The following is a 50,706-nucleotide window of genomic DNA, read 5'->3' on the forward strand; positions in this document are numbered from 1 at the left end:
GTGGGGGTCTGAATGCAGGGAAAATTGAACCCAACACAATGCTACCCCCTCAGTCATCTATATCTGGCAGATTACATCAGCCAACGCTACAGAGCCAAGAGCCCCCGAGGTTGCAACAACATTTGACCAAGACAATCGCCAACAAGCGCCGAATAAAGGTTATAAGGCATACATGCGGCATACATGGACATCACAAAGAAAAAAGGCCAACCGATGAAGGTTGGCCTTGATTCGCTTGGAACCCGCATGTAAGCTGGGTTTCCAGAGATGGTGCCCGGGGCCGGACTCGAACCGGCACGCCTTGCGGCGGGGGATTTTGAGTCCCCTGAGTCTACCAATTTCACCACCCGGGCGGTATTTGTGAAGACGCGAATTATTGCACATTTTTGACGCCATTTTTGGCTTTTTGGGGACTGGTGGTCAAAAGATTTTGGCTTGAGTGATCGGTGAGCGTTGGCAAGCGTGCCCCATTACTCGTCCTGAACCTGCGGACCCTGCCTGCCACTGAATTTCTCAGGGTGCTCAAGCCACGGTGCTGCCACGGTGATTGAACCAGAAAACCCAACCTGTGCGCCAGGGTTCTGGTCGCAGTTTTTGATGTACGAATTTAAGCTGTGGTTTTGGACCCAGCAAGTTGAAACAGATCGATTTTTTACAGCTGGCAGCACAGCTGCAAAGTAGCGGGCAAGCCCCTGCTGTGATCCCCGCCTCACTCAAACCGCTCAACATCACAGCCAGAAAAGAAACCACGCATCACCTGCGCGATGGTGAAGTGGTTTTGTATCTGCGAAGTGACAGCAAGGTCTGGCAGATGCGATACAAGCTGTCAGATCGCCAATGGCATTGCGTTAGCACACGGCAACGCAGACTCGACTGGGCAATGCGTGTGGCAGGCGAGCATTACGACCGTGCCCGTTTCCGCGAAGAAGAGGGCTTGCCGCAAAAGACCCGACGGTTTGATGCTGTAGCTCGTGAGTGTTGCAAGGCACTGGAGCAAGAAATTGAGCGTGGCATTAGACGCGAAACCAACAAAGACTACATACGCACCATTAACAAATACCTGGTGCCATTTTTTGGCAAGTTCATGCTCACAAACATCACGATTGAACGGGTCAGGGAGTATGAACAGTGGCGCAATGAGCAGATGGGGCGTGTGCCCATCTCCAGCACCTTGGCAACCCATGCCAGTGCCTACAGCAGGGTGGTTGACTACGCCATTGAACAAGGCTGGCTCAGTGATCGGGTGGCTATTCCCAAACTGAACCGCAAGGGCAAGAAAGGCTCAGCACGACCTGGCTTCAGCCGAGAAGAACTGGTCAAGCTCATGGCGTTCATGCCCGACTGGAGCAGGGGAGGCGAGCGCAAGAATCACAGAGAAATGCGGCTCCTGCTCAGGGACTATGTGGAGGTCCTGCTGGGCACGGGATGCCGCTCAGGCAGGGAAAGCATGGCTATGCAGTGGCGGCACTTGGAATGGCATGTGGATGCCAAGACTGGTCAGCGATACCTACGCATCTGGGTATCGGGCAAAACGGGTGGACGATGGCTGATTGCCAAGAATTGGGCAATTGAGGTGTTCACACGCTTGGCAGTTCGACAAGGCATTGGTGCTGACTTGGATCAGGCTATTGAAGCCAAGAGTGAGGCTTGGGTGTTTGCCACCAGTGGGGGCGTTAGACCCAACAGCCTGCACACATCTTTTGAGCTGTTGCTGGCGGATGCTGACATGCGTGTGGACCCCACAACAGGCAAGAACCGCAGCCTGTATTCCTTGCGGCACAGCTATGCAACTATGAGCCTGATGGATGGGCAAATGGACATGCACACCTTGGCTAAACAGATGGGCACTTCTATTGGCATGTTGGAGCAGCACTACAGCAAGATGACAGCAACCATGGCTGCTGACAGGTTGGCTTGAGCCTGACTTGTTAATGGGCTAGCATTGGGGTCAAATTTGGCCTGCAAACCTATTGAGATGAATCTCAAAATGAATGATCAAGAACTTATTGAGTTGAGCCCCACCGAGCGCGAAGCAAGGATTAGCAAAATTGAACATGACATGCACAAAATGTTCAAAGGCAGTATGACTGATACCAAGCGTGAGCAGCTGCAGTTGATCATTGATCGCGAACGAGCATTGGCAGACAAGCAAAGAAGCTCGCAAGATTAACCTTCTCAAGCTTGAGCGAAATGCGGAAATTCGGTGGTAACTGCCGAGCAGCACTACAGCAAGATCACACCGACCCGAAGCTGACTGGTGCAAAGGAAAAGGGCACCAGTTTCCCAGTGCCCCCTCCAACCTTCGTTTTTGTCCGAGTTTGTCTCCTCGAACCCCTGCCAGACCTCTAGATCAGGCAAGTGATTTCATTGAGTCACGCCACCAGCTTCGCTGGAACCGTGAGTTAGGAATTGTGATCATAGTGATTATGATAGGTGTCCCAGCAGGACTCTTATTTTGAGAGTTTGGGACGACTGACTGAAGCGACAGGCAAATATGGCGGCAGACAGGTTGGCTTGATCCGCTGACAAACCAGCATCTAGGACAAAGTAAATCGCCGCAGCAAGCGGTCAATTTCTGGGCCACTGGCGAGACGCCTTGGGAAGCCAGATTCAAACGGCTGCAGGGCTTGTTTGAACCGGCTATTTGCCTGTGCAAAAAATTGGGCTGCAGTTTTCAAGCGGTCTGGAGATCTTGGCCCCTGGTGATTTGCTCTAACCCAGAAAACTGCAAAAATCTTGTTTTAAACATGATACTTACCAAGCCTCGCAATACCTTCCAATCTTGTTTTCATGGACTGTAAAATTTTGTCTGCATCTAATGTGTCCATGTGATTCTCAACTTGTGCAAACAAGGCGTTATTGCGCACGAATTCTGGGCAATCTGTGCCAAGAATTTGAGAGACCAGTTTGTAGTGCCGCACTGTCAAATTGAGCCCTCTCATGAACAGCCAATAATTTTTAAAGACAGCAAGACCGCTGCGTAATTTTTTAAAGTCTTGAGAAGATGACATCCATACAACGTCATCAATCTCAAAAGAATATTTCGTTATAAAAAGCGAATTTAAATTTTGAGTGCTCACAACCAAGCAACTGCCTTGTCTTCTGTGGCGACTTGAGCATCCCTGTGAAATTCTTCGTGCAAGTGATTCCCTTTTTTCAAGAGCAGAATAGACCTTCTTACCTTTCGACATGAGCTCCATATCTGTTTGCGTTCCATAAATTAACCGAATGTCGCGAAACGTTACTGTTGATTCTGCTTTGAAAAAGACATAGGCTTGTGGGTATTTCATAGTCAGCTCCGGATGTTTGAAATTTTGATCACATTGGACTGGCCAGCTTTACGCGCTTGATTGGCGCTCATGACCACATCGCTGAATATTGACCGTGCAGAACCTCTACCAGCTTGGACTACTTGGTCCAATGTTGCGTCCGGCGGTGCCACCAAACCTGACTGGGTGTAGATGCGCCGCAGTATGGGTCGCCAGTGCTGCGCTGGGGGCACATTCATGTCAATCAATACGCTTCGGTTTTGAACGCCCGGATCAACCTCGTTCAAGTGGTTGGTGGTCATGATGAACACCACATTGGTTCGGTTCATCAGGGCCTTAAAAGATGCCTTGGCTGCATCGGTCAGCAAATCCACTTCATCCAGTACAACATAATGCAGACCACTGGAATTCCAGGATACAAAGCTGGTGGCGTTTTGAATGCTGTTGATCAAGCCCACGCCGTTTTGGCCTTGAATGCAAGGGTGATAACTTTGGGCTGGATCAGTCGTATCTGCCAAATCTCCCGTTGGTATGCTGCTGGCGGTTGGATCTGATTTGGCTGTCTCAATCAAGCCGGGCAGCAAGTTGGCCATGGTGGTTTTGCCGGTGCCATAAAGACCATGCAGCACGATACCGTTGACGCCGTTGTCCGGAAATGACAGGGTGGCATCCAAGATGCTGTCTAACTTGAATCGACTCGATTGTTGAAGTGCAAAGTCATTGAGACATTGCGGCGGTGTGACCTTTACTGAATTGATGTGTGCTGTGGCCATGGTGGCGTCTCCATTGGTTGAAACGAATTGGGTGACCACACTGGCGTGATCACCCGTGGGTGGACTGCATCAGGTCAAGCAGCTTTAAGGGCTGCGCGAGCGGCAGCGCGTTGCTCATCCACAGCGTTTTGCTCTTCTTGCAGCTGGCGAGCTTTTTCTTGCTCGGCGCCCACACTGGCAAAGGTCGCCAGAGCACTGTTGATGACAGATTTGTTCTGTACAACCTTGCGAACAGCAAAAGTGCCATCGTCTTCGCGCGTTGCCAGAAGAACCACACCTTCTTCAAGGCTCTCAGTGGAATAGTTGGCATTCAGCGAATCGCCCGATACGGTAGCCAGCACATCACCACCAAGGACCGAGCGGCCCAAAGCGGCTTTGTCTTTGACCGACTTGGGTTTCTTGGTGTTGCTGCGCCGAACTTCCTCAATACCGCCGTTGTCTCTAAAAAACTTGGGTAACTCCATCACTTGTTTTTTCTCGGCAATAGCCACTTTCAGGGCTGATGCATAGGCGTTGACCCGGCGGCGGTCTACACCAAACACGCACTTGACGATCTTGGTAATCAATGGTGTGGCATCTGTGAACTTGAGGCCCTTGGCATCGATGTAATTGGCCAAACCTTTTTTGAGGCCTTTGGCTGCTACACCCGTACCAGACATGGCGTTATTCAATGAATAGCAATGCTGGAGGAGGGCGTAAAGGCCGTCGTTGGCAGAGGCCAATTCGTTGTTTTCCCAATCTACGCGCTGCGTGACCAGCGTGTCTATGGCTTCGCCAATGGATTGCTCGGGGTTGCCTTTTGTCAAAAGATTACCGATATTGACGGCAAATGCGCTGGGTCGTTCCGTCGTTGGAACTGCCGCTGCCAAAGTTGATGCTTCTGTGGCTTGAGTTTGATCACTCATGAAGTTCTCCAAAAAATGTGAATGGAATGTGCGGCAATCACCATGACAGCCACACCCCGATTTCAGCTTTTGGTTAAGCCAATGAATACATACAAAAAGGGTTAACAAAAAAAGTTAGTAAATCTTCGGAAGGGGTATTGGGCAATGGTGGCAAATCTGCTGACTGGGCTTGCTCGGTCAACCAAACGGCATCTGGTCGCGGCAATGACCTCCGCACGACTTTTCTATAACTATTTGCGATTGAGCCCAAGTTACGCGGCAGGCTGCCTACATGGACTGCGCAGCACGGGCAGCAAATTAAATCGGCACGGTGCAAAAGTTCTTGCCTGTGTGAACAAGTACCGTGATGTGCATAAAACCAGTTTTGATGACTGGGCGGCTGGTGCGGGCAGTGTGCGCATCAATGCTCCAAGCCCCATGCCTGAGATAGTCACTGCTCAAACGCTGGCGGTTGGGCATCAGTCGGATTTGTTTCTCCGCTTTCCATACGGGCGAAATGCCATGCCTCAGCTGGAGCTTTTGGCCATGATTGCCTCTATGGTGCCAACAGCGGCGAAAGGCAGACCCGACCGCCAAGATTACGCGGTCTTGAGATTGACCCCAGTGCTACAGAAAAATCTCTGGCGTGATGTCTACCTTGCCTACCTGATCAAAAATTACCCCGAGGCAGAGCTTTGGCGGTTAGGTGCAGAGGCCATGCTGGTTGACAGATTCATCGGCAAGGTAGAGCCTATGGGGCGTCGCATGAATTCCAGTCAAGACTACGAGCGCCGATTATTGGTGGCCATGGTTGTAAGACACAGAGCATGGGCGGCAAACATCTCTGAATATGCAGCCATCGACAAATTTCCCTGCAAAGAGGCCTTGCCTAATGATCAGCAATGCCTTGAGCTGCAAGCCATAGACTTATTGCCACATCTGACTTCCCACTCGTTGGAAGAGTCCATGTACGCTAGAAGGCAGGTGATACGCTGCACTGGTGCGGTAGGCATGGTCTCGGCAGAGCCATCACTCAAACACCAGGGCTTATTGTTTTGACCCATTCTTGTCAAGGCTGGTGGATTGCATGTCCGCCAATAGGAAGCAGGGCGGAACATGGAGTGGCCCCTGCTATCAAGTGTCGGGTGAACCGACACTTGGTGTTACGCCTCTTGTTAAGTTGAGTATTGAGTAATGCAGCCAGCTTTACACCAATGCCACTGCACGGCGAAGCATGTCGTCTGATGCATCGATGTAGCCAATTGTGGTTGAGATGTTGCGGTGCCCCATGGCACGCATCAGTACCCGAACCCCGACACCTTTCGAACTCAGTGAAGTGGCAAATGATCGGCGGCCGCTGTGGCTGGATGCCCCATCAATACCCGCGCCCTTGTAGAGCTGCAAAAAGTATTGGGCCAGTGTGTTGGCTGTAAATCCGCGCTTTGGCTCCTTTTGCGTGGCAAAAAACGCCCAATGCGCTTCGCGTCTTTTGGCGGTGCAGACATAGGCTTCCAGTTCTTTAAGCAGTTTGGGGCTCAAAAACACGATGCGCGGGTGGCCGCCCTTGGTTTGATCGGCGTTTAGGCGGATTTCATCTTTGACGCGGCCTTCTGCGTTGACAACATCACCCCAGGTTAGGGCAGCAACTTCACCAACCCGCATGCCCGCAAGGTGGGTTAAAAGCAGCATAGCCCTGTTACGCGCTGCGTGCGCCCGGCTCGCTATGTAGTCCTGCACCCGGCGCAATTCCTGCGCTGTAAGCGTTTTTGCTTTGCCCATGAGCTGTTCCTCCGAAATCACATAAAAGCAGTGCTTTATTGTGTTTTATTTGGTTCGGTCTGGGCAACCTGAGTCCGTCCATGCTGTCGGGTCAATGAAATCAACAACTTACGCTAAAACCAAAGGAAATGTGTATTTTGTGTGTTTTAAATTCGCATGGTTCGGGGTAGTGCTTTGCAATATTGATCACAGAATTAGCTGTCTGTTGAAGATGTTTGGAAAGTGAGACGCAAGTCTTTTTATGTTTTTTGCGGGAATGCTGGTTGCAGGCCTGCTGACAAAATTGGTCGATATTTTTCAGCAAAGGACTGCAAAACTCAGTTGAGCGCAATGCGTGAGCTTGTAATTAATTTTGCAGGTGAAACTGTTTATAAGCAATTCACTGAAATCTATCGAATCCAGCGAATGGGCTTTTGGCACGCCTGTCCAGGAGCTAACCGCTAAACAATCCGCTCGACCAACCAAAAAGTGCCTACGACCAAAGACAATACGCCGGCTGCGCGCTGCCAGAAGGCGTCGCTCTTGTCTGCATACAGCCGGCGCAGCACCAGCACCAGGGCATACAAAGCAAGGGCCACAGAAATTTGCCCAACCTCAATCCCCAAGTTAAAACCCACAATGCTCCACACCGGATAGGGGCTTAGGGCAATTAGCTGGCTGGCGCCTTCTTCTCGCATGGCAGACGCAAAGCCCAATCCGTGCACCAGGCCCAGGACAAACACTATCAGCAACTCCCACTTCAGCACTACCTTCACACGCAGCAGATGCAATGCAGACACCAGAACAATGGACGCGGCGATGGCCTGTTCCACCAACGTTGAAGACACGCTGACCCAGCCCATAGAGGCCAAGCCAAAGGTCACTCCATGCGCCAAGGTGAAAGCGGTGAGCAAGGCTGCCCAACGCCGAACGCTGATACCGCTGGCCAAAAGCGCCACCAAAAAAACGACATGGTCGGCACCCCCCAAGATGTGTTCAAAACCATGGCGCGCAAAGTTGAGCACATGGCGCTGCACAGGGGCAAAAAACTCCAAACGTGATTGGCTTGGGGACAGCAGACCCACCTCTTCGGCCAGCGTTTTGCCTTCTTCGATGCGCGAGACCTTGACCTTGAGCGTTTCCACCACTGGTCCTGGTGCTCCGATTGACACCAAAGGCGTGCGGCTCCACAAGCCATATTCCAGAGTCACCACCTCAGGTAAGCGTTCCCATTCGGCGGCGCCAACAGCCACCAGTTGCGAGGGAGCCGACGACGATGACCCGGCGGCCAAGCTGCCAGGCGCTGCCGGGGTCAGCAGCATCTGGCTCCAGACAGCCTTGCGCCCGTCGCCCTCCAGGAGCACACCCCTTTGAACCTGCGCGATCAGGTCAGCCTGATGCGCCTGGATTTCTGCCCAATCGAGCACGCCGTCAGCGTTGTCATCGGCGCCGGTCAATGCCGCCACAGGTATGGCAATCACCGCAAAAACCTGCTTGCCTGTCAGGCTGAAAGTGCCATGACCCGTTTCCACAACATGGGCACTGAGTGCCAGAGGAGCAAGCCAGAATGAGCACTGCACAGCACGCCACAGGCTGCGAAAAAAACGACGGTACAAGCAATTGTTCATTTAAAAAAAGCTCACCAACAGGCCCGCAACATAGGGATGGGGCATAGGGTTGCAACATTCATTGGATTTACCATGCCTTTGCCGGCACCAACGCGCCACTCAAAAGGCAACGAATGTGTGGCAAAAGGCGGATTCCATTCACCAGCGACCCCACAAGCTCAGGGCAACTCAACAATGGCCATGGGAATCTGCTCGGTGAGCCAGAACTTGTCGTTGGGCAGGCTTACCTCGATGGGGTAAAGCGCAGTGGGCAGCTGCATTTGTACTACCCTGCTGATGGGTGTTTTGGCCTGCGCCTGGGCCAGTACGTTCACTGGGTCAAGGTGGGAGGCAGGGCTAGGTGGCATATTGAGCAGCAGCAGGCTGACTTTGAAAGATTGGCGCAGTAACTGTGTGTCGGGCAACTGCCACTTTTTGATGTTGACCTTTGCGCCCGAGGGTAAAGTGAAATAGGCTTTTGCGCCCAGGGCTGTCACGGCTTTGACGATTTCTTTGTCAAACGCAGGGTCAGGCAAGTCTGCGTAGCTTTGCAAGAAAGAGGGGAATGCCAGTTGAGGTGCCAGCAATTGGTGAAGCACTTGGGGCAGGTTCAAGGCAAAGGTGAAGTTCACGCTGTTGGCGGATTCGCGTTTCAACTCCAAGGCGTTGTAATGGGCCGGTGCCTGAGCCGCCGAGATGTTAGCAAAAGAAAAGAATAACGCGGCTGCTATACATGCAGCCGCCCTGTTCAAAAGAGGAAGCACAAGACCACCACTCAAGGTACCGTACCACCCATGTATTTGTTGGTATTCAGGCTGTTGACGGTACGGCTTCGGAAGTATGGAATCGTGTCAATCTTTCCAATATATGCCCCCTTCATCAACACATGCATGTCGCTTTTGAAGGAGGTAGACAAGCCATCCGGTTGGTAATTCGCCACAGTGTGCGCATGGTAATGGTAGCCAATACCGTCATGGTTATGGCCACCAAATTCATCCAATGTTCCATAACCCAGCATCGCGCTGTCAGTGGTGGTGCGGTATTTGCCAAAGAGTGCAATGCCGTCGTAACCAAAGCCAATAAGAGGCGGATGTGAGTTACCCGAATAGTCAGTATCGTTGTACAAACCCAGCCCTTGACCAGACTGATAGCCGTCTGCGTGGCAGTGCGGTCCACCACCACCCTGACCTACATGGCAACCACTGGCAGACAATTCACCCCTCAAGTGGGAAGGAACCAAGGTGTTATTGAACGCTGGATACATCACTGAGCCATCAATAAGCAGACCGTTATCAGCGATATCAGCATAGGTATAGGCATTTTTTGGCAGGGTCGTTGTACCTACCAAACCGCCAGCGTCACTCCACAAATTCGTTGTCAGAGTCACATTATCAGTAACTGCGCTTACCTGGCCATAATCTCGCATCGGAATCATAGTTATATAATTTTCGAGATTCGAGAATCGAGTAACTGCAGTACCACAAGTCCCAGAACATGGTGGACTAGGAATGTCTTTTAGCCCGTTTGGCGAGGCTTGATTACCGTAGCTAACGACGACCATGAAGGGATGGTATACACCACTACTGTCCATTTCGTTAGTGAAATAAACATAAGGAACAAGATTTTGACCAGGTGTGCCGTCTGAAATGGCATCACTCACCAAAGTGTTGGCCAAGAGAGCGTTCCGAAATGAGGTGTAGAGCTCTGGGGCGTAGCGCAAGCTTCCACCATTGCTTACGACCGCCGTCCTTATAAGTGCCAAACGAGCCGCGGCATTTGCCTTGGTTGTCTCATTTGCCCCCTTAGAAGATACCTGGTTGCTGTAAGTGGAATTCACACCCGAGGCGATTTGCGCTTCATACGCCGTTGTTGTTGAAACCTTGTTTATGAAAGAGGCGGCTCCTGTGGTGACAAAGCTGGTCGCCATTGGATCCATGAAAGTTGGAATGCCCAGGTTGAGAGGCGTGGAAAACAGGTAAAAGTCTGTTCCCGTTGACGCCAGAGAATAAACGCCAGAGGCTTGACTGACATACTTGTCAGTGTAGTTGCTAGCCAAGGTGTAAGTTGCAGCAAAGGTGCTTGAATCGTAGCTGTATGTGTACCGGCTTTGGGCCTTCAACTTTTTGGTGCTCGCATTGTATGAAAAGGTCACGAAACCGTAGGTCGTAGCCGCTTTGCCAAAATTATTTCTGAATTTCAGTTTGGAATCTGTTGGATCTACGTCGATGGAGTTGTTGGGGTGCAAATGCGAGTCAAGCCTGTAGTAGCCGCTGCCAGTGGGGTATTCCACCAATTGAATAGTTTTGGTGAGGTAATCTTTGTAGGTTGCAGCCGTGGCAAGGGTGCCTGATAACGCAGAATACCCAGTTGTCGCACTGTAAGTATCGCCAATGGCAAGGTAGTTTGAAGAAGTGCTTGCCGTACTGGCGTCAGAAATCATATAACGCGAGCGGTTAGTGACCGTGCTGGTGGAGGCAAGAGTAGAGCTTGGTGTAAGTGTCCGCGTGATGGTGGCGGCAAAGTTGGAGGGCGTTGCATAGCTCGACACCGATGCAGCCAACGGCGTCACGCTAACCAACCCGGACGCGGACCCTGTGCCGACGCTGTTGGTCGCCTTTACCGTGCAGGTATATGAGGCGCTATTGGTCAGACCGGAAACGGTGATAGGACTGCTGGAGGACGTGCCGGTGACGGCAGTCGCTGAGCCCGTCACACAAGAAGCCGTATATGCAGTGATGTTCGCGCCTCCGTTGGAAGATGGCTCCGAAAACGCGATGCTCGCCTGGCTACTTCCTGCCGTTGCTGCTCCAATCGTGGGTGCACCGGGAACTGACGCTGCAGCCAGCGGCGTCACGATGACCGACCCAGAGGCGGACCCAGTGCCCACGCTGTTGGTGGCAGTTACCGTGCAAGTGTAAGCGGCGCTATTGGTCAGGCCGGTTACAGTGATAGGGCTGCTGGAAGCCGTGCCTGTGAGGGCTGTCACAGCGCCCGTCACACAAGAAGCCGTATATGCAGTGATGTTCGTGCCTCCGTTGGAAGATGGCTCCGAAAACGCGATGCTCGCTTGACCGCTTCCTGCCGTTGCCGCTCCAATAGTGGGTGCGCCTGGAACTGAGTTTGTGCTGGTTGTCGAACTTCCACCACCACCACCACAAGCCACCAACAACGGCAGGATCATTGCTGCCACTGAAAGCAATTTAAAACGTCCACTCATAAATTACCCCTTATATTAGGTAGATTACCTCAACTTTTGGACACCCTATCACATTGAGATCTGAATTCCTCAAAAATGCTCACAGGTCAGGTTTGTGGAAGTACCATCACTTACTTCAACCAACAACCGTACTAGAGTTCTTCTGTAGCGCGGCAGCCAAATACAACCAAACCTAATGTGTGCGGATATGGCAAATGTCGGTGACCCAGGCTTTTTCTGGCTCATCACACTGGAATTGATGCTCCAGTTGATTGGGGATCACTTGCTGTACGTCTATTCTTGCTAAAGGTTGCCTCCAGCGTAGCCCCCTTTCAGCCTAATTCCGTAATTCGCGCAAGCCTTAACCAAAAACGCAAAACTCGGCCTTAACCTAGTTTTTGTGACCAGAAAATCTGTGCATTGCACCCAAAGATCATTTACTTTAGGGCTGATTTGAAGGGCGCTTAAGTGGAGCATTGAGCCAAACATCTGCTGGCCCTTGTCATGAGGTGTCGGTTCACCCGACACTTTGAGTTGTGCCCATTGTGATGGAGCGTCGGTTATTGCGGTCAGAGCTTGACCATTGCCTTGGCTCAAACAGCCATCAGTCCTTGCCATTTGTGGTCCTCCAGTTCAAACACGGCCACGCATTCATTTACCGATATCTCAGACGCGCCAATACATTGAGCGAACTTGCGTTCGCTAGTGACTTCGCCATCCCTGTCGCTCTTGCAGAGCTCAGTGATCGGCTCATCACCGATGTCTACTTCGTAGTTCGAAAGCTCAATGTGACCCAATGGTTTAACGAGAATTTTTTGATTTACAGATGTTTTCTTCTGTGTCTGATCAGTGATGTTTGACTTGGGACTTTCGATAGATTCAACCCACACTGAGCCTTCTTGATCAGGCTCAGCATGGGCAAGGCTCGGTCTTTCGATGAGTTCTTTACTCCACAGCACTTGAGCACAACCATCAGCATGGGAAGGGCGGTTTCGCGGTCTCCTTTTACGTGCAGCTTCAAAATGAAACGCAACTTGCGAGGACAGCCAAAGTGCCAACTGTCCGCGGTGTTCGCAAGTTGCGGTGTGGTCTGCAGAGCTTGCTCGTGATTCGAAGGGCTAGGCCCCACAATCTTTGTGCTGAAAATATTCGTTCGCTTCTTGAGTCAATTGGCCAGCAACCGCCAACAGCATCCTTCTCGGGTAGTGACTACAAGTCTCCGCTACCGCTCGGAATTTCCGTCCCTGCGAACACCACTGTCCAGGTTTAGGGCGTCATTGCAACTGAGTGACGCAGCTCTTTTTTCTCGGTAGAGATTGCAGGCTTCAACTGTTCTTCGATCCACCCGCTGTGTTTATTTATCACCGAGGCAAAACCCACTGCTAAAACTGGCTGTTTTTGATGGGTTTTCCAATGTCCCGCCAAGAGCTCGGGATACCAAGCCACGGCGGTTGCCCAGACCCCGTGGTCGATCACACAATTGTCTGTGCTTTACATACATTTGAAAGGAAAAGCACATGTCCACAGCATCCTCAACACCAGTTGCATTCTTGCAATCACTCAAGGTCACAGCGGCCAAGAAAGCCGTTGGCAACAACCCACAAGTACTGCGCCGCATGAAGTTGGCCCGTAAGATGTGGGAGCAAATCCAGTTGGCCAAAAGTCAAGCAGATGGAACTAACTTCACCATGACCCGTTTTCGCTCTGTCACTGATCCCGATGGCCGTCGCCGCAGTGTTGAAGTTCCACGCCGTGTCCGTGCATGGTGGTGGACTACTGAGGCCAATAAATTGGCCCTGAACATCCGGTATGGCGCCCGCAAGATTGAAATTAGCAAGGGCAAAAGTGCAGTTGAGATTGCCAGTATTTCCGAACTCGTGCCCACACTGGAACTGATCAAACAGGCCGTGGAAGCTGGCGAGCTGGACGCGCAGATCGAAGCCGCTGCGGTCAAACTTCGCGAAGGCTTTGCGAAATAAAACCACTCGGGGAGAGTGACGATAAATATGGGTATGAACAAATACCTCGTCACCCTCCGCATCAACGGGCAGTTGATCAAGTCAGTTGTTTCGGCCAACTCTGCGGTGCATGCTCGCTTGCTATGTCAGTACCAGTTTGGCATGGGTTGCGTGCATGTGGCTCCCACCCAACTTAGCAGCGAGGGGGATGACTATCCCTTGCTGGATGACCTCAAGCCGCTCACAAGCACAACCATTAAGCTCAGACCGCCCAAGCCACCCAAGACCGCAACCATCAAGCCCGCCAAGCCACCCACACCAGAGCAGATGCGGGTCACACAGTTAAAGGCTAATGTGGATCGCCAGAAAGAGGCACTGAAGCAGGAGCGTGAGAGACAAAAGCGGCAACGAGAAGCTGAGCAGGCGCGCAGGGGGCAGGGTGGCTATTGATCAGATCACTTTGCTGGCCTCAAAGCACTTGCCGAAATGTACGAAAACCGCCTGAAATCACGGTATTTGCATCGAAAAATGGACTGTTTTTGAAATCACGGCCAGACGGATGACAGGCTATGCAGAAATACTTTTCTCATTTTTCTTACACGCTTGAACAAAAGCTCGATGTCCTCATGCGGGAGGTGGTTTGGGTTTTTATGTTGGTTGCCGTGTAATCAGGCATTCACAATGTTTACAGGCCGTCATTACAGTTCATTTGATCTAACACCTGATCCAAGTGATTTTGTACTTTTGTATTGTTATGGAAAGTTCGTTCGTAAAAGCAAAAAACATGCTTTGCAATATAAATTTGTGCAAATGTAAAATCTTACAAATGGATTCATGATCAAACCCATTTGCAAAAAGGTACTTGCTGTGAAAGTCGAAATAAAATCAAATTTTTCACTGCTGCCATTGTTGTTCTCAATGTTTAGTCTGACAGCTGTTGGAGCTGTATTGATGTCGCCAGCATGGGCGCAAAGCGGCAAAAAACAAATGTCATGCAAGTTGCAGTCTGACAAAGTCAAGGGCAAAGAGCGAACATGCATTTACGTGTGCGAAGACAAGTCGCTTGAAGGGCGTACCCGCAAACCTGAAAGCTCTTGTCCCTCGTCCATAAACAGTACAAGAAGTTAAAAATACCGGTATCACCTTCGATCGAGATTGACTTTGTCTTACTCATCTCAAGTGCCTCAAACCAATCCCTGACGTCTCCAACAGAGATGCCCAAGGCTCGTGCAAGCTGTACTCTCAAATTGAGAGTTGCCCAGCTCGATGTCCAGAAACGGGACGTTTGAGCAGCCAAAAAATAGCTGAAAATTTTGAGGAATTTGGAGGGCTTTTTCAGCGTGATTTTGTGCTGAAAAAATCGTGTGCTTTTGGCGTCAGCGTTCTACATTGCGTAGGACACTTTTTTGTAGCCTTGCTGCAACCCACGTAAACTGTAGTGTTTACTAGGGTATTCACATTTTTGAGTCCCCTGAGTCTACCAATTTCACCACCCGGGCGGTATTTGTGAAGACGCAAATTATGGCACAAATTTGACGTGGATTGCGCTCTCGAGTGGGCTTTTCATAAAAGATTTTGATGGGGCCTCAGGGCTGCTGTTGAGAGCCCATGACTTCCACTTCAACACGACGATCTGCGCGCAGACAGGTGATCAGCGCCCTGGTGGCATGGGTGCCTTTGCAATCGCTGGTCATCGTGACGGGCTGTTGCGCCCCCACGCCTGTTGCGCTGATTTTGTCAGTCGGGATGCCGCCCATTTGCACCAGGTAAATTTTGACCGCCTCGGCACGCCTTTGGGACAGCTTGGCGTTGTAAGCGGGGCTGCCCAAGCGGTCTGTGTGTCCTGTGATTTGTACCGCGTCGATGTTGACGGGGCGCAGTTCCTGAATCAGTTTGTTCAAGGCATTTTAGCCATCGGCCTGAAGTTGATCTTGGTCGAAGTCAAACAGTGAATCGGCTTCGAGTTTGATTTTGACCCAGGGTGCAGGTGCGACGGGTGTAGGCGGTGGTGTGACAGGTCTGGGCACTGCGGCGGGTTCAGGTGCGGGCATAAGGGCAGGAGCCGCAATGGGCTCAACAGGCGCCGAAACAGGTTCTGCCATTGGCACATAGGGGGTGGAGACTGCCGTTTTGACTTGGGTTGCCGGTCCACCAAAACGGTAAACCAAGCCCAAAGTCACCAGGTCCACATCGCCACGGCGGCCCACTGCATCGTTGACGCGGTAACGTTCAGCTTCCAGCCTCAAGCTCAATGAGGGGGTGAGGGCGTTTTGCGTGCCCAGGCCGTATTTGTAGTTGGTTTCCCTCCGGCTGGATGTGGGGTCACTCACGGCAACAGCGCCAGTGCTGCTGAAACGGGCTTGAGTTTGGGCATGGGCTGCACCCACCCGCCCCATCAACGACCAACGCTCGGTGACCGGCAAGGTGCCGACCAGGTCCAGGTTCAAGCCCCGGATGCGGGCGGAGCCCGTCAGAGTGGCATTGGGAGAAGTGGTGGCATTGAAGCCAAATCGACCCAAGTCAAAGTACCCTGCTTCCACAGCCCAGTTGGGATGGATGGGGAAACCCCAGTAGGCTTTGTAGCCAGTATCGTGGCGGTCCTCGGCCAAAGTCGTGGTGCGTGTGCCCACTGCGTAGCTGACGGTGCCAGCGACAGGGGTGTCACCCAAGGTGGTTTTCAGGGTGAAACTGTTGGTTTCCAGGCTGGCGGGGGCCATTTCCTCACTGAATGTGACCGTCACTTGTGTGTTGGTCGCGGCCACGGCATCTTGTGCAGGCACTTGCTGCGTGACGGTAGGCGGTGTGCTGTCGGTGCTTGAACCGGTTTCAAATGACCAAGAAAAGGCGAGGGGCAAAGCGATGCCATCGGTGTCTTGTGCGCCGGTGGTGATGGTGGCGGTGCACAGTGTGCTCACGGGCAGATGGGCTGCTGGCGACAGCGTGGCCACGCGGCTGTTGGCGTCGTAGCTGACGCTGCTTTCAATAGCTGCGCCTGCAGGGCACTGGAGTGTGAAGGTGTTGGTGCTGATGCTGTCCGGGCTCATCGCCTTGTTGAAGGTGGCGGTCACGCGGGTGTTGACGGCGACGCCGGTGACCACGGGTGTTCGGGCCAAGGGTGCCGTGGCACTGACGCTGGGGGCCAGCGAGATGCGGTTATCCATCCCCAAAATAGGATCTTTGCCACCGCCGCATGCGGTGATCAGCAGTGTTGACACCAAGGCCCAACACCAAGCTTTGGTGTTGGGGCGCATTTCGAAAGTGCACATAAAAAACTCCTGTATCGGTGTTCTGGGACGACATCAAACGGGGCCACGAACGTGTGGTTGCGTGGTGGCTGCGCGTGCAAAGTGAGCCAAAACCAAGCAGCCCACGCCCTCTGAGCAGTTTGTGCCTGGGCCAGGATGAATTCAGTGCGTTGAGACACATTGCGCCAGAGATCGCAGCACCTCCGGGGCTTTAGGCCGCGTCATCTTTTGGAAACCCGAAGGGCCGGGTTTTTGAACAGGGCGTTGGCAAGAAGGCGGGTTTCTACGGTCGTTTCCGGCGGGCTCACTGCCATCAGGGGCGTTCAAGTTATGGCAAAGTACGGCCATGATTTATCCAACCATTGAAGATGCGATCGGCAAAACACCTGTGGTGGCATTGCAGCGCTTGGGAGCAGCCGATTGCGCTGCGCGGGGCAATGTGATCTTGGGAAAGCTCGAGGGCAACAATCCGGCTGGATCCGTGAAAGACCGGCCCGCCTTGTCGATGATTCGTCGGGCTGAAGAGCGCGGCGAGATCAAGCCCGGAGACACCTTGATCGAGGCGACATCCGGCAACACCGGAATCGCTCTGGCCATGGCGGCGGCCATCAAGGGTTACCGCATGGTCTTGATCATGCCGGAGGACCTTTCAATTGAACGCGCCCAGACCATGAAGGCGTTTGGTGCCGAGTTGATCCTCACGCCCAAGAGCGGCGGCATGGAATACGCCCGCGACTTGGCCGACAACATGGCCGCGCAAGGCAAGGGCCGCATCCTGGACCAGTTTGCCAATGCCGACAACCCGCGCATCCATTACGAAACCACCGGTCCCGAGATCTGGGAGCAAACGGGCGGCAAGGTCACTCACTTTGTGAGTGCCATGGGCACGACCGGCACCATCACGGGCGTGTCGCGGTTTTTGAAAGAAAAGAACCCGGCCATCCGCATCATTGGTGCCCAGCCCAGTGAGGGCTCGCGCATTCCGGGCATCCGCAAGTGGCCTGAGGAATACCTGCCCAAAATTTACGATCCGAGCCAGGTGGACGAGCTGATTTACGTGAGCCAAAACGACGCTGAGGAAACCTGCCGCCAGATGGCGCGGACCGAAGGCATCTTTGCCGGCATCTCGGCGGCCGGTGCTTGCTGGGTGGCCCAGCAAGTGGCCAAAACGGCGCAAAACGCCACCATCGTGTTCATTGTGTGTGATCGCGGTGACCGCTATTTGTCCACGGGTGTTTTCCCCGCCTGACTGGAGTCTTCATGGCCGAATACCGTTTTTGCCCCATGTGTGCCAGTCCTTTGGCCTGGCTTTCGCAAATGGAAGACGGGGGCGAGACGATGCGCCTGCGTTGCACCGCCTGCGACTTCACCCACTGGAACAACCCCACGCCGGTGCTGGCGGGCATCGTGCAAGTGGGCGACCAGATTTTGCTGGCCCGCAATGCCGCTTGGCCTGGGCGGCGCTTTGCGCTGATCACCGGTTTCATGGAGGCTGGCGAAACACCCGAAGAAGGCATCACCCGCGAGATTGCCGAAGAAACCAACCTGAAGGTGTCTGCCCTCAAGCTGATCGGCGTCTACGACTTCCAGCGCATGAACCAGGTGATCATTGCCTACCATGCGGTGGCCGAAGGCGAGGTGCGTTTGTCGCCCGAGTTGGCCGAGTACAAGATGTTCAACTTCCAGGATTTGATCTGCTGGCCTGCAGGCACCGGTTACGCCTTGGGTGACTGGCTGCGCACCATCGGGATTGAACCTAAGTTCATGACATGGGAAGAGCGTGCCGCGCAGAGCCAGGAAGCGAATCAGGACACATGATGCAGATCGACAAAGAAATAGACACCAGCGGCCTGAATTGCCCTTTGCCCATTTTGAAGGCCAAAAAGGCCTTGAACGAGATGAGCAGTGGTCAGGTGCTCAAAGTGACGGCAACTGACCCGGGTGCTTGGCGCGATTTTGAGGCCTTTGCCCGGCAGACCGGCAACGATTTGCTGATGCAGGAAAAGACCGAAACGGCGTTTGTGTTTGCCCTCAAACGCCGCTGACTCGAGGGCGCTGCAAGGTGCGTAACACCCAAGCGGCTCATGGATCGCTTCGTTCCTCGCGATGACATTTAATTCACGGTTCGCTTCGTTCTTCGCGATGGCATTTAATTCATGGATCGCTTCGTGCCTCGCGATGACACTTCAATTCGTGGATCGCTGACTGCCACGCGATGACACCTTAAACCTTCACGGTGTCCAACACAGCCGTCACTGCGAGGAGCGCAGCGACGCGGCAGTCCATGGACGACTGAATTCACGGATCGCTTCGTGCCTCGCGTTGACACTTCAATTCGTGGATCGCTGAGTGCCACGCGATGACACCTTAAACCGTCATGGTGTCCAACACAGCCCTCACTGCGAGGAGCGCAGCGACGCGGCAGTCCACGGACGACTGAATTCATGGGTCGCTTCGTGCCTCGCGATGACACTTCAATTCATGGATCGCTTCTTACTACACGATGACACCGCAATGAAGTGGTGGCTCCCGCTCTTGCGATGACCGAGTGACAGGCTGAGGTGGGTTAGAGGCTCAAACCTTTGAGGTAGCTGCGGAACGCCGCGCCCACCTGCGAGTGCTGCAAAGCCAGCTCCACCGTGGCTTCCAGAAAGCCTTCCTTGCTGCCACAGTCGTAACGCTTGCCTTGGTATTGGAATGCGTACACCGCTTCGCGCTGCATCAGGCGTGCGATGGCATCGGTTAATTGAATCTCGCCGCCTACGCCTGTGGGTTGGTTGCGGATCTCGTCAAAAATGCCCGGCGTGAGGATATAGCGACCGGCCACACCCATGCGTGAAGGCGCTTGGTCAGGGCTGGGTTTTTCCACGATTTGCTCGACACGGATGAGTTGTTTGCCCGCCGATTCACCAGCCACGATGCCGTAGCGCTTGACCTGATCGAGTGGCACTTCTTGCACCGCCAAGACCGAGCGGCCTTGCTTGGTGTAGGCGTCAACCATTTGAGACAAGATGGATGGGCCTTGGTTGACCATCAGGTCATCGGCCAGCAGCACCGCAAAAGGCTCATTGCCCACCAGCGGCTCGGCGCAGAGCACGGCGTGGCCCAGGCCCAACATGCGGTTTTGGCGCACGTAGGCGCACACCATGTCATCGGGTTGCACCGAGCGCACCAAGGCCAAAAGTTCGTCTTTGTGCGCCGCTTCGAGTTCGCTTTCGAGCTCGTAAGCGGTGTCAAAGTGGTCTTCGATGGCGCGCTTGCTGCGGCCTGTGACAAAGATCATGTGGCGCACCCCCGCCGCATAGGCTTCTTCCACCGCGTACTGGATCAGCGGCTTGTCGACCACCGGCAGCATCTCTTTGGGTGCGGCTTTGGTGGCTGGCAAAAAGCGCGTGCCCAGACCTGCAACAGGGAACACGGCTTTGCGGATGACGTTGTGGCTCATGGGGGTGTCCTTGGTGTGCAGGCGATCAGCCTAGGCGTTGCAGTTGCTGGCGGATTTTGTCGAGTGTGGCGCCAAAGTCAGCCACGCGCTTTCTGGTTTCGTCGAGCACGGCTGGTGGGGCTTTGGCCACAAAAGCCTCATTGCCGAGCTTGGCGTTGGCCTTGGTGATTTCACCTTCCAGACGAGCCGCTTCTTTGGTCAGGCGGATTTTTTCAGCGGCCACGTCCACTTCGATGAACAGGCACAAACGCGCTTCGCCCACCACGGCCACGGGTGCGGCTTGTGCAGCTGCGGCCCATTCGGCTTCGGTGTCAAACACTTTGACTTCGCTCAGTTTGGCCAATGACTGCAACACGGGTGCCACGCTTTGCATGAAGGTGGTGTCACCCAGTACATACAGGGGCATGCGGGTGGCGGGCGAGACGTTCATTTCGCCGCGCAGGTTGCGGCAAGCGTCCACCAGGGTCTTGAGCTTGGCCACATGCGCTTCGGCTGCTTCGTCGATGCGCTCTGGCTGGCTCACGGGGTAGGCCGCGATGCTGACCGATTCGCCCGGACGCCCTGCCACCACCGACACTTTTTGCCAGAGTTCTTCGGTGATGAACGGGATGATCGGGTGCGCCAAACGCATGATGGTTTCGAGTGTGCGGATCAAGGTGCGACGTGTCGCGCGTTTTTGGGCGTCGTCGCCGGTGTTGATTTGTACCTTGGCGATTTCGAGGTACCAGTCGCAGAACTCGTTCCACACGAAGTCGTAAATTGTGTTGGCCACGTTGTCCAGGCGGTACTCAGCAAAGCCTTTGGCCACGTCGGCTTCGACGCGTTGCAGCTGCGAGCTGATCCAGCGGTCGGCCTGGCTGAACGACATGTAGCCGTGCACCGGGCCACCGACTTCGCATTCGGCCTTGGTGTGCTCCTTCAAGCCGCAGTCCTGGCCTTCGCAGTTCATCAGCACAAAGCGGGTGGCGTTCCACAGTTTGTTGCAGAAGTTGCGGTAACCCTCACAGCGTTTGGAGTCAAAGTTGATGCTGCGGCCCAATGAGGCTAGGGCCGCAAAGGTGAAACGCAGCGCGTCAGCGCCATAGGCCGGGATGCCTTCGGGGAATTCTTTTTCGGTCTGTTTGCGCACCTTGGGGGCGGTCTCGGGCTTGCGCAGGCCTTGGGTGCGTTTGTCGAGCAGGGGTTCAAGCGTGATGCCGTCGATCAAGTCCACCGGGTCGAGCACGTTGCCTTCGGACTTGCTCATCTTTTTGCCTTGGGCGTCGAGCACCAGGCCGTGGATGTAGACATGCTTGAAGGGCACTTTGCCGGTGAAGTGCGTGGTCATCATGATCATCCGGGCGACCCAGAAGAAGATGATGTCGTAGCCTGTCACCAAAACGGAGGAAGGCAGGTAGAGGTCGTAATCGCTTTGGCTGTTGTTGGCGTTGACGTTCGTTCCGCTGGCGAGCGTGCCGGAATCGGTCTGGCTCATACTCGCTTCGCTCGCAAAGTCGCTGCGCCCGGTTCCGGCACGTTCGCCAGCTGCGTTGTCTGCAACTTTCTCGTTGTGGGGCCAACCCATGGTGCTGAATGGGACCAAGGCGCTTGAATACCAAGTGTCCAGCACGTCTTCGTCGCGCTTGAGGGTCTTGCCCGGGGCCTTGGCTTGGGCCTCGGCTTCATTGCGGGCCACATAGACGTTGCCATCTTCGTCGTACCAGGCGGGGATCTGGTGGCCCCACCAGAGTTGGCGTGAGATGCACCAGTCCTGGATGTTGTTCATCCACTGGTTGTAAGTGTTGACCCAGTTCTCGGGCACAAAGCTCACTTGGCCGGACTGCACAGCGTCGATGGCTTTTTGGGCGATGCTTTTGCCGGTGGCGTCGCCTTGGCCCACTTGGTTCATGGCCACAAACCACTGGTCGGTCAGCATGGGCTCAATCACCTGGCCGGTGCGGGCGCAGCGGGGCACCATCAGCTTGTGTTTTTTCACTTCGACCAAAGCGCCAGCTGCTTCCAGATCCGCCACCACGGCCTTGCGGGCCACGAAGCGATCGAGGCCTCGGTATTTCTCGGGCGCGTTGTGGTTGATTGTGGCGTCGAGGTTCAACACGCAGATCATCTCCAGCTTGTGGCGCTGGCCGACTTGGTAGTCGTTGGTGTCGTGCGCGGGCGTGACTTTCACTACGCCTGTTCCAAAGTCCTTGTCGACGTAGTCGTCGGCAATCACGGGGATGGTGCGGCCGCACAGTGGCAGGTTGACCTGTTGGCCGATGAGGTGTTGGTAACGCTCGTCTTCGGGGTGCACCATCACGGCCACGTCGCCCAGCAGGGTTTCGGGGCGGGTGGTGGCCACCGTCAAGCTGCCAGAACCATCGGCCAAGTCATAGCGGATGTGCCACATCGAGCCGTCTTCTTCGGCACTTTCCACTTCCAGGTCTGACACGGCGCTTTGCAGCACCGGGTCCCAGTTCACCAGGCGCTTGCCACGGTAAATAAGGCCTTGTTCATAGAGCTGCACAAAGGTTTCGGTCACGGTTTTGGACAGCTTGGGGTCCATCGTGAAGTATTCGCGGCTCCAGTCCACGCTGTCGCCCATGCGGCGCATCTGGTTGGTGATGGTGCTGCCCGATTCCTCTTTCCACTCCCACACCTTGCTCACAAAATTCTTGCGTGCTTCGGCTGGCGTGGGGCCCATGTCGTGGCGGCTGATGCCTTTGGCTTGCAGCTGGCGCTCCACCACGATTTGGGTGGCAATGCCCGCGTGGTCGGTGCCGGGAATCCAGGCGGTGTTAAAGCCCATCATGCGGTGGTAGCGGGTCAGGCTGTCCATGATGGTCTGGTTGAACGCATGGCCCATGTGCAGTGTGCCGGTCACGTTGGGCGGCGGCAGCTGGATGGCGAAGGCGGGGGCGTCAGCCACAGGCGCTTGGGTGCCCCGGAAACCGGCCACACCGTAGCCACGTTTTTCCCACTCGGGGCCCCAGTGGGCTTCCAGTGCTGCAGGTTCAAACGATTTGGACAGGCTCTCAAGGCCGGGCTGTGTGACCGGGGTAGCGGGTGCGTTGCTCATGGCGGGGTCTTTTTGAAAAAGAAAGCGGCTTTTCGAGTGCCGCGCAAGACCATTGAGGTCTGTAAGGTTGTCTTGATTTTACCCAGCCCGCCTTTATTCTTTGGAGCCGGTGTTTGCGCTCCTGCTGGTGTTGTCCAAGCTAGGAAAAACCCGGGGGTGGTTGTTGATGACGATCAACTTTCGGTCTTGATAGCCTTGCTTTATCCATCCCATTGCATCAATCTATTTGAAGACCGATGGGTTTCGGTCTAACCTAATCGTTCTCTGGCGATCCTGCCAGGGCAATCGACTCAAAATCCACTAGGAGATATCCATGGCAGCACTCAAAGGCTCGCGCACGGAACAATGCCTGAAAGACGCCTTCGCAGGCGAATCCCAGGCCAACCGTCGCTATTTGTACTTCGCAAACAAAGCTGACGTTGAAGGTCAGAACGACGTGGCAGCCCTGTTCCGTTCCACCGCTGAAGGTGAAACAGGCCACGCCCACGGTCACCTGGAATTCCTGGAGCAATCCGGCGATCCAGCAACCGGCATGCCCATTGGCTCGACACGTGACAACCTGGCTTCGGCTGTGGCTGGCGAAACCCACGAGTACACCGACATGTACCCCGGCATGGCCAAGACCGCTCGCGAAGAGGGTTTTGACGAAATCGCCGACTGGTTCGAGACCCTGGCCAAGGCTGAGCGTTCACACGCCAACCGTTACCAGAAAGCCTTGAACGAATTGGTGGATTGATTCCTCCGGTCCGTGAGCCCGCTGCACCGCAAGGCGCAGCGGGTTTTTCTCAGGGCTCTGGTCACAGAGTTTTCAGAAAAATCAGCTAAAAATCCCCAAGGAGCACAGCATGGCCAAAGAAGGCAACCTCGAAGCCCCCACACGACACGCCCTCGGCTGGGAGAGCCCCGACTTCTACAACGAAGAAAAGTGCTTCGACGAATTGGAGCGCATTTTTGACATCTGCCACGGTTGCCGCCGTTGTGTGAGCCTGTGCAATTCCTTTCCCACCTTGTTTGACCTAGTGGACGAGTCCAGCACCATGGAAGTCGATGGCGTGGACAAGAAGGACTACTGGAAAGTGGTGGACCAGTGTTTCATGTGCGACCTGTGCTACATGACCAAATGCCCCTACACACCACCGCACGAGTGGAACCTGGACTTCCCGCATACCATGCTGCGGGCTAAGGCCATCAAGTTCAAAAAAGGCGAAGTAGGTGCGGCCGAAAAGTTTTTGGCCTCCACCGACACCCACGGTTCGTTTGCGGGTATTCCGATCGTGGTGCAAGCCGTCAACGCCCTCAACAAGACCGAAGCGGCACGCAGCGTCATGGAAAGTGTGGCGGGCGTGGACAAAAACGCCTGGCTGCCTTCTTTGGCCACCCAGAAATTCCGCTCCAGCGCCCCGGATGCCAAGGCCTCCAAAGTGGTGGACGGTGAGAAAACACCCGGCAAAGTGGCGATCTATTCCACCTGCTACATCAATTACAACGAGCCCGGCATTGGCCATGATCTGCTGAAGATCCTTGACCACAACGATATCCCGTATGTGCTGGTCGAGAAAGAAAAATGCTGCGGCATGCCCAAGCTGGAGTTGGGCGATCTGGACTCGGTCAAGGACTCCAAGGAAGCCAACATCCCGGTACTGGCCAAGTACGCCAAAGACGGCTTTGCCATCATGGCGGCGGTGCCCAGCTGCGCCTTGATGTTCAAGCAGGAAATCCCGCTGATGTTCCCCGATTGCGCCGACACCCAGTTGGTCAAAGAAGCCATGTGGGACCCGTTTGAGTACTTCATGGCCCGCAAGCGCGATGGCTTGCTCAAGACAGAATTCCCGCAAAAGCTGGGCAATGTGAGTTACCAAATTCCTTGCCATGGCCGGGTGCAAAATATCGGCAAAAAGACCGAGGAAATGCTCAAGATGATCCCGGACACCGAGATCAACACCATCGAGCGCTGCTCGGGTCATGCTGGCACCTACGGCGTCAAAAAAGGCTCACACGAGATGGCGATGAAGATCGGTAAACCCGTGTTCAAGGCCATGGCCACCATGAAAGATGGCTCCAAGCCCGACTTCATCAGCTCCGACTGTCCGCTGGGCGGTCACCACATTGCCCAGGGCTTTGAGGTCAATGGCCTCGGTGCCCCTGAACTGAACCACCCCTTGACCCTGGTGCGCAAAGCCTACGGTCTCAAATAAGGAATACTGCCATGCAACTGACCGGAAAAATCACGCCTGAGACTCTGATGACCTTGGAGGCTTACACCAAGTGGCGCAAGGTTCATAAGCCCGAGGTGATCGCCCACCGCAAGCTGCGCAGCGTGCAGTTGGGTGAGCACATCAATGTGCAGTTCGAGAGCGAAACCACCATCCGCTACCAGATCCAAGAGATGCTCCGCATCGAAAAAGTCTTCGAAGAAGAAGGCATCCTGCAAGAGATCGACGCATATGCCCCGTTGGTGCCGGACGGCAGCAACTGGAAAGCCACCATGATGATCGAGTACACCGACATCAACGAACGCCGCCGCGAGCTGGCCAAGTTGATCGGCGTGGAAGACCGCATGTTTGTGGAGGTGGAAGGCCACGGCCGCGTATATGCGATTGCCGACGAAGACTTGGACCGCGAAACCGATGAAAAGACCTCAGCGGTTCACTTTCTCCGCTTTGAGTTGAAGCCTGTCATGTGCGCTGCCATCAAGGCGGGTGCGGGTGTCAAGCTTGGGTGCGATCACACCCACTATCCTTCACACATCGACATGGCCCCAGACACGCTGGCCAGCCTGGCAGGCGACTTGAAATAAGTCTCGGCTCAAAGCCCCAGCAGCGCCGGGTCACCCTGACCCAGGCGCAACACTTGAGCGGGCTCATCGGTCATGTCGATCACGGTGGTGGCTTGCAAAGTGCAGGCTCCGGCGTCAATGACCGCACCCAGCTGGTGTTCCAGCCGTTCGCGAATCTCCTGCGGGTCATTCAAAGGGTCATCCTCTGTGGGCATGATCAAGGTGGCGGCCAGCAATGGCGCTCCATGCAGGGACAGCAACTCTTGCAGCACTTTGTGTTCGGGCACACGCAGGCCAATGGTTTTGCGTTGGGGGTGGCTCACGCGGCGCGGCACTTCCTTGGTGGCTTCCAAAATGAAGGTGAAGGGCCCGGGCGTGGCTTGTTTGATGGCGCGAAACTGCCGGTTATCCACCCGCGCATAGTTGGCCAACTCACTCAGGTCGCGGCACAGCAGCGTCAGGTGGTGTTTGTCGTCCACCTCCCGGATGCGGCGCAGTTGGTCGGCGGCGTTTTTGTCGTCCAGATGGCAGACCAGAGCGTAGCTGGAGTCGGTGGGCACGGCCAGTACCTTGCCTTGGTTGAGTAACGCCACCGCTTGCTTGAGCAGGCGGGTTTGGGGGTTGTCGGGGTGAACGGTGAAAAACTGGGCCATGGATGTTGGCAGTCTAAAGTCAGTGACTACAAAGTGATTTGGACGACAACGTGGTCATGCACCTTAACTTGAGCGCCATTGCGAAACCCCTTAACTGAAGGCTGGCGTGTCGGTGCGAAGGATTCACTGAATGCGGTCGGCCAGCATTTCCCAAACCGGGGTCAGTTGGCCAGGCAACCAGGGTAAAGCGCCCAGATCAATGCGGCTTTCGTCGGGGCTGTGAAAGTCACTCCCGCGTGAGGCTGCCAGCTCAAACTCAAGAGCGGTTTCGGCGTAGCGCACGGCTTCTTGTGAGGAGTGGCTGCCGGTGATGACCTCTACTGCACGGCCTCCGTGCGCCTTGAATTCGCTGAACAGTGCGTATTCTTCGTTGGGCGTGAAACCGTAGCGGGCCGGGTGTGCGATCACAGCGGCCCCACCGGCTTCTGTGATCCATTGCACCGCCTCTTGCAGCCTCGCCCAGCGGTGCGGCACATAACCCGGTTTACCTTCGGTCAGGTATTTGCGAAACACCTCCGAGGTGTCACTGCACACCCCCGTCTCGACCAAGTACCTGGCAAAGTGGGTGCGTGAAATCAGCTCTGGGTTGCCCACGTATTGCAGGGCGCCTTCGTAAGCGTTTTGAATGCCGACCTTGGCCAAGCCGTCCGACATTTCCTGGGCGCGTTCACCGCGCCCGCCACGGGTGCGGCGCAAGCCGGACACCAGGGCGGTGTTGTGCGGGTCAAAACCCAGGCCCACGATGTGCACAGTCTGGTGGGCAAAAGTGACCGAAATTTCGGTACCGGTTAGATAGGGCAGGCCCTGCGCACGGGCAGCGGCCAGGGCGCGGTCTTGCCCGCCCACCTCGTCGTGGTCGGTCAATGCCCACAATTCCACGCCGTTGGCCTTGGCGCGTTCAGCCAGGGCTTCGGGGGTGAGGGTACCGTCGGAGATGACGGAGTGGCAGTGCAAATCGGCATTCATCATGCAGTCCATTTTAGGCGTATGCCGCTTGTGCAGTTCAGCTTGTAGGGTCTTGTCCCGACTAAGCCTTGGGACAAGCAACAGCCCTGCAGTCTTTCGGGCTGATGCCTGTGGCCGATAATCAGGATATGACCACGATGCAGACTTTTGCGGAGCCCCAGCCATGGCACTGATGATCACCGACGAATGCATCAACTGCGATGTGTGTGAGCCCGAGTGCCCCAACGAAGCGATTTATTTGGGCGAAGAAATTTACGAAATTAACCCATCCAAGTGCACCGAGTGTGTCGGCCATTTTGATGAGCCCCAGTGTGTGCAGGTCTGCCCGGTGGCCTGCATTCCTGTCAATCCGCAGCACGTCGAAAATCAGGAATCGCTCTGGGCCAAGTACCGCCGCCTGCAGGCGCAGTGATCAGACCAAGGCCCCTTCAATCGGGTTTCGGTTCACCCATTTTGGGTGCTTCGGTATTCGGTGCTTTGGGAGGACGCGGAGGTTTGGGGCGCGGCGGCTTGCTGGTGTGGATGCGCACCATGGCTTTTTCCATGTCACCCACCAACAGCAACGGCAATGCGGTCAGTGCCCGGAAAATGCTGTCGTCGATGGCTTTGCGGTGTTCGAGCATCGGCTTCTTCAAAACCCAGCTGACGACTTCGGCCTTGTCGCCCGGGTGGCCCACACCAATGCGCAGCCGCCAGTAATCGGCCGTGCCCAGTTGGGCATGGATGTCGCGCAGACCGTTGTGCCCCGCGTGGCTGCCGCCCAGTTTGAGCTTGGCTTCGCCCGGCACGATGTCGAGTTCGTCGTGCGCCACCAAAATTTCTTGCGGCTGGATTTTGAAGAACCGGGCCAGTGCGCTGACCGACTTGCCCGACAAATTCATGAAGGTCTGGGGTTCAAGCAGCCACACGTTTTGGCCGTTGACGGTGGTGCGGGCCACCAGGCCGTGGTAGCTGCGCTCGGGCACCAGCGACACTTTGAGTTCGCGGGCCACAGCATCGATCCACCAGAAACCAGCGTTGTGGCGGGTGTCGTCGTATTCGTTGCCCGGGTTGCCCAGGCCGACTAGCAGTTTGATCATGGGGCGTGATTATCCTTGTTGCTGGCAGTCCAGCGAGCATGCGCAGGATCACGCCAAAGCAAAAGGCCCGCTTGCGCGGGCCTTGAAGGTGCAGGGCCGAAGCCCCAAGCCAGAAGATTACTTCTTGCCTTTGCCTTTTTTGCCGTCGGCAGGCGCAGCGGCCACAGGGGCAGCGATGACTTCTACGACAGGAGGGACCACGGACACGAGGACCGGGTTCTTCTTGCCGTGGGTGACGGCTTTGCAGCCAGCAGGCAAGGTGATGTCGTTCAGGTGCAGGGATTTGCCCATGGTCAAGCCCTTGAGGTCCACCGCGATGAATTCAGGCAGGTTGGCAGGCAAGCAAGCGACTTCGATTTCGGTCGCCACGTGGGTGATCGTGCACTTGTCAGTCTTGACGGCTTCAGATTCTTCTTGGCCGCTGAAGTGCAATGGCACTTTCATGTTCAAAGTGGTGTTGGCGTCAACGCGCTGGAAGTCGATGTGTTGGACCAACTGCTTGTAGGGGTGCATCTGGTAGTCACGCAGCAAAACTTTGCTGGATTGACCGTTCAATTCCATGTCCAGGATCGAAGCGTGGAAAGCTTCCTTTTTCAGGGCGTGCCACAAAGCGTTGTGGTCCAGCTCGATCAGTTGGGGGGCCGATGTGGAACCGTAAACGATGCCAGGTGTACGACCGGAATTGCGGAGACGGCGGCTCGCACCCGTGCCCTGCTTTGCGCGCTCAAAAGCGACGAATTTCATAGATTTCTCCTTCTAGGACCCACCGCGACCAGTGCGGTCCTGACTCAAAAAAGCCAGCCAGTCCAAAAGGACGGCTGGCCACGTTGGCCTCTCCCAGATCAGCTTTGATCGGAGAACAGGCTCATCACTGACTCACCGTGTGCAATCCGGTTGATCGTTTCGGCGATCAGCGGAGCCACGGAAAGTTGGCGAATCTTGGTGCACGCTGCGGCTTGAGCCGACAGCGGGATGGTGTTGGTGACGACCACTTCGTCCAGGGCCTCGCCCTTGGCAATGCGGTCAATGGCCGGACCCGAAAAAATCGGGTGCGTGCAATAAGCGTAGACTTTTTTGGCGCCACGCTCTTTGAGCACTTCGGCGGCTTTGACCAAGGTGCCGGCGGTATCGATCATGTCGTCCATGATCACGCAGTTGCGGCCATCGATCTCGCCAATGACGTGCATGACTTCGCTGACGTTGGCTTTGGGGCGGCGTTTGTCAATGATGGCCAAATCGCAGCCGAGTTGTTTGGCCAGGGCACGTGCACGGACGACGCCGCCGACGTCGGGTGACACGACGATCAAATCGTCGTAGTTTTGCTGGCGCAGGTCACCCAACAGAACGGGCGATGCATAAATGTTGTCGACCGGGATGTCGAAGAAGCCCTGGATTTGGTCGGCGTGCAAGTCCATGGTCAGCACACGGTCTACACCGACAGCTTGGAGCATGTTGGCGACCACTTTGGCCGAGATCGGCACGCGGGTGGAGCGCGGGCGGCGGTCTTGGCGGGCGTAGCCAAAATAAGGAATGACGGCGCTGATGCGTTCAGCCGAGGCGCGTTTGAGCGCGTCGACCATGATCAGCAGTTCCATCAGGTTTTCATTGGTGGGGGCGCAAGTTGGCTGCACCACGAAGACTTCGCGGGCACGCACGTTTTGCTTGAGTTCAACGGTGACTTCACCATCGGAGAATCGGCCCACATCAACAGCGCCAAGCTGTGTGCCCAGGTTTTTGGCAATTTCGGCCGCCAAACCGGGGTTGGCATTGCCGGTGAACAGCATGAAGTCGGGAGTGTTTGGAGCAGGCTGCATGAGCATTCCAGCGATCAGAAAAAATGGGCCTGTACGAATGAACGTATTTGGCAGGGGAAGAAGGACTCGAACCTTCGAATGCCGGAATCAAAATCCGGTGCCTTAACCAACTTGGCGACTCCCCTACACGGGTTGACCGCTGAAACAGCGATCGACCGATCAACTATCGCTGGTTGCCCAACCTTGCAAAGGATGAGCTTCCAAATTGCTGCAAAACCGGGCCAGAAAGCGGTCAGGAACCGAAACTTTCATGGTGTTGTCCCTGCAATGGGCAAACACGGCACTGCCGGAACCCGTCATTCTGGGTCTGAGTCCAGCTGAGTTGAGGGCCTGAATGGCTTGATCAACACCAGGGCACAGCGTCTGCGCAACGGGTTGCAGGTCATTGTGACCGAAGTCATATGTCTCTGCAGCGAAGACCGATATTGTAGCAGCGTTTGTGTCGCGTTTGAGGTCAGGGTGCGTAAAAATTTGAGATGTTTCGACGCCCTGTGGTGGCTTGAGTACCCAAAACTGTGCGGCAGGCAGTTCGATGGGGGTGATTTTCTCCCCCACACCCTCGACCCAAGCATTGTGCCCACGCAGGAAAAATGGCACATCCGCACCCAGTTGAAGTCCCAGCTTCTCCAGGTTGGGCAGACCCAGGTTCAGGCCCCACAAGCGGTTGAGTGCCAGCAGGCAGGTGGCGGCATCAGATGAGCCGCCGCCCATGCCCGCTTGTGCGGGGATTTGTTTTTCAACCGCAATGTGCACGCCATCGGTGCAACCGGTGTGGCTTTGAAGCAGATGGGCTGCTCGGGTGATCAGGTCCTGAGCGGGCAGGGCAAGTGTGAGGTCTTCGCGGCTGATGGCACCGCTGGGGCGCTTTTCAAAATGCAGCGTGTCGCACCAGTCGATCAGCATGAAGACCGATTGCAGTTCGTGGTAACCATCGGGGCGACGGCCCGTGATGTGCAAAAACAAATTCAGTTTGGCCGGGGCGGGCACATCGTGCAGCGATTTCATGGCTGGATTATCGCTACAGGCCGGCGTCGCCCCAAAAACGCCAGTTCAACGGTCCAGCGCGATGCGCAGCACGGCACCAGGGCTCGGTTCGCGCCGCTCTGCGCTGATGCGGCCTTGGGCATGGGCTGACAAATCGACTTGCCAGCCGGCGGCTTCGGCCGGGCGGCCCGCCAGCCACTCGAATAAAGCTGCAATCGGCAGTTCGGTGCCTGTCAGGCGAGCTCCCAGCCTTTGCAGGCTTGGGCTGTCAACCTGTTGCTGACCTTGCACCAAGCGCGCGCCTTGGGGTGTCCATTCCAGGCGGGCCAAGGTGGTGCCAATGGGGCTGAACAAGACCATTTCACCAGCTTGGGCCGAGCCTTGCAGCTCGAAACCGGCACTCAGCGATTCAGGCGGGTTCTTGAGCACCTGTATGGCCATGCGTCCTGACCAATAAGCATTGGCGTCCACAGGGGTCAATTGGGGTGTGGCGCAGCCTGCAGCCAGCAAAGCACTTGACAATGCCAGCGCCAAAACCCGTCGCCTGCCTTCTTGGGTGGGCTTTGTGTCGTGTGCGCTTGGCTTCATGGTTTGAATTGAAAGCGCTTCATGGTTTCGATCAAGGTGTCGTTGTCCGCCTTGAGCAACAAGCCTTCGCGCCAAATCGCGCCGGCTTCCTGGCGTTGTCCCATCACCCACAGCACCTCGCCCAGATGGGCTGCAATTTCGGCGTCGGGGCGGGCTTTGTAAGCGCCCTGCAAAATTTTCAGGGCTTCGGCATGTTGGCCTTGGCGAAAAGCGACCCAGCCCAGGCTGTCTTGAATGTAGGCGTCGTCAGGGGCCAGCTTCAGGGCCTGCGTGATCAGCTGCCGGGCTTCATCCAGTCGCAGGTTGCGATCTGCCAATGAATACCCCAGAGCATTGAAGGCATGGGGGTCTTCGGGTTTACGTTTCATCAGCTCGCGCAGCACGGTTTCCATCTCGTCAAAGCGTTTGAGCTTTTCGGTGACCATGGCCATCTCTGACATCAAGTCTGTGTTTTGCGGCTGCGCATTCAGAGCTTGCTTGAGCAATTCGTAGGCATCGTCCGCCTTTTTGTTGTCGCGTAACCAAATGGATTGCACCAAGGTTTTGCGCGTGGCTTGTTCAGCGTTGGATGTTTTGATTTGCGCCAAAACCAGGCGTGCTTCTTCCGTGCGGCCTTGCTTTGTGAGCAGGTCGGCGCGTCGGCTGGCCAGCTTGATGGGGTCTGCGTCCGCTGGAACCTGGGACAGCCATTGCTCGGCCTGAGGCAGTTGACCTTGGCGCTGCGCCAGCTGGGCCAAAGCCATTAAGGCCTCAGCCAGTCCGGTTTGCGTTTCCTTGTCAGGATTGGCTTGGGCCAGTTCCACGTGTTTTTGCAGTTTTTGCTCTGCTTGTGCCAGTTGGCCAGTTTCCTGCAGCAGCAGACCATGCACCAGCCAGCCATCGGCAAAAGAAGGGTGATCCGCGTTCAGGCGGGCGAGTTGGCGCAAGGCCTCTTGCTGTTGAGTCAGGCCGATCAGGTGCCGGGCATAGCCCAGTCGCAATTCGGGCTGCACATCCCCTTGCATGGCCTGGGTGAGTAAGGGCGTCATCTCTGCTGGGGCCGCATTGGCCAGGCTCAGCGCCAGGATCAGGGGGCCAGGTGCCGATGCATCGGCTGCGTGTCCTTGGCGCGTGGCGTCAACGGCCAGTGCCAATTGCCCTGCTTCGCGCCGCATGCGACCCACGGTCGTCCAAGCCGTGGCGGCGGTGCTGCTTTGTTTCAGGGCCGCAGCCAAGGCTTTTTCGACCGTGTCAGCGGCGGCTTTTTTGTCTTGCACTCTGGCAAATACGCGGGGCACGGAAGCAATGGCCGCGTTTTGTTCAGCAGCGGGCAGCTCCCGGATCGAGACGCTCAGGGCTTGCCCGGCTTCGTTCACCCGATTCAGGGCCAGCAAAATTTGCAGCTGGTAACGGTTGGCTTCGGTGGCCCCGGGTACGGCACTTTTCCAAGCCTGTGCGGCTTGCAAGGCCGATTCGCCGGAGCGCGATTGCAACGCCAGATCAACGGCGCGCTGGAATAAGGCCGGATCGCGGGTTTTGCGAGCCGCGTCCAGGATGAACGAAAAACCACTGCCTGGTGAGCCGCTGCGGACATTCAATTCACCCAGCAGCAGTTGATAAAACAGCGCTGCATCGAGTGCAGATTGCGGCACGGTGGCTTTTTCTGCGGTGGCTGGTTGGGGGTCTTGGGCTGGTGTGGCCGGTTGCGCCCAGGCGCTCCAGACGCAAGAGGAGATGAGGGCGAGTCGAAACCAGAATTTCATGGCTTCATCATAATCCAGCCACCCGCGCGCATGAGGCGTGCGGTCCAAGCCCCTTTTTGTCTCAGAGCCTATGCCCGAACTCCCCGAAGTTGAAGTCACACGCCGCAGTTTTGCCGACCGCATCGCTTCGGCCCATATTCTGGCGCTGCACCTGGGCAAGCCCCTGCGCTGGCCACTGGGCGTGCCCGCTGCCAGCTTGGTGGGGCGGCAAATTTGGGGAGTGCGTCGGCGCGGCAAATACCTGCTGCTGGACCTGGACCAAGGCCTGCTGCTGGTGCATTTGGGCATGTCTGGCAGCCTGAACTTTGCCCCTACCCAGCCCGAAGCGGGTCCGCACGACCACATGGACCTGGTGACCGACCGAGGGGTGCTGCGCCTGCACGACCCGCGCCGCTTCGGGGCGGTGGTTTGGGCACCGGGAGAGGATTCGCCCCAGGCGCAAAAGCTGTTGGGTCGGCTGGGGGTGGAGCCCTTGAGTGCCCAGTTTGATGTGACTGCTTTTGCCTTGGCCCTCAAAAAACGCCAGTCCGCCATCAAGCAGGTGTTGTTGGCGGGTGACGAAGTGGTGGGTGTGGGCAATATTTACGCCTCGGAAGCCTTGTTCATGGCGGGCATACGCCCCACCACCAAAGCATCGCGGTTGTCCAAACCCCGGGTGGCCCGGCTGCATGCAGCCATCGTGCAGGTGCTGACCCGGGCGGTGGAGCAGGGGGGCAGTTCACTGAAAGATTTTGTCAATGCCGAAGGGCGCACCGGCTATTTCCAATTGGAAGCTGCGGTCTACGGCCGCGCGGGCGAGCCGTGCCGGGTGTGTGCCACGCCCATCCAATCCATGCTGCAAGGTCAGCGCACCACTTTTTATTGCCGCACATGCCAGAAACCTTGATGCCCTTACCTGAAGGGTTTGCCCGCCGCATGGTGGATTGGCAACGCCTGCACGGACGCCAAAGCCTGCCTTGGCAAAACACCCAAGACCCGTACCGCGTCTGGCTATCCGAAATCATGCTGCAGCAAACGCAAGTGAGCACAGTGCTGGACTACTTTCCCCGATTTCTGGGGCGTTTTCCGGATGTGGCCGCTTTGGCCGCCGCACCGCAAGACGATGTGCTGGCGCTGTGGAGCGGCCTGGGCTATTACAGCCGCGCCCGCAACCTGCACAAGTGCGCCCAAGAGGTGGTGGGGCGGTTTGGCGGGGCCTTTCCGCGCCGCGCAGAAGACCTGCAAACTCTGCCCGGTATCGGCCGATCCACGGCTGCAGCGATTGCAGCGTTTTGCTTTCAAGAGCGTGCCGCCATTTTGGACGGCAACGTCAAGCGTGTGCTGACCCGCGTACTGGGCTATGGCGCGGACTTGGCGGTGGCCAAAAACGAAAAAGCCTTGTGGGCGCTGGCGCAAGATCTGTTGCCTGGGCAAGCGGCCGACATGCCGCGCTATACCCAGGCACTGATGGACTTGGGGGCCACCGTGTGTTTGCCGCGCAAAGCGCAGTGCGAGGCCTGTCCCGTGAGCACCGTGTGCCAGGCCCAAGCGCAGGGCGAGCCATTGGCCTATCCCGTTAAGACACGCAAGCTCAAACGCAGCAGCGCCACGCTCTGGCTGTTGTGGGCAGTCAACGCGCAAGGCCAGGTGTGGCTGCAAAAACGGCCTGACACGGGCATTTGGGCAGGTTTGTTCAGTTTGCCTGTGTTTGACACGGAAGCGGATTTACTGGCCGCTTGGGCCAACGGGCAGGAGGCGGAATTCATCACACCCTGGAAGCATGTGCTGACACACCGCGATTTGCATCTGCACCCTGTGCGCATGCTCGGTGACGGAAAAAGCGTTCCAGCTTGTGAGGGCCAGTGGGTGGATGCCGATGCTTGGCCGGCGATGGGTTTGCCTGCGCCCATTCGGGTTTTGTTGGCGGCCCAGTGAAAGGCATGGACCCCGCGTTCCATGCGGGATGAGAGCTTGGCTCAGATGGCGTCCAACTCCCGGTGCCGTTTGAGCGTCAGCCAGCGTGTGCCGAAGTGTTGGGCCAGTTGCTCAACCATGAACACCGAGCGGTGCTGGCCCCCGGTGCAACCAATGGCCACGGTCACGTAGCTGCGGTGGTCGCGCTCGATGGCGGGAATCCAGTGCTTCAAAAAGCCCTCGATCTGCAGCTGCATCTGTACAAATTCTTCGGACTGGCGCAGGTAGGTCTGCACGGGCTCATCACGACCAGTCAATGGCCGCAGTGCACTTTCGTAATGGGGGTTGGGCAGCATGCGCACGTCAAACACGTAGTCGGCGTCGGTCGGGATGCCGCGCTTGAAGCCAAAGGACTCAAAGACCAGCGTCAGCTGGGCAGTGGGGGCGCTGACCAGGGATTTGATGTAGGTTTGCAGTTGCGCCGAGCGCAGCAAACTGGTGTCGATGACGTGGGCGCGTTCGCGCAAGTCGGCCAGCAACTCGCGTTCGAACTCGATGGTTTCAAACAAGGCTTTGTCGCTTTGGGGTTTGTTGCCGCCCGACAGTGGGTGTTTGCGCCGTGATTCGGAATAGCGGCGCTGCAAGGTGTCCGAGTTGGCGTCCAGAAACACCGATTTGACGGTCATGCCCATGTCGCGCAGCAAGGCCATTTGTTCGGGCATCAGGTGCAAGGAATTGGCACTGCGCACATCGATCGCAATGGCCAAGCGTTGCTCTTTGTGCTGCTCTTCAAGTTTGACAAAGGGAATCAGCAACTCGGGTGGCAAGTTGTCCACGCAGTAATAGCCCGCGTCTTCAAGTGCGTGCAGCCCCACCGATTTGCCGGAGCCGGACATGCCGGTGATGAGGATGATGTCCATGCTCAGCTTTGGGTGGCTTTGCGGCCAGTGGGTTGGGGTGAGGGCTTGGGAGGTGGGCTGCCCAGCATTTCGCGGGCATGGGCCAAGGTGGTGGCAGACAACTTTTCGCCGCCCAGCATGCGGGCGATTTCGCTCACGCGTTCTTCGCCGCTCACGCCGCGCACCTGACTGCTGACCTGGCCTTTGGCGGCGGTTTTACTCACCAGCAGGTGGTGATCGGCGCAGGCGGCCACCTGGGGCAGGTGGGTCACGGCCAGGACCTGGCGGTGTTGACCCAGTTGTTTCATGAGGCGGCCCACGGTTTCGGCCACAGCGCCGCCGACACCCGAATCCACCTCGTCGAAGATCAAGGTGCCTGCTTCGCCCAGTTCGCTGGTGGTGACGGCAATGGCCAGCGCAATGCGTGAGAGTTCGCCCCCTGATGCCACTTTGCCCACGGGCCGGGGCGTGCTGCCCTCGTGCCCGGCGACCAGAAAGCTGACTTCTTCGAGGCCGTGTTGCACGGGTGTTTCTAAGGATTGCAAGTGCACCTCAAAGCGGCCGCCTTGCATGCCCAACTGCTGCATGGCGCTGCTGACGGCTTGGGCCAGCGGTTTGGCGGCTTGCTGGCGCTGGCGCGAGACGGCTTTGGCCGCTTGTGTGCAGGCGGTTTGTGCGGCGTTTGAGGCTTTTTGCAGCGCATCCATGTCGGCGGCTGCGTCGAGTTGGGCCAACTCTTTGCGCCATCCCTGCAGGGTCAGCGGCAATTCGTCCGGGGTTTTCTTGTAACGCCGCGCCAGCGACAACCACAGGCCCATGCGCTCGTCCAGGTGTGCCAGCTGGGCCGGGTCCAAGTCGGTTTTGCGCAAATAGGCGTGCAGGCTGTGGGCCACGTCTTCGGCTTGGGCCTGCGCAGACGCCAGCACATCGGCGAGGGCGTTGAACTCGGGCTCATACTGACCGAGCGACTGCAGGGTCTGGATGGCGCGGGACAGTTGGCGCAGCGCCCCGCCATCCTCATCGCCTTCGAGCAGCAGCGTGCCTTGGTTGGCCCCGTCGATCAGGGCCTGGGCGTTGGCCAGGCGGCTGTGCTGGATGCTCAGCTCTTGCCACTCGCCTGTTTGGGGGTTGAGTTTTTCCAGCTCGCCTACTTGCCAGGCCAGGCGTTCACGTTCGTTGACCAAGGTGCTTTGCGCTTGCTGCGCATCGGCCAGGCTTTGTTGGGCTTGCCGCCAGCTGTGCCAAGCGGCTTTGAGTGGGCGGGTGTCGATGCCTGCGTAAGCGTCGAGCAGGCCGCGCAGCGCATCCGGGCGGGTCAGGCTTTGCCAAGCGTGCTGGCCATGGATGTCCAGCAACTGTTCGCCCAGCTCGCGCAGTTGGGTGGCGGTGGCGGGGCTGCCGTTGATCCAAGCGCGGCTTTTGCCCGCAGTGTCTACGGTGCGGCGCAGCAGCAATTCGGCGCAGGCCTCGAAACCGGCTTCTTCGAGCCAAGCCGAAATGGCGGGCGTGGGCTCGAACTCGGCGCAGACCTCGCAGCGGCTGGCGCCTTCGCGCACCACGCCTGATTCGGCGCGGGCCCCCAAGGCTAACTGCAAGGCGTCGATCAAAATCGATTTGCCCGCCCCGGTTTCGCCCGTCAACACGCAGAAGCCCGAGCTCAGGTCCAGCTCCAATTCGTGCACGATCACGAAATCGCGCAGGGTGATGTGCGTCAGTGCCACGGTTTAAGCGCCTTCATTCCAATGCATTTTTTTGCGCAAGGTGTCGAAATAATTCCAACCTGCTGGGTGCAAAAACCGCACCGTGTGCTCGGAGCGTTTGACCATGATCCTGTCGCCCAAAATCAGGTCGGCCAGTGACTGCATGTCAAAGTTGGCGCTGACGTAGCGTCCTGCCACGATCTCGATGCTGATTTCACAGGATTCGGGCAACACAATGGGCCGGTTGGAAAGTGTGTGTGGCGCGATCGGTGCCATGACCCAACCGCCAATGGCTGGGTGCATCAGGGGCCCGCCCACCGACAGCGAGTAGGCAGTGGAGCCTGTGGGCGTGGCGATGATCAGACCGTCGGCGCGTTGGTTGGATACAAAATGGCCATCCACCTCGACTTTGAGCTCCACCATGCCCGAGGAGCCGCCTCGGTTGACCACCACATCGTTCATGGCCAAGGCGCTGAAAACACACCGGTGGTCGCGCAATACCTGGGCATGCAGCAAGCTGCGGTTTTCGGTTTGGTAGTGGCCCTGCAGCATGGGCAGCAGCACATCCTGGTAGCTTTGCAGGGGAATATCGGTGATGAAGCCCAACCGACCTTGGTTGATGCCCATCAGGGGCAGACCATGGCGGGCCATTTGGCGGCCAATGCCCAACATGGTGCCGTCACCCCCGATCACCAGGCCGAGATCGCACTGCGTACCAATCTCGTCCATTTCCAGGACATGGTAGTGACTCAGCCCTGTGTGAAGGGCGGTTTCTTTGTCCAGTACGACATCGCAGCCTTGTCGCGTCAAAAACTGCGCCACCTCATCCAAAGCGCGGCGCGAACTCTCCAGCGCCCCACCGTGGGCGGCGGTGTTGTATTTGCCAAAAAGCGCAACGTGACGGAACTTGGATCTCATTCGCAAATTACATCATTAAAATGTGCCGATGCTAGATGATCGTGCCAAGTTATTGCTCAAAGCCCTGGTGGAACGCTACATCGCGGACGGCCAACCTGTGGGCTCGCGCACGCTATCCAAAGCCTCGGGCTTGGATTTGTCACCGGCCACCATCCGCAACGTGATGTCCGACCTGGAAGAGCTGGGCCTGATTGCCAGCCCACACACCTCTGCCGGACGCATTCCGACCAGCCGTGGCTACCGCCTGTTTGTGGACACCATGCTCACGGTGCAGCGCGACGGTTTGGACACGCCGGCGCTCACGCCCGATCAGCCCCAAAAAGTGATCGCCAGCGCTGCCAATCTGCTGTCGAACCTGTCGCATTTTGTGGGCGTGGTCATGACGCCGCGCCGGGCTTCTGTGTTCCGGCACATCGAATTTTTGCGCCTGTCCGAGAGGCGTTTGCTGGTCATCATCGTTTCGCCCGAGGGCGATGTGCAAAACCGCATCCTGTTCACTGAGACCGATTACTCACAAAGCCAGTTGATTGAGACCTCCAATTTTTTGAACACCCACTACGCAGGCATGGCCATCGAGCAGGTGCGCAGCCGGGTGCAGCAAGAGCTGGTCAGCCTGCAAAGCGAAATTGCCACCCTCATGCAAGCGGCGGTGCAGGTCAGCACCGAAGCCCTGGCCGAAGACCAGAGCGAGGTGGTCATCGCCGGTGAACGCAATTTGCTCTCGGTGAGCGACTTTTCCAGCGACATGGGGCATTTGCGCCGGGCTTTTGACCTGTTTGAGCAAAAAACCCAGCTCATGCGTTTGCTGGATGTCTCCAGCCAGGCCGAGGGCGTGCGCATTTACATTGGTGGTGAAAGCCAGATCGTGCCCATGCAGGAGCTGTCAGTGGTCAGCTCGCCCTACGAGGTCGATGGCCAAATTGTGGGCACCTTGGGTGTGATTGGCCCGACCCGCATGCCCTATGACCGCATGATCCAGATCGTCAACATCACCTCGCGTCTGATGAGCAACGCGCTGAGCCAGTCCAAGTAACCCTCTGCTGCCCACTACAATCACGGCTTCGGTTGGGGCGTTAGCTCAGTTGGTTAGAGCAGAGGACTCATAAACAAGTTAAGAACTTAAGTTGTCTAAAAATCCTCAATGAAATCAACAGGTAAGAAGGCCACAGTTGTCAAAATTTGCTTCCACACCGCTTCCACACTTTGCTGAAAGTTTAAGCAGTAAAGTTGGAGTGGCCGAGAGCCTAGAATCAGTATGTTTTAAGGGGCGTTAGCTCAGTTGGTTAGAGCAGAGGACTCATGAAAATTGTGCACCGAGGTAGGAAACTCCTCGTGTGAATGACGTCAAATTCGGTGAAAGCTAAGTGCAGTCATGCATACGCCAATGCCGAGCCAAGCTCAGTGAGAAATCACTTTGAAGGTGTAGAGACTAGACGGCGTCCACCTAAAGCGCAAGCCATGGTGAAGGCATAGTCCAGGGAGTAGTGAAAGCTACACAAACCAGAATCCTTTGGTCGACAGTTCAAGTCTGTCACGCCCTACCAACAAATGGAAAAGCCACTGATTTCGGTCAGTGGCTTTTTTTGTTGAATCAAATCCAAAATTGAGCAACTTTCCGGACTACTCACGTTGAGATTTGAGCCACGTTGAGGGCTACAAGCGGGAAGGCATTGCTGGCGGAATCAGTCACAGTGGGCGCCGTACGTTTTTCACCTTACTAGCGAAAAATTGTGGCAGTCGGCGACTTTCGGTAAGACTTGTGAGACAAGCAAGCATTGCTACCACTCAACGCTACATTGACTTGAATGACGACATGAAGCTCAAGGCGGTGGAGTTGGTTTAATTAAATATAGTAGTAGTCTCTCTTTTCACTATCACGTAGACGTGACACCAATGTTGGACGGCTTATGCCAAGCGCGGTGTGCGCCTCTCTTAAAGTGCTGAATTTACCAATTGGCGTCATAACAGCTCGTGAGGCGGCGTTCCCAGCTCCTTTGGCGGGGTTTTTGTTTATCTTTTTGGGCTTGCTAATATTGCCATCAGAATAATAGTAGTCTTCATATTTCTCATCCTTCAGCCTTTTATAGAGAGTTGTCATGTCAATTTTTAAGGCGGTGTAAGCCTCTTTAATTGTTGAGAATTCGCCAATAGGAGTCATTACTCTTCTCGCGCTACCATTACTTCCTCCTTTTAATCCAATATAGTTCGACGAGGCAGTTCCAATTCCGTTTCCATCTGCATAGTAATATAATGATTTATATCTTTCATCTCTCAATCGTTCATAAAATGTCCCTAATGTAATTTCTAAAGCCTCGCATGCGGATTTAACAGTATCAAATCTTCCAAATGGGGTAACAACTGCTCTTGCATTGTGGATTTCAGTACCTTCGCGCTTTTTTTGTTCTGGAAGCGAATATTTAAATGAATCATCAATAAATTTAAAATCTTTGAATCGTGGATTTTTTATCCACCCAGAAAATCGTTTTAAAGATATTCCATAAGCTTTTGCTGCAGATTGCCTTGAACCAAATAATCCTTTTGGAGTTGAAACAGGGTGACTCTTGGGGTGATCGTCACCTTTCTTGAAGGTTAACTCTCCACTGGCAATTTTCTCCTTTTTTCTTTCAGACATATTTCTGCGAACTTCATCAGAATATTTCTTGCCAAGGTTAGGGTTTATTGTATTCATGTACTGCTTATGCCCGCTCCATTTTGAGAATTCATCCCAAGAAACCTCTTTGCCATTAGCTAACTTCACCATGTCATCCATTATTCTCTCCTTCAAATCTTCACAAGACCAGTAACGGCAAATTCTTCCCAATTGTCAAAGTCAATGATCATCAACTCTGCACACTTGACCAATGATCGAATGCTCAGGTTGTGCATGGCGTACATATGCTTTTCGAGAAAACCTAAAATTTCCAGCTTCTTTGTTTCGCTCAATGCATATTCTTTTAAAATATCTTTATCTAAAGTTACATAACAGATATATTTGAAAATTGTTTCTTGTGCTTTGTCGCCAAGACTTATGCAGTAACTTCGATCTTTAAGCGCATTAAGATGTTCAATATGCTTTTGTTTACCTGATCCGAAACCCGTGTTGGTGATTAATATAACTCCGCCATCAAAATGAAAACTTGTAGGCAATCCGAGTGAATTTAGCATTGCAGAAGTACTTTCCCAGCTGATGACTCTTTGTTTTGTTGTATCCATTGCAGCTTTCAAGATATTTAATCCCTGAACTGTGTTCATGACTGAATCGATGTCATCTAGAACCAGTATCTGCCCAGCAGACTTGTGACGATAAAGTTCACCGTATAAGCTGAGAAGTGTCATGTGACCGGTGATGGACTTATTTTTTTGAGTTGAATATTTTTCTATATAAGTCGTGGCTGAATATGTTTTGCCAACGCCAGGAGGTCCGTTGACAATGAGGCTGCGCACTTTGCCTTGAGACATCTGCTCGATGTACCGCTCAAGATTCCGATATTTTTTTTCAATATCGCTGTAGTCAATGCTTTCGTAGTTCATGATTGCCTTTCAGTTGTTTATCGACTCACCGCGAATCGATGCCTCTATAATTTTCGATCTTGAATTTTTGGTATTTAAAAAAGAAGCACGGGAATTTCATTCATGTGCTTCAGGATCTATTATTATTCAGTCATGAGATAATTAAAATGGTCATATAAATCTCGCAAATAACTTGTTAAGAAAGCTGAGCAAAAAAAGTAACACACATATAGTAAAAACATCACCAAGCCAGAGCCGCCAATCACGTGAAGGAAGTAAGCCCGTAGGGCAACTCCTTCTATCAATCCCTGCCACTTGAATTAACTGCGCACTTAACTCCTAATCTGAAACTTTCTAGTTTTCGATTTCAGAGGAGGTCTGCCATGGAAAAGTCTCGGGTTGAGCTCTATGAGCTTGTTTGGGCCAAGCCCATGACGCATCTAGCCAAGGAGTTGGGGCTTAGTGATGTGGGCCTGCGAAAAATCTGCGTCAAGTTTGGGATTCCACTTCCGCTTCGAGGCCATTGGGCAAGGCTTCAGGTAGGCAAGCAAGACCCACGTCCAGAGCTGCCTTTTGAAAATAACAACCCACAAATAAGGCTGCCAGATGAAGAGACGGCTGATTCACGTGAGCAGTTAAGCTTGATTCGTAAACTTGCCAAGAAGGCAGAGCAGGCTGTTGAACCTGTTCTAAGAGAGCCCCAGCAGTTCAAGGACATCAGGTGTATCAAGACCTATCAGGCAATCTTGGAGCGCATTAAAGATCTAGAGAAAGGTACAGGACAAAGCTACCAAGATTACAAAGATGGAAGAAGATCATTTCCACCAAAGAAGGTCTTTGACATGGCCTTCTTCAGTTCCCTAGAAGATCAGATTCCAATCACTGCAACCATAGACAACGCACTGAGAGCAGTAGCAATTGCAGACGTTGTCATTGAACAATTGGCTGCTCTCGAAATCAATGTCGAACTTAGAGCAGTGCGGGACTCGCGTGTCTGCGAAATGCGTGCGGAAAGAGGAGGGCGGCACTTGGAGTTTCGGTTTTGGGAGCCATCAACAAAAGCCACAAGAAGCAGTGCGCTTACAAGTCTTGAGAGGCTGTTTACGAAATACAGCTACGGAGGTGACTCCATCATGCTTCCACGTCACATTTTGACTATTGAGTTTGATGGCCGCTATAACCGCAGCGTGATTCAAGACAAGGTCTCGGCCAAGCTTGAGCAGCAGATCGATCACATCGTCAAAAGGGTTGACGATAAGTTGAAAAAAAAGGCAGCTGATCATCTTAGTCATTTGGAATGGCAGCGTGATTACGAACGGAAAAAAGCAATTCGATTGCATAACGTAAGGGTCAAAGAAGATCGAGCACAGCAACTTGAGCGGGCCGTCTGCGAAAGCGTCGACTTTGAAAAATCACAGCAACTCAAGCGATACTCAAGCAGTTGAGTCTTGCTATCGAGAAGCTTCCTGATCAAGAGAGGCAATTTGGACTTGCTTGGCTTCGAATGGTCCGCGAACAAAGAAAGGGCCTGAACCCGATTGCTGAACGGTTGGAGTCATTTCGAGTTCTTGCCTCTTGCGTATTCCAGAACCTATTGACCATCCGCTCCAATCCCTCGTGACCATCACTTCCAGTCAAAGCTGACCACTCAGTCCAGCAAGTTGACCAAAGAAAAAGTATGGCGATTTGACCAGGATAGTAGTCAGACTGACATGGTCAATCTGACTACTCAGACTATCAGCTGGATTGCATTTTTTTTCGAGCCATTGTTTTTCGCATGGACTCCCCTTTCAGAGATAACCGATGCGATTGATGCACCACGCGATCCAATATCGCATCAGCAAGCGTGGGATCAGGAAAGAACCCATGCCATTGATCGGTTGTATACTGCGTTGTGATGAGCAATGATCCTGTGCGCATTCGACGATCAATCACATCTAACAAGAACTGCGACGCATGTTGATTCATCTCACCCAAACCCAGATCGTCAAGTATCAACAAACTTGGTTTGCTCAATGACAGCTTCAGAGCGGGCAATGAGCCATCAAGCAATGACTCTGTGATTGCTCCGTAAAGATCACTGGCGCGATAGAAAAGGACTGGCATTTTTAGCCTGCACGCCTGCTGGCCAAATGCACACGCAAGCCACGTTTTACCAACACCCGTAGCGCCTTGGATGATCAAATTTTGCTGACGCCTTATCCAATCACAGCTTGCCAAAGATGCCAACTGTGCCTTGTCTAGTCCACGGTTTACCTTGTATTCAACATCCTCAAATGAAGCCAATTCAGGCATCCCTGCGCCTCGGATCAAACGCTTCAACTTTCGGGCCTCACGCTCGGATGCCTCGTGATCAACAAGCATTGCAAAGCGATCATCAAAACTGACATCATGCAATTTGGGTTGCTGAAGCTGCATGTCGTAAGCATCGGCCATTGGAACGAGCTTGAGCTCTCGAAGGCGAGTAATGGTTTGTTGCGTGCTGCTCATGCTGATTCTCCAAAATAACTAGGACCACGCAATTCACCAATGACTTTGACTTTTGGTGCTTGAGTGATAGAAAAACGTTTGTCTGCATCCTCTTTGAGGATGGATGTGATGCTGCGAAGTGAGGTGATATTCAATGGCATCGCGTAGGCACAGACCTCTTCAAATCGGACCTCACCGTAGTCCCTTGCGAGGTCACGCATTCGTCGTGCAGCTTTGACGCCGTTTGTGATGTCGCTTCGGTTTTCAAGTTGATGCCGTATCATCAACTCCACATTGCCGCCGACATTCATCGCCCATGCCAACAATGCCCGAGGTTCGGCATCAAGCACTCGGTTGTGTATGACGGGCCGATGCTCTGGTATCGTTCTGGCATCTCCTTGTGTCTCAATCAAAGGGTGAAGGGCAACCCTTCGACCTCGGTGGAAGATTTCAATCACAGTGGCGGTAAACCTGAGGTCCACGCCTTCTCGTGCAAGCGTATGAGGCACTGAATAGAAGCGTCTTTGATGTTCGACGTGATAGTCATCCTGTACCCTGACGCTATATCGCCAATCACTCAATTCAAATGCCGTTCCAGGCAATGGCTTGAGGCTCGCTTTTTCTGTTTCCAGAAAGCGATCCAATCGACAGCCTGGTAGCCGTTTAAATGGATGGCGATTCATTTCTTCGGCCTTGATACGGAGCTCTGCATTCAACTCGGCAAGGCTGAAAAAAATGCGATCACGAAGTGAAAACAAGGCCCATCGTTGAGCGATTTGCACTCCCACTTCAGCCTTGGCTTTGTGTTTGGGTTTTCGTACCCCCGTCGGTAAAGGTGCCGTGTCGTAATGGCTCAGGCAATCTCTGTAGGCGGGGTTAATCACCGTTCGATCCCGTTCACGCCGCCAAACGGCCGCTTTAAGGTTGTCGCTGACGACCCACTCTGGCACACCACCCAGAACCTCGAAACAATTGGCGTGACATTTCAGCCAGTCTTTGGTGGTCTGACTTGCCGTGGCTTCGATGTACGTGTAGTTTGAGTACCCAAGCACAGCCACAAAGATTTGAGCAAAGGTCGATGGGCCACCGTTTTGATCTCGGATTTCAACGGTCCGGCCCGCAAAATCCACAAACAGCTTTTCACCTGGTCGGTGCGTGCGTCGCATCACCACATGCTGATTTTTTGTCCAAACTCTATAGAGCATGGCAAATTGTGAGTAGCCGACCCCTTCAGGGGTGGTCTCGCGCCACTCTCGCCAAAGACGCTCCAGAGTCGCGTCGGGTCGTCGCATCTCGTTATGAATCCATTCACAATCTGGATGCGTCTTGAGTTGCGCAACAGATCTATCTTGGGTTCCAAGTGCTGCCCGCCAGGACACCACCTGCGGCGAGCCATGAGACGCTCATCGCCAGCGTCTGACGCCGGTTGAAAGTGAGTGCGTTGGCCAACTTCAGTTTCACTTCTTCACCTTGGCCACTTCCTCAGCCACCAGCGCGGCCAGCTGATCGGGTCCGAAGCTTGGCAGGTTGCGGCCGTTCACAAAGAAGGTGGGCGTCTTGGTGACTTGCAGCACGGTGAGGTCTTCAATGTCTTGCTGCAGTAAAGACTGCATGCCGGGTTTCTCGATGTCCTGCCGTGCCTTGATGATGTCCAGACCTGCCTGTTCCGCAACTTTGAAAGCGGTCTCAATGTTGGGCTGTCCATGGTCGGCCCAAGTGGGCTGCGCAGCCAGCACAGCCTCCAGCACCGTTTGGTACTTGCCCTGGCTTTTTGAGGCCTCGAGCAGCTTGACCACCTGGTCCGAGCCCTTGTGAAACGGCGCATAACGGATCACAAGTCTGACGTCCTCGGGGTACTGGGCCATCAGGTTCTTGACGATGGGATAGAACGCGCGGCAGGTCTCGCAGGCTGGGTCAAAGAACTCGACGATGGTGACCGGTGCGCTCTGCGGACCGAACACCGGCGAATGCATGCGTACCAGGCGGGTCTGCTCGGCTTTGACCTGCACCTCCTGGGCGGTCTGCACACGCGATGTGTAGGCGTTCATGCCCAGGTAAAAGAAAAGGGTAGTGACTGCCACCAGCCCTATGACAGTGAATTTTTTGGCGTTCATGAACGGGACTTTCTCAAGTAAACAAAAAGCAGGAAGACGATGGTGATGAAGGACAGTAGGGACAGCCAGGGAATCTGGATGCCATTAAGAATTTCGAGACTTTGCTCGCTGCACGAAGGCCCGGTGCCGCAAGGCACCCACCACTTGGGCACCCACCCGGCGATGAGAGCGGTGTGGTATCCGGCAACCGCTGCACCACCAAGTGCCAGCGTTAGTGCATAGATGGCCCCGCGTCGATCCTCGGAGAACGCGGCAATGCCCAAGATGATGGCCAACGGGAACATGAAAATGCGCTGATACCAGCAGAGCAGACAGGGCGTCATGCCCATGACTTCACCGATAAAAAGCGCACCGAGAGTAGATATCAGTGCGAACGCCCAAGCGCCCATGATCCAAAGCCAGCCATGTCTCATGAAAGAAGCTCCTCGTGCGTCTTGCGAATCGGTGCTCTAAGTGAAAAGAGGCACCAGGTCAGCGTAGCGCAGACTATGAAAACATCGGCCAGATTGAAGGCCGGCCAATGGATATTGCGCCAGTGAAAGTCGAGGAAGTCCACCACAGCGCCGATATGAATGCGGTCCACAAGATTTCCGCCACCACCGCCCACCACGAGGGCGCCCGCCCAGCGGTCCAGAGGCTCAACGTGTGGCGCCAGGCATACCAATGAAACGACACCCACTAACAGCATTGTCACGCTGATGAAAAACCAGCGTTGCCACCCGCTGGCATCGGCCAACAATGAAAATGCCGCGCCCGTGTTGAGCACATGAACGAAGTTAAGTAAGTCGGTCACCCGAACCGCTTCACCCAGTTCGAGGATGGTGGAGAAATATGACTTGGTGGATTGATCCAGCAAGAGAAGAATGGAGACGGCGACGAGCCACGTCCATCTGGGATTTCGCTGGATCCAGCAAGCGGTCATGAGAAGGTCCTTCCAAAACGATCCGGGTAGGCCATCGCCTGAGGCGGCGGCCGCTTAAGGCCTGGGGGATCGGGGAAGTCGTGCCTGTCAGCGCATCAGGCGACGGCATTCAACCCCGAACCTGTCGGGGTGAACCACTGGGGACGATACGGTTGCTCATGCCAGGCTGACAAGCGGCGTTCGGCGAGGTGTTCGACCTGTTCAGAACCTGTAGAGATCGTCATAAGCGCGTTGGTCGCCGTAAAAGCGGCGGCACAGTTCGCGTGGCAGTTTCCGCAATCGAGATCAAAACCGCTGTCCCCAACGACCCCGTTTTTAACACCATCTACTGCCTGCCCATGGCCGGGCTGATGGTGCTTAGCTTGCGGCCCCTGTGTGGCAGGAACGTGGCCGCAGCACGACGCTGCCGCTGCAGCTGAAAATTGCAGCGGAAGCAGCGTGAGCATCAACAGGATCAGAAAAGCGCGCATGCGGCGGATTTTAACCAGCATCCATTTCAATGGTCGCGTGCACGTGCTATCAGCTCAGCCAGCTCGGAACGCACAGGCAAAGGCTCGAAGGCGCTCACCGTGGACCGCCCCGGGTTGCCTAGCGGCAGACGACCGCTCAGGTGGGCCAGCGGCACCAGCGCCAGGCGCAACAACTGTCCCACAGCCTCGGGCCAATCGCGGGTGCGCACAGACAAGTTCAGCATATGTGCGTGGGTCTGCAGGTGTAGCCTGATGTGCAACTGTCCCACGACATGTGCCGCCTCTAAGTTAAGCCAGGCTTGATCAACGGAGACTGCAGTTTTTGCGCTCTGGATCAGTAGGGCGTGGGCGGTGCTGTCAAATGGGCGATTGCCCGATGGCTCAGTGGACGTGCCCATGGTGGTCTTCCTTGGCAATCTCTTCGCCCAGCTCCCTGCGCGCCTGCTGCAGCACGGTCCAGCCACCGTGCAACGCGAGCACCGCCATCAAGCTGGCCACCGCAAGATCGGGCCAGGCCGAGCCGGTACCAAACACGCCCAAGGCCGCGATGAACACGGCAAGGTTGCCGATGGCGTCGTTGCGAGAGCACAGCCACACGCTTCGCATGTTGGCATCGCCTTCGCGGAAGGCGTAGAGCATCCATGCCACCGTGATGTTGGCCATCAGCGCCAGGAGGGCTATCGTACCCATGGTGGTGGCCAGAGGCACGCCGCCGTTCCACACCGACCACAGTGCTGCACCCAGCACATACAGGCCAAAACCCATCATGCTCACGGCTTTGAGCATGGCTGCGCGCGCTCGCCATGCCAGCGCCGAAGCCAGCACTGCGAGCGACACGGCGTAGTTCATTGCATCGCCAGCAAAATCGACCGCGTCGGCCAGCAAAGAAAGTGACCCAGACTGAACGCCAGCCACGATTTCGACCAGGAACATCGCGGCATTGACCACGAGGGAGATCCAGAGGATCTTGCGGTAACGGGCCAGGTTGACAATGGCATCAAGTTTCGGTGTGTCGTGGTCACAGCAGTGGGCAGACATGGGTTTTCCTTTCAATACTTGCATTGGAAACCCTGGAGCCGCTACAGTGTCAAATCCTTTTTAAAATCAGGGCCGTGTCATGCAGATCAAGGAACTTGCCCGCGCCACCGGCGTTGATGTCGAAACCATCCGTTACTACGAAAAACAGGGCCTGATGCCCGCGCCGGCTCGGCGCGACAACGGCTACCGCGACTACGCGGCGGCTCACCTGGAGCGCCTGTCGTTCATCCGCCACTGCCGGGCCCTGGACATGCCGCTGGGCGATGTGAACCGACTACTTGGATTCGTTGATAAACCGGACACAAACTGCGGCGATGTCGATCTTCTGGTGGACGACCAGCTTGCCCGTGTACGCGCCCGCCTCAAGAGCATGAGGGCACTGGAGAAGCAGTTGCTACGGCTGCGGGCGCGATGCTCCGGCACCCACGAGGGGGCACACTGCGGCATTCTTGAAGAGCTAGTGTCCGCCGCTCACGGGGAGTCTTGCGCATGCCATCCAGCTTAATGCTGGGACGCCCAGAAACTTAAATGAGCAAAATGGCAGTCAATCAGTTCGATTTAGCTGATTGGCTTCATAACGGTAATCAGTTCAATGCAGCCCATTAACATTTTTCAGCCTACGTCAGCTTCTGGCGGATAGCTGTCGATGGTTACAACGATTGGACTAGTTGGTCACGTTGCTGGATTGATTGGTCAACATCACTGGAATACGCACCTCTGATCAGGCTGATTCGTCTGAGCAGTATTGGGGCTTGGACTTTATTAATGAAGATGCAGATCCCGATTTCGATGCTTCGTTCGAAGATGAGCGATTGTCATTTGGTGAATAAATCCTTAACAAATAAATATATGAATGTTGCCGCCGATCCAATATTGACCACCTGTGCCGATTGAATTTTGACCAGGGGCTTGAGCCAGCTTTGATGTCCGCTGGCTGTGGATAACTATACGTTCAATTGTCGTCCTGCAGCTCCTTTCTCT

General features: G+C 55.2%; 50 protein-coding genes and 2 tRNA genes. 17 read left to right on the forward strand and 35 right to left on the reverse strand.

Annotation, left to right across the window (positions count from 1 at the left end; translation table 11 throughout):
- Window positions 1–268 precede the first annotated feature (268 nt).
- Window positions 269–353, reverse strand: a tRNA-Leu gene (locus B9Z50_RS16445).
- Between the two features lie 281 nt (window positions 354–634).
- Between B9Z50_RS16445 and B9Z50_RS16450 the strand changes: the two genes are divergently transcribed.
- Both B9Z50_RS16450 and B9Z50_RS16455 read left to right on the forward strand, forming a co-directional pair.
- On the forward strand, window positions 635–1,918 hold the full coding sequence (locus tag B9Z50_RS16450) for an integrase (protein WP_108365846.1): 1,284 nt from the start codon (window positions 635–637) through the stop codon (window positions 1,916–1,918).
- 69 nt (window positions 1,919–1,987) lie between these two features.
- The gene (locus B9Z50_RS16455; RefSeq protein ID WP_146183239.1) at window positions 1,988–2,170 is read left to right on the forward strand and encodes a hypothetical protein; all 183 of its coding nucleotides are present in this window, start codon (window positions 1,988–1,990) and stop codon (window positions 2,168–2,170) included.
- Between the two features lie 571 nt (window positions 2,171–2,741).
- Here B9Z50_RS16455 and B9Z50_RS17515 read toward each other — a convergent pair.
- The 3 genes from B9Z50_RS17515 to B9Z50_RS16470 all read right to left on the reverse strand — a co-directional run bounded on the left by B9Z50_RS17515 (window position 2,742) and on the right by B9Z50_RS16470 (window position 5,055).
- The gene (locus B9Z50_RS17515; protein ID WP_146183240.1) at window positions 2,742–3,290 is read right to left on the reverse strand and encodes a hypothetical protein; all 549 of its coding nucleotides are present in this window, start codon (window positions 3,288–3,290) and stop codon (window positions 2,742–2,744) included.
- Between the two features lie 2 nt (window positions 3,291–3,292).
- Entirely contained in the window at window positions 3,293–4,042 is a 750-nt protein-coding gene (locus tag B9Z50_RS16465) for an ATP-binding protein (protein WP_108365849.1), read from the reverse strand.
- Window positions 4,043–4,116: 74 nt separating this feature from the next.
- Window positions 4,117–5,055: a hypothetical protein gene (locus B9Z50_RS16470; RefSeq protein ID WP_146183241.1), complete on the reverse strand. Its 939-nt coding sequence runs from the start codon at window positions 5,053–5,055 to the stop codon at window positions 4,117–4,119.
- 96 nt (window positions 5,056–5,151) lie between these two features.
- Here B9Z50_RS16470 and B9Z50_RS17520 point away from each other — a divergent pair, with 96 nt between their 5' ends.
- Window positions 5,152–5,985 (forward strand): hypothetical protein, encoded by an 834-nt coding sequence (locus B9Z50_RS17520; protein ID WP_146183242.1) that lies wholly within the window; start codon window positions 5,152–5,154, stop codon window positions 5,983–5,985.
- A gap of 147 nt (window positions 5,986–6,132) precedes the next feature.
- Here the strand turns inward: B9Z50_RS17520 and B9Z50_RS16480 are convergent, their stop codons facing one another.
- From B9Z50_RS16480 to B9Z50_RS16500, 5 genes are all read right to left on the reverse strand, one after another.
- Entirely contained in the window at window positions 6,133–6,705 is a 573-nt protein-coding gene (locus tag B9Z50_RS16480; protein ID WP_108365852.1) for a site-specific integrase, read from the reverse strand.
- Window positions 6,706–7,145: 440 nt separating this feature from the next.
- Window positions 7,146–8,312, reverse strand: a complete 1,167-nt coding sequence (locus B9Z50_RS16485; protein WP_108365853.1) for a HupE/UreJ family protein — start codon at window positions 8,310–8,312, stop codon at window positions 7,146–7,148.
- Between the two features lie 158 nt (window positions 8,313–8,470).
- Window positions 8,471–8,947 carry a hypothetical protein gene (locus tag B9Z50_RS16490; RefSeq protein WP_108365854.1) on the reverse strand — a complete coding sequence of 159 codons (477 nt, stop codon included), beginning with the start codon at window positions 8,945–8,947 and terminating at the stop codon, window positions 8,471–8,473.
- Between the two features lie 119 nt (window positions 8,948–9,066).
- On the reverse strand, window positions 9,067–11,508 hold the full coding sequence (locus B9Z50_RS16495) for a fibronectin type III domain-containing protein (RefSeq protein ID WP_108365855.1): 2,442 nt from the start codon (window positions 11,506–11,508) through the stop codon (window positions 9,067–9,069).
- Window positions 11,509–12,080: 572 nt separating this feature from the next.
- On the reverse strand, window positions 12,081–12,545 hold the full coding sequence (locus B9Z50_RS16500; protein ID WP_146183244.1) for a hypothetical protein: 465 nt from the start codon (window positions 12,543–12,545) through the stop codon (window positions 12,081–12,083).
- Between the two features lie 459 nt (window positions 12,546–13,004).
- Here B9Z50_RS16500 and B9Z50_RS16510 point away from each other — a divergent pair, with 459 nt between their 5' ends.
- On the forward strand, window positions 13,005–13,466 hold the full coding sequence (locus tag B9Z50_RS16510) for a DUF6641 family protein (protein ID WP_108365858.1): 462 nt from the start codon (window positions 13,005–13,007) through the stop codon (window positions 13,464–13,466).
- A gap of 33 nt (window positions 13,467–13,499) precedes the next feature.
- A complete protein-coding gene (locus B9Z50_RS16515) occupies window positions 13,500–13,895 on the forward strand; it encodes a hypothetical protein (RefSeq protein WP_146183245.1) in 396 nt (131 codons plus the stop codon).
- Window positions 13,896–15,031: 1,136 nt separating this feature from the next.
- Here B9Z50_RS16515 and B9Z50_RS16520 read toward each other — a convergent pair.
- Window positions 15,032–15,346, reverse strand: coding sequence for an OmpA family protein (locus B9Z50_RS16520; RefSeq protein WP_108365860.1), 315 nt, complete (start codon window positions 15,344–15,346; stop codon window positions 15,032–15,034).
- A 6-nt stretch (window positions 15,347–15,352) separates the two neighbouring features.
- On the reverse strand, window positions 15,353–16,711 hold the full coding sequence (locus tag B9Z50_RS16525) for an Ig-like domain-containing protein (RefSeq protein ID WP_108365861.1): 1,359 nt from the start codon (window positions 16,709–16,711) through the stop codon (window positions 15,353–15,355).
- A 325-nt stretch (window positions 16,712–17,036) separates the two neighbouring features.
- Between B9Z50_RS16525 and cysM the strand changes: the two genes are divergently transcribed.
- The 3 genes from cysM to B9Z50_RS16540 are packed head-to-tail and all read left to right on the forward strand — an operon-like array spanning window position 17,037 to window position 18,735.
- Complete coding sequence (gene cysM / locus B9Z50_RS16530; protein ID WP_108365862.1) at window positions 17,037–17,939, forward strand: cysteine synthase CysM; 903 nt, start codon at window positions 17,037–17,039, stop codon at window positions 17,937–17,939.
- Window positions 17,940–17,950: 11 nt separating this feature from the next.
- Window positions 17,951–18,508: an NUDIX domain-containing protein gene (locus tag B9Z50_RS16535; protein ID WP_108365863.1), complete on the forward strand. Its 558-nt coding sequence runs from the start codon at window positions 17,951–17,953 to the stop codon at window positions 18,506–18,508.
- Complete coding sequence (locus tag B9Z50_RS16540; RefSeq protein ID WP_194945191.1) at window positions 18,508–18,735, forward strand: sulfurtransferase TusA family protein; 228 nt, start codon at window positions 18,508–18,510, stop codon at window positions 18,733–18,735. Before B9Z50_RS16535 ends, B9Z50_RS16540 begins: the two co-directional genes overlap by 1 nt.
- Before the next feature lie 521 nt (window positions 18,736–19,256).
- On the opposite strand, the gene galU is transcribed toward B9Z50_RS16540, so the two are convergent.
- Window positions 19,257–20,135 (reverse strand): UTP--glucose-1-phosphate uridylyltransferase GalU, encoded by an 879-nt coding sequence (galU, locus tag B9Z50_RS16545; protein WP_108365864.1) that lies wholly within the window; start codon window positions 20,133–20,135, stop codon window positions 19,257–19,259.
- A gap of 25 nt (window positions 20,136–20,160) precedes the next feature.
- The gene (locus B9Z50_RS16550) at window positions 20,161–23,190 is read right to left on the reverse strand and encodes a valine--tRNA ligase (protein WP_108365865.1); all 3,030 of its coding nucleotides are present in this window, start codon (window positions 23,188–23,190) and stop codon (window positions 20,161–20,163) included.
- 313 nt (window positions 23,191–23,503) lie between these two features.
- Between B9Z50_RS16550 and B9Z50_RS16555 the strand changes: the two genes are divergently transcribed.
- From B9Z50_RS16555 to B9Z50_RS16565, 3 genes are all read left to right on the forward strand, one after another.
- A complete protein-coding gene (locus B9Z50_RS16555) occupies window positions 23,504–23,926 on the forward strand; it encodes a rubrerythrin family protein (RefSeq protein WP_062408037.1) in 423 nt (140 codons plus the stop codon).
- 109 nt (window positions 23,927–24,035) lie between these two features.
- Window positions 24,036–25,385 carry a (Fe-S)-binding protein gene (locus B9Z50_RS16560; protein WP_108365866.1) on the forward strand — a complete coding sequence of 450 codons (1,350 nt, stop codon included), beginning with the start codon at window positions 24,036–24,038 and terminating at the stop codon, window positions 25,383–25,385.
- Window positions 25,386–25,396: 11 nt separating this feature from the next.
- Window positions 25,397–25,987, forward strand: coding sequence for a DUF3501 family protein (locus B9Z50_RS16565; protein ID WP_062406112.1), 591 nt, complete (start codon window positions 25,397–25,399; stop codon window positions 25,985–25,987).
- Between the two features lie 8 nt (window positions 25,988–25,995).
- Here B9Z50_RS16565 and B9Z50_RS16570 read toward each other — a convergent pair whose 3' ends face one another.
- Window positions 25,996–26,619, reverse strand: a complete 624-nt coding sequence (locus B9Z50_RS16570) for an L-threonylcarbamoyladenylate synthase (protein ID WP_108365867.1) — start codon at window positions 26,617–26,619, stop codon at window positions 25,996–25,998.
- 123 nt (window positions 26,620–26,742) lie between these two features.
- The gene (locus tag B9Z50_RS16575) at window positions 26,743–27,597 is read right to left on the reverse strand and encodes a 3',5'-nucleoside bisphosphate phosphatase (protein ID WP_108365868.1); all 855 of its coding nucleotides are present in this window, start codon (window positions 27,595–27,597) and stop codon (window positions 26,743–26,745) included.
- Between the two features lie 151 nt (window positions 27,598–27,748).
- Here B9Z50_RS16575 and B9Z50_RS16580 point away from each other — a divergent pair, with 151 nt between their 5' ends.
- Complete coding sequence (locus B9Z50_RS16580) at window positions 27,749–27,997, forward strand: YfhL family 4Fe-4S dicluster ferredoxin (RefSeq protein WP_108365869.1); 249 nt, start codon at window positions 27,749–27,751, stop codon at window positions 27,995–27,997.
- Window positions 27,998–28,013: 16 nt separating this feature from the next.
- Here B9Z50_RS16580 and pth read toward each other — a convergent pair whose 3' ends face one another.
- The 7 genes from pth to B9Z50_RS16615 all read right to left on the reverse strand — a co-directional run bounded on the left by pth (window position 28,014) and on the right by B9Z50_RS16615 (window position 33,792).
- Complete coding sequence (gene pth / locus B9Z50_RS16585) at window positions 28,014–28,664, reverse strand: aminoacyl-tRNA hydrolase (RefSeq protein WP_108365870.1); 651 nt, start codon at window positions 28,662–28,664, stop codon at window positions 28,014–28,016.
- A gap of 117 nt (window positions 28,665–28,781) precedes the next feature.
- A complete protein-coding gene (locus B9Z50_RS16590; protein WP_108365871.1) occupies window positions 28,782–29,408 on the reverse strand; it encodes a 50S ribosomal protein L25/general stress protein Ctc in 627 nt (208 codons plus the stop codon).
- 98 nt (window positions 29,409–29,506) lie between these two features.
- Window positions 29,507–30,484, reverse strand: a complete 978-nt coding sequence (locus tag B9Z50_RS16595) for a ribose-phosphate pyrophosphokinase (RefSeq protein WP_199221781.1) — start codon at window positions 30,482–30,484, stop codon at window positions 29,507–29,509.
- A gap of 42 nt (window positions 30,485–30,526) precedes the next feature.
- Window positions 30,527–30,603: transfer RNA gene (locus B9Z50_RS16600), tRNA-Gln, on the reverse strand.
- 34 nt (window positions 30,604–30,637) lie between these two features.
- Window positions 30,638–31,483, reverse strand: a complete 846-nt coding sequence (gene ispE / locus B9Z50_RS16605; protein ID WP_108365872.1) for a 4-(cytidine 5'-diphospho)-2-C-methyl-D-erythritol kinase — start codon at window positions 31,481–31,483, stop codon at window positions 30,638–30,640.
- A gap of 45 nt (window positions 31,484–31,528) precedes the next feature.
- Window positions 31,529–32,050 carry a lipoprotein insertase outer membrane protein LolB gene (locus B9Z50_RS16610; protein ID WP_108365873.1) on the reverse strand — a complete coding sequence of 174 codons (522 nt, stop codon included), beginning with the start codon at window positions 32,048–32,050 and terminating at the stop codon, window positions 31,529–31,531.
- Complete coding sequence (locus B9Z50_RS16615) at window positions 32,047–33,792, reverse strand: lipopolysaccharide assembly protein LapB (RefSeq protein ID WP_108365893.1); 1,746 nt, start codon at window positions 33,790–33,792, stop codon at window positions 32,047–32,049. Before B9Z50_RS16615 ends, B9Z50_RS16610 begins: the two co-directional genes overlap by 4 nt.
- 70 nt (window positions 33,793–33,862) lie before the next feature.
- Here B9Z50_RS16615 and mutM point away from each other — a divergent pair, with 70 nt between their 5' ends.
- A complete protein-coding gene (gene mutM / locus B9Z50_RS16620) occupies window positions 33,863–34,678 on the forward strand; it encodes a bifunctional DNA-formamidopyrimidine glycosylase/DNA-(apurinic or apyrimidinic site) lyase (protein ID WP_108365874.1) in 816 nt (271 codons plus the stop codon).
- Window positions 34,678–35,706, forward strand: a complete 1,029-nt coding sequence (mutY, locus tag B9Z50_RS16625) for an A/G-specific adenine glycosylase (RefSeq protein ID WP_370463095.1) — start codon at window positions 34,678–34,680, stop codon at window positions 35,704–35,706. Before mutM ends, mutY begins: the two co-directional genes overlap by 1 nt.
- A 41-nt stretch (window positions 35,707–35,747) precedes the next feature.
- On the opposite strand, the gene rapZ is transcribed toward mutY, so the two are convergent.
- Genes rapZ through B9Z50_RS16640 form a run of 3 tightly spaced genes read right to left on the reverse strand, consistent with a single transcriptional unit; the run spans window position 35,748 to window position 39,202 of the window.
- A complete protein-coding gene (rapZ, locus tag B9Z50_RS16630; protein WP_108365876.1) occupies window positions 35,748–36,605 on the reverse strand; it encodes an RNase adapter RapZ in 858 nt (285 codons plus the stop codon).
- Window positions 36,606–36,607: 2 nt separating this feature from the next.
- Window positions 36,608–38,305, reverse strand: a complete 1,698-nt coding sequence (gene recN / locus B9Z50_RS16635; RefSeq protein ID WP_108365877.1) for a DNA repair protein RecN — start codon at window positions 38,303–38,305, stop codon at window positions 36,608–36,610.
- Window positions 38,306–38,308: 3 nt separating this feature from the next.
- Window positions 38,309–39,202: an NAD kinase gene (locus B9Z50_RS16640; RefSeq protein WP_108365878.1), complete on the reverse strand. Its 894-nt coding sequence runs from the start codon at window positions 39,200–39,202 to the stop codon at window positions 38,309–38,311.
- Between the two features lie 28 nt (window positions 39,203–39,230).
- Here B9Z50_RS16640 and hrcA point away from each other — a divergent pair, with 28 nt between their 5' ends.
- On the forward strand, window positions 39,231–40,235 hold the full coding sequence (hrcA, locus tag B9Z50_RS16645; protein ID WP_108365879.1) for a heat-inducible transcriptional repressor HrcA: 1,005 nt from the start codon (window positions 39,231–39,233) through the stop codon (window positions 40,233–40,235).
- An 810-nt stretch (window positions 40,236–41,045) separates the two neighbouring features.
- Here the strand turns inward: hrcA and B9Z50_RS16650 are convergent.
- Window positions 41,046–41,972: an NUMOD1 domain-containing DNA-binding protein gene (locus tag B9Z50_RS16650; RefSeq protein ID WP_108365880.1), complete on the reverse strand. Its 927-nt coding sequence runs from the start codon at window positions 41,970–41,972 to the stop codon at window positions 41,046–41,048.
- Window positions 41,973–41,983: 11 nt separating this feature from the next.
- Entirely contained in the window at window positions 41,984–42,733 is a 750-nt protein-coding gene (locus B9Z50_RS16655; protein WP_108365881.1) for an AAA family ATPase, read from the reverse strand.
- Between the two features lie 362 nt (window positions 42,734–43,095).
- On the opposite strand from B9Z50_RS16655, the gene B9Z50_RS16660 reads away from it, so the two are divergent.
- Window positions 43,096–44,157 carry a hypothetical protein gene (locus tag B9Z50_RS16660; RefSeq protein ID WP_108365882.1) on the forward strand — a complete coding sequence of 354 codons (1,062 nt, stop codon included), beginning with the start codon at window positions 43,096–43,098 and terminating at the stop codon, window positions 44,155–44,157.
- A 292-nt stretch (window positions 44,158–44,449) separates the two neighbouring features.
- Here B9Z50_RS16660 and istB read toward each other — a convergent pair whose 3' ends face one another.
- The 8 genes from istB to B9Z50_RS16700 form a co-directional block, all read right to left on the reverse strand.
- Window positions 44,450–45,202 carry an IS21-like element helper ATPase IstB gene (gene istB, locus B9Z50_RS16665; RefSeq protein WP_108365883.1) on the reverse strand — a complete coding sequence of 251 codons (753 nt, stop codon included), beginning with the start codon at window positions 45,200–45,202 and terminating at the stop codon, window positions 44,450–44,452.
- Complete coding sequence (gene istA, locus B9Z50_RS16670) at window positions 45,199–46,563, reverse strand: IS21 family transposase (RefSeq protein ID WP_370463096.1); 1,365 nt, start codon at window positions 46,561–46,563, stop codon at window positions 45,199–45,201. The genes istB and istA overlap by 4 nt, the downstream gene beginning before the upstream one ends.
- A gap of 75 nt (window positions 46,564–46,638) precedes the next feature.
- Window positions 46,639–47,295 (reverse strand): thioredoxin domain-containing protein, encoded by a 657-nt coding sequence (locus B9Z50_RS16675; RefSeq protein ID WP_108365885.1) that lies wholly within the window; start codon window positions 47,293–47,295, stop codon window positions 46,639–46,641.
- Window positions 47,292–47,708 (reverse strand): disulfide bond formation protein B, encoded by a 417-nt coding sequence (locus tag B9Z50_RS16680; protein WP_108365886.1) that lies wholly within the window; start codon window positions 47,706–47,708, stop codon window positions 47,292–47,294. Before B9Z50_RS16680 ends, B9Z50_RS16675 begins: the two co-directional genes overlap by 4 nt.
- Window positions 47,705–48,217: a signal peptidase II gene (lspA, locus tag B9Z50_RS16685; protein WP_108365887.1), complete on the reverse strand. Its 513-nt coding sequence runs from the start codon at window positions 48,215–48,217 to the stop codon at window positions 47,705–47,707. Before lspA ends, B9Z50_RS16680 begins: the two co-directional genes overlap by 4 nt.
- A 95-nt stretch (window positions 48,218–48,312) precedes the next feature.
- Window positions 48,313–48,687: a hypothetical protein gene (locus tag B9Z50_RS16690; RefSeq protein WP_146183246.1), complete on the reverse strand. Its 375-nt coding sequence runs from the start codon at window positions 48,685–48,687 to the stop codon at window positions 48,313–48,315.
- Between the two features lie 26 nt (window positions 48,688–48,713).
- Entirely contained in the window at window positions 48,714–49,085 is a 372-nt protein-coding gene (locus B9Z50_RS16695; RefSeq protein ID WP_108365889.1) for a DUF3703 domain-containing protein, read from the reverse strand.
- A complete protein-coding gene (locus tag B9Z50_RS16700) occupies window positions 49,069–49,725 on the reverse strand; it encodes a cation transporter (protein WP_199221782.1) in 657 nt (218 codons plus the stop codon). Before B9Z50_RS16700 ends, B9Z50_RS16695 begins: the two co-directional genes overlap by 17 nt.
- 79 nt (window positions 49,726–49,804) lie before the next feature.
- On the opposite strand from B9Z50_RS16700, the gene cadR reads away from it, so the two are divergent.
- Window positions 49,805–50,230: a Cd(II)/Pb(II)-responsive transcriptional regulator gene (cadR, locus tag B9Z50_RS16705; RefSeq protein WP_108365891.1), complete on the forward strand. Its 426-nt coding sequence runs from the start codon at window positions 49,805–49,807 to the stop codon at window positions 50,228–50,230.
- Window positions 50,231–50,706: the final 476 nt, after the last annotated feature.

This window comes from Limnohabitans sp. Bal53 (assembly GCF_003063355.1).
In the GTDB taxonomy this organism is placed as follows: domain Bacteria; phylum Pseudomonadota; class Gammaproteobacteria; order Burkholderiales; family Burkholderiaceae_C; genus Limnohabitans_A.

Excerpts from the sequence above, each read along its gene's own strand:
- B9Z50_RS16455 (WP_146183239.1), top strand. The coding sequence starts at position 1,988 with ATGAATGATCAAGAACTTATTGAGTTGAGCCCCACCGAGCGCGAAGCA.
- B9Z50_RS17515 (WP_146183240.1), bottom strand. The coding sequence starts at position 3,290 with ATGAAATACCCACAAGCCTATGTCTTTTTCAAAGCAGAATCAACAGTA.
- B9Z50_RS16465 (WP_108365849.1), bottom strand. The coding sequence starts at position 4,042 with ATGGCCACAGCACACATCAATTCAGTAAAGGTCACACCGCCGCAATGT.
- B9Z50_RS17520 (WP_146183242.1), top strand. The coding sequence starts at position 5,152 with ATGACCTCCGCACGACTTTTCTATAACTATTTGCGATTGAGCCCAAGT.
- B9Z50_RS16480 (WP_108365852.1), bottom strand. The coding sequence starts at position 6,705 with ATGGGCAAAGCAAAAACGCTTACAGCGCAGGAATTGCGCCGGGTGCAG.
- B9Z50_RS16485 (WP_108365853.1), bottom strand. The coding sequence starts at position 8,312 with ATGAACAATTGCTTGTACCGTCGTTTTTTTCGCAGCCTGTGGCGTGCT.
- B9Z50_RS16495 (WP_108365855.1), bottom strand. The coding sequence starts at position 11,508 with ATGAGTGGACGTTTTAAATTGCTTTCAGTGGCAGCAATGATCCTGCCG.
- B9Z50_RS16510 (WP_108365858.1), top strand. The coding sequence starts at position 13,005 with ATGTCCACAGCATCCTCAACACCAGTTGCATTCTTGCAATCACTCAAG.
- B9Z50_RS16515 (WP_146183245.1), top strand. The coding sequence starts at position 13,500 with ATGAACAAATACCTCGTCACCCTCCGCATCAACGGGCAGTTGATCAAG.
- B9Z50_RS16525 (WP_108365861.1), bottom strand. The coding sequence starts at position 16,711 with ATGTGCACTTTCGAAATGCGCCCCAACACCAAAGCTTGGTGTTGGGCC.
- cysM (WP_108365862.1), top strand. The coding sequence starts at position 17,037 with ATGATTTATCCAACCATTGAAGATGCGATCGGCAAAACACCTGTGGTG.
- B9Z50_RS16535 (WP_108365863.1), top strand. The coding sequence starts at position 17,951 with ATGGCCGAATACCGTTTTTGCCCCATGTGTGCCAGTCCTTTGGCCTGG.
- B9Z50_RS16540 (WP_194945191.1), top strand. The coding sequence starts at position 18,508 with ATGCAGATCGACAAAGAAATAGACACCAGCGGCCTGAATTGCCCTTTG.
- galU (WP_108365864.1), bottom strand. The coding sequence starts at position 20,135 with ATGAGCCACAACGTCATCCGCAAAGCCGTGTTCCCTGTTGCAGGTCTG.
- B9Z50_RS16550 (WP_108365865.1), bottom strand. The coding sequence starts at position 23,190 with ATGAGCAACGCACCCGCTACCCCGGTCACACAGCCCGGCCTTGAGAGC.
- B9Z50_RS16555 (WP_062408037.1), top strand. The coding sequence starts at position 23,504 with ATGGCAGCACTCAAAGGCTCGCGCACGGAACAATGCCTGAAAGACGCC.
- B9Z50_RS16560 (WP_108365866.1), top strand. The coding sequence starts at position 24,036 with ATGGCCAAAGAAGGCAACCTCGAAGCCCCCACACGACACGCCCTCGGC.
- B9Z50_RS16565 (WP_062406112.1), top strand. The coding sequence starts at position 25,397 with ATGCAACTGACCGGAAAAATCACGCCTGAGACTCTGATGACCTTGGAG.
- B9Z50_RS16570 (WP_108365867.1), bottom strand. The coding sequence starts at position 26,619 with ATGGCCCAGTTTTTCACCGTTCACCCCGACAACCCCCAAACCCGCCTG.
- B9Z50_RS16575 (WP_108365868.1), bottom strand. The coding sequence starts at position 27,597 with ATGGACTGCATGATGAATGCCGATTTGCACTGCCACTCCGTCATCTCC.
- B9Z50_RS16580 (WP_108365869.1), top strand. The coding sequence starts at position 27,749 with ATGGCACTGATGATCACCGACGAATGCATCAACTGCGATGTGTGTGAG.
- pth (WP_108365870.1), bottom strand. The coding sequence starts at position 28,664 with ATGATCAAACTGCTAGTCGGCCTGGGCAACCCGGGCAACGAATACGAC.
- B9Z50_RS16590 (WP_108365871.1), bottom strand. The coding sequence starts at position 29,408 with ATGAAATTCGTCGCTTTTGAGCGCGCAAAGCAGGGCACGGGTGCGAGC.
- B9Z50_RS16595 (WP_199221781.1), bottom strand. The coding sequence starts at position 30,484 with ATGCTCATGCAGCCTGCTCCAAACACTCCCGACTTCATGCTGTTCACC.
- ispE (WP_108365872.1), bottom strand. The coding sequence starts at position 31,483 with ATGAAATCGCTGCACGATGTGCCCGCCCCGGCCAAACTGAATTTGTTT.
- B9Z50_RS16610 (WP_108365873.1), bottom strand. The coding sequence starts at position 32,050 with ATGAAGCCAAGCGCACACGACACAAAGCCCACCCAAGAAGGCAGGCGA.
- B9Z50_RS16615 (WP_108365893.1), bottom strand. The coding sequence starts at position 33,792 with ATGAAATTCTGGTTTCGACTCGCCCTCATCTCCTCTTGCGTCTGGAGC.
- mutM (WP_108365874.1), top strand. The coding sequence starts at position 33,863 with ATGCCCGAACTCCCCGAAGTTGAAGTCACACGCCGCAGTTTTGCCGAC.
- mutY (WP_370463095.1), top strand. The coding sequence starts at position 34,678 with ATGCCCTTACCTGAAGGGTTTGCCCGCCGCATGGTGGATTGGCAACGC.
- rapZ (WP_108365876.1), bottom strand. The coding sequence starts at position 36,605 with ATGGACATCATCCTCATCACCGGCATGTCCGGCTCCGGCAAATCGGTG.
- B9Z50_RS16640 (WP_108365878.1), bottom strand. The coding sequence starts at position 39,202 with ATGAGATCCAAGTTCCGTCACGTTGCGCTTTTTGGCAAATACAACACC.
- hrcA (WP_108365879.1), top strand. The coding sequence starts at position 39,231 with ATGCTAGATGATCGTGCCAAGTTATTGCTCAAAGCCCTGGTGGAACGC.
- B9Z50_RS16650 (WP_108365880.1), bottom strand. The coding sequence starts at position 41,972 with ATGGATGACATGGTGAAGTTAGCTAATGGCAAAGAGGTTTCTTGGGAT.
- B9Z50_RS16655 (WP_108365881.1), bottom strand. The coding sequence starts at position 42,733 with ATGAACTACGAAAGCATTGACTACAGCGATATTGAAAAAAAATATCGG.
- B9Z50_RS16660 (WP_108365882.1), top strand. The coding sequence starts at position 43,096 with ATGGAAAAGTCTCGGGTTGAGCTCTATGAGCTTGTTTGGGCCAAGCCC.
- istB (WP_108365883.1), bottom strand. The coding sequence starts at position 45,202 with ATGAGCAGCACGCAACAAACCATTACTCGCCTTCGAGAGCTCAAGCTC.
- B9Z50_RS16675 (WP_108365885.1), bottom strand. The coding sequence starts at position 47,295 with ATGAACGCCAAAAAATTCACTGTCATAGGGCTGGTGGCAGTCACTACC.
- B9Z50_RS16680 (WP_108365886.1), bottom strand. The coding sequence starts at position 47,708 with ATGAGACATGGCTGGCTTTGGATCATGGGCGCTTGGGCGTTCGCACTG.
- lspA (WP_108365887.1), bottom strand. The coding sequence starts at position 48,217 with ATGACCGCTTGCTGGATCCAGCGAAATCCCAGATGGACGTGGCTCGTC.
- B9Z50_RS16690 (WP_146183246.1), bottom strand. The coding sequence starts at position 48,687 with ATGCGCGCTTTTCTGATCCTGTTGATGCTCACGCTGCTTCCGCTGCAA.
- B9Z50_RS16695 (WP_108365889.1), bottom strand. The coding sequence starts at position 49,085 with ATGGGCACGTCCACTGAGCCATCGGGCAATCGCCCATTTGACAGCACC.
- B9Z50_RS16700 (WP_199221782.1), bottom strand. The coding sequence starts at position 49,725 with ATGTCTGCCCACTGCTGTGACCACGACACACCGAAACTTGATGCCATT.
- cadR (WP_108365891.1), top strand. The coding sequence starts at position 49,805 with ATGCAGATCAAGGAACTTGCCCGCGCCACCGGCGTTGATGTCGAAACC.